At 31.8% G+C, this 41299-nt stretch carries 44 protein-coding genes and 1 other annotated feature (1 of these 45 cut by a window edge); of the genes, 2 read left to right on the top strand and 42 right to left on the bottom strand.

Features of this window, described 5'->3' with window-relative positions:
- Positions 1-122: 122 nt before the first annotated feature.
- From HMPREF0520_RS01540 to HMPREF0520_RS01455, 18 genes are all read right to left on the bottom strand, one after another.
- Complete coding sequence (locus HMPREF0520_RS01540; RefSeq protein WP_006729145.1) at positions 123-1052, bottom strand: bifunctional riboflavin kinase/FAD synthetase; 930 nt, start codon at positions 1050-1052, stop codon at positions 123-125.
- Positions 1053-1069: 17 nt separating this feature from the next.
- Positions 1070-1963, bottom strand: coding sequence for a tRNA pseudouridine(55) synthase TruB (gene truB / locus HMPREF0520_RS01535; RefSeq protein ID WP_006729144.1), 894 nt, complete (start codon positions 1961-1963; stop codon positions 1070-1072).
- A gap of 60 nt (positions 1964-2023) precedes the next feature.
- Positions 2024-2380 (bottom strand): ribosome-binding factor A, encoded by a 357-nt coding sequence (locus tag HMPREF0520_RS01530; protein ID WP_006729143.1) that lies wholly within the window; start codon positions 2378-2380, stop codon positions 2024-2026.
- Positions 2381-2413: 33 nt separating this feature from the next.
- Positions 2414-5050: a translation initiation factor IF-2 gene (infB, locus tag HMPREF0520_RS01525; RefSeq protein WP_009310664.1), complete on the bottom strand. Its 2637-nt coding sequence runs from the start codon at positions 5048-5050 to the stop codon at positions 2414-2416.
- A 4-nt stretch (positions 5051-5054) separates the two neighbouring features.
- Positions 5055-5360 (bottom strand): L7Ae/L30e/S12e/Gadd45 family ribosomal protein, encoded by a 306-nt coding sequence (locus HMPREF0520_RS01520; protein WP_010222724.1) that lies wholly within the window; start codon positions 5358-5360, stop codon positions 5055-5057.
- Between the two features lies 1 nt (position 5361).
- Complete coding sequence (rnpM, locus tag HMPREF0520_RS01515) at positions 5362-5658, bottom strand: RNase P modulator RnpM (RefSeq protein WP_006729140.1); 297 nt, start codon at positions 5656-5658, stop codon at positions 5362-5364.
- Positions 5659-5682: 24 nt separating this feature from the next.
- Positions 5683-6771: a transcription termination factor NusA gene (nusA, locus tag HMPREF0520_RS01510; RefSeq protein ID WP_009310667.1), complete on the bottom strand. Its 1089-nt coding sequence runs from the start codon at positions 6769-6771 to the stop codon at positions 5683-5685.
- A gap of 19 nt (positions 6772-6790) precedes the next feature.
- Positions 6791-7267 carry a ribosome maturation factor RimP gene (gene rimP / locus HMPREF0520_RS01505; protein ID WP_006729138.1) on the bottom strand — a complete coding sequence of 159 codons (477 nt, stop codon included), beginning with the start codon at positions 7265-7267 and terminating at the stop codon, positions 6791-6793.
- 121 nt (positions 7268-7388) lie between these two features.
- On the bottom strand, positions 7389-11651 hold the full coding sequence (locus HMPREF0520_RS01500) for a PolC-type DNA polymerase III (protein WP_006729137.1): 4263 nt from the start codon (positions 11649-11651) through the stop codon (positions 7389-7391).
- 4 nt (positions 11652-11655) lie between these two features.
- Positions 11656-13356, bottom strand: a complete 1701-nt coding sequence (locus HMPREF0520_RS01495) for a proline--tRNA ligase (protein ID WP_010222725.1) — start codon at positions 13354-13356, stop codon at positions 11656-11658.
- Positions 13357-13372: 16 nt separating this feature from the next.
- On the bottom strand, positions 13373-14629 hold the full coding sequence (rseP, locus tag HMPREF0520_RS01490; RefSeq protein ID WP_006729135.1) for an RIP metalloprotease RseP: 1257 nt from the start codon (positions 14627-14629) through the stop codon (positions 13373-13375).
- 9 nt (positions 14630-14638) lie between these two features.
- A complete protein-coding gene (locus tag HMPREF0520_RS01485) occupies positions 14639-15436 on the bottom strand; it encodes a phosphatidate cytidylyltransferase (protein WP_006729134.1) in 798 nt (265 codons plus the stop codon).
- 17 nt (positions 15437-15453) lie between these two features.
- Positions 15454-16173, bottom strand: coding sequence for an undecaprenyl pyrophosphate synthase (uppS, locus tag HMPREF0520_RS01480; RefSeq protein ID WP_006729133.1), 720 nt, complete (start codon positions 16171-16173; stop codon positions 15454-15456).
- Between the two features lie 15 nt (positions 16174-16188).
- Complete coding sequence (frr, locus tag HMPREF0520_RS01475) at positions 16189-16746, bottom strand: ribosome recycling factor (protein WP_006729132.1); 558 nt, start codon at positions 16744-16746, stop codon at positions 16189-16191.
- Positions 16746-17471 (bottom strand): UMP kinase, encoded by a 726-nt coding sequence (gene pyrH, locus HMPREF0520_RS01470; protein WP_006729131.1) that lies wholly within the window; start codon positions 17469-17471, stop codon positions 16746-16748. The genes frr and pyrH overlap by 1 nt, the downstream gene beginning before the upstream one ends.
- 155 nt (positions 17472-17626) lie before the next feature.
- Positions 17627-18502 carry a translation elongation factor Ts gene (gene tsf / locus HMPREF0520_RS01465; RefSeq protein WP_006730987.1) on the bottom strand — a complete coding sequence of 292 codons (876 nt, stop codon included), beginning with the start codon at positions 18500-18502 and terminating at the stop codon, positions 17627-17629.
- A 32-nt stretch (positions 18503-18534) separates the two neighbouring features.
- A complete protein-coding gene (gene rpsB / locus HMPREF0520_RS01460; RefSeq protein WP_006729129.1) occupies positions 18535-19308 on the bottom strand; it encodes a 30S ribosomal protein S2 in 774 nt (257 codons plus the stop codon).
- Positions 19309-19454: 146 nt separating this feature from the next.
- On the bottom strand, positions 19455-20483 hold the full coding sequence (locus HMPREF0520_RS01455; RefSeq protein WP_006729128.1) for a GIY-YIG nuclease family protein: 1029 nt from the start codon (positions 20481-20483) through the stop codon (positions 19455-19457).
- 59 nt (positions 20484-20542) lie between these two features.
- On the opposite strand from HMPREF0520_RS01455, the gene HMPREF0520_RS01450 reads away from it, so the two are divergent.
- The gene (locus tag HMPREF0520_RS01450; protein ID WP_006730929.1) at positions 20543-21157 is read left to right on the top strand and encodes a lysophospholipid acyltransferase family protein; all 615 of its coding nucleotides are present in this window, start codon (positions 20543-20545) and stop codon (positions 21155-21157) included.
- A 48-nt stretch (positions 21158-21205) separates the two neighbouring features.
- On the opposite strand, the gene HMPREF0520_RS01445 is transcribed toward HMPREF0520_RS01450, so the two are convergent.
- The 4 genes from HMPREF0520_RS01445 to HMPREF0520_RS01430 all read right to left on the bottom strand — a co-directional run bounded on the left by HMPREF0520_RS01445 (position 21206) and on the right by HMPREF0520_RS01430 (position 25359).
- A complete protein-coding gene (locus tag HMPREF0520_RS01445) occupies positions 21206-23002 on the bottom strand; it encodes an ABC transporter ATP-binding protein (protein ID WP_006730900.1) in 1797 nt (598 codons plus the stop codon).
- Positions 22992-24758, bottom strand: a complete 1767-nt coding sequence (locus HMPREF0520_RS01440; protein ID WP_006729125.1) for an ABC transporter ATP-binding protein — start codon at positions 24756-24758, stop codon at positions 22992-22994. Before HMPREF0520_RS01440 ends, HMPREF0520_RS01445 begins: the two co-directional genes overlap by 11 nt.
- Before the next feature lie 74 nt (positions 24759-24832).
- A complete protein-coding gene (locus tag HMPREF0520_RS01435; protein ID WP_006730997.1) occupies positions 24833-25048 on the bottom strand; it encodes a YneF family protein in 216 nt (71 codons plus the stop codon).
- A gap of 65 nt (positions 25049-25113) precedes the next feature.
- A complete protein-coding gene (locus HMPREF0520_RS01430) occupies positions 25114-25359 on the bottom strand; it encodes a DUF896 domain-containing protein (protein WP_006729123.1) in 246 nt (81 codons plus the stop codon).
- A gap of 123 nt (positions 25360-25482) precedes the next feature.
- On the opposite strand from HMPREF0520_RS01430, the gene HMPREF0520_RS01425 reads away from it, so the two are divergent.
- Positions 25483-26067, top strand: a complete 585-nt coding sequence (locus HMPREF0520_RS01425; RefSeq protein WP_006729122.1) for a LexA family protein — start codon at positions 25483-25485, stop codon at positions 26065-26067.
- 44 nt (positions 26068-26111) lie between these two features.
- Here HMPREF0520_RS01425 and HMPREF0520_RS01420 read toward each other — a convergent pair whose 3' ends face one another.
- From HMPREF0520_RS01420 to folP, 20 genes are all read right to left on the bottom strand, one after another.
- Positions 26112-26894, bottom strand: coding sequence for a hypothetical protein (locus tag HMPREF0520_RS01420; RefSeq protein ID WP_006729121.1), 783 nt, complete (start codon positions 26892-26894; stop codon positions 26112-26114).
- Between the two features lie 137 nt (positions 26895-27031).
- A complete protein-coding gene (gene rplS, locus HMPREF0520_RS01415; RefSeq protein ID WP_006730924.1) occupies positions 27032-27382 on the bottom strand; it encodes a 50S ribosomal protein L19 in 351 nt (116 codons plus the stop codon).
- 118 nt (positions 27383-27500) lie between these two features.
- Complete coding sequence (trmD, locus tag HMPREF0520_RS01410) at positions 27501-28217, bottom strand: tRNA (guanosine(37)-N1)-methyltransferase TrmD (protein WP_006729119.1); 717 nt, start codon at positions 28215-28217, stop codon at positions 27501-27503.
- Positions 28207-28728, bottom strand: coding sequence for a ribosome maturation factor RimM (rimM, locus tag HMPREF0520_RS01405; protein ID WP_006729118.1), 522 nt, complete (start codon positions 28726-28728; stop codon positions 28207-28209). Before rimM ends, trmD begins: the two co-directional genes overlap by 11 nt.
- A 55-nt stretch (positions 28729-28783) precedes the next feature.
- Entirely contained in the window at positions 28784-29056 is a 273-nt protein-coding gene (gene rpsP / locus HMPREF0520_RS01400; protein ID WP_006729117.1) for a 30S ribosomal protein S16, read from the bottom strand.
- Positions 29057-29146: 90 nt separating this feature from the next.
- Complete coding sequence (gene ffh / locus HMPREF0520_RS01395; RefSeq protein WP_006729116.1) at positions 29147-30574, bottom strand: signal recognition particle protein; 1428 nt, start codon at positions 30572-30574, stop codon at positions 29147-29149.
- A 1-nt stretch (position 30575) separates the two neighbouring features.
- Entirely contained in the window at positions 30576-30917 is a 342-nt protein-coding gene (gene ylxM / locus HMPREF0520_RS01390; RefSeq protein WP_006730955.1) for a YlxM family DNA-binding protein, read from the bottom strand.
- A gap of 104 nt (positions 30918-31021) precedes the next feature.
- Positions 31022-32701 (bottom strand): DNA repair protein RecN, encoded by a 1680-nt coding sequence (gene recN / locus HMPREF0520_RS01385; RefSeq protein ID WP_006729114.1) that lies wholly within the window; start codon positions 32699-32701, stop codon positions 31022-31024.
- Positions 32702-32713: 12 nt separating this feature from the next.
- Positions 32714-33526, bottom strand: a complete 813-nt coding sequence (locus HMPREF0520_RS01380; protein ID WP_006729113.1) for a TlyA family RNA methyltransferase — start codon at positions 33524-33526, stop codon at positions 32714-32716.
- Complete coding sequence (locus HMPREF0520_RS01375; RefSeq protein ID WP_006729112.1) at positions 33526-34392, bottom strand: polyprenyl synthetase family protein; 867 nt, start codon at positions 34390-34392, stop codon at positions 33526-33528. The genes HMPREF0520_RS01380 and HMPREF0520_RS01375 overlap by 1 nt, the downstream gene beginning before the upstream one ends.
- A 2-nt stretch (positions 34393-34394) precedes the next feature.
- A complete protein-coding gene (locus HMPREF0520_RS01370) occupies positions 34395-34637 on the bottom strand; it encodes an exodeoxyribonuclease VII small subunit (protein WP_006729111.1) in 243 nt (80 codons plus the stop codon).
- Complete coding sequence (gene xseA, locus HMPREF0520_RS01365) at positions 34630-35988, bottom strand: exodeoxyribonuclease VII large subunit (RefSeq protein WP_006729110.1); 1359 nt, start codon at positions 35986-35988, stop codon at positions 34630-34632. The genes HMPREF0520_RS01370 and xseA overlap by 8 nt, the downstream gene beginning before the upstream one ends.
- Entirely contained in the window at positions 35978-36832 is an 855-nt protein-coding gene (locus tag HMPREF0520_RS01360; protein WP_006734582.1) for a bifunctional 5,10-methylenetetrahydrofolate dehydrogenase/5,10-methenyltetrahydrofolate cyclohydrolase, read from the bottom strand. Before HMPREF0520_RS01360 ends, xseA begins: the two co-directional genes overlap by 11 nt.
- 51 nt (positions 36833-36883) lie before the next feature.
- Complete coding sequence (nusB, locus tag HMPREF0520_RS01355) at positions 36884-37285, bottom strand: transcription antitermination factor NusB (RefSeq protein ID WP_006729108.1); 402 nt, start codon at positions 37283-37285, stop codon at positions 36884-36886.
- Positions 37285-37698 (bottom strand): Asp23/Gls24 family envelope stress response protein, encoded by a 414-nt coding sequence (locus HMPREF0520_RS01350; RefSeq protein ID WP_006729107.1) that lies wholly within the window; start codon positions 37696-37698, stop codon positions 37285-37287. The genes nusB and HMPREF0520_RS01350 overlap by 1 nt, the downstream gene beginning before the upstream one ends.
- Positions 37699-37730: 32 nt before the next feature.
- Entirely contained in the window at positions 37731-38291 is a 561-nt protein-coding gene (efp, locus tag HMPREF0520_RS01345; protein ID WP_006730980.1) for an elongation factor P, read from the bottom strand.
- A gap of 83 nt (positions 38292-38374) precedes the next feature.
- Positions 38375-39484: a M24 family metallopeptidase gene (locus HMPREF0520_RS01340; protein WP_006729105.1), complete on the bottom strand. Its 1110-nt coding sequence runs from the start codon at positions 39482-39484 to the stop codon at positions 38375-38377.
- A gap of 67 nt (positions 39485-39551) precedes the next feature.
- Complete coding sequence (gene rpmA, locus HMPREF0520_RS01335) at positions 39552-39851, bottom strand: 50S ribosomal protein L27 (protein ID WP_006729104.1); 300 nt, start codon at positions 39849-39851, stop codon at positions 39552-39554.
- A 16-nt stretch (positions 39852-39867) separates the two neighbouring features.
- The gene (rplU, locus tag HMPREF0520_RS01330) at positions 39868-40179 is read right to left on the bottom strand and encodes a 50S ribosomal protein L21 (protein WP_006731828.1); all 312 of its coding nucleotides are present in this window, start codon (positions 40177-40179) and stop codon (positions 39868-39870) included.
- Between the two features lie 14 nt (positions 40180-40193).
- Positions 40194-40274: a sequence feature (ribosomal protein L21 leader region), on the bottom strand.
- 71 nt (positions 40275-40345) lie between these two features.
- A protein-coding gene (folP, locus tag HMPREF0520_RS01325; RefSeq protein ID WP_006729102.1) for a dihydropteroate synthase crosses the window boundary here: on the bottom strand, positions 40346-41299 show its 3' portion. 183 nt of this gene lie beyond the right edge of the window; the window shows 954 of its 1137 coding nt (coding positions 184-1137); its start codon lies beyond the right edge, outside the window — the gene reads right to left on this strand; its stop codon occupies positions 40346-40348.

The following is a 41299-nucleotide window of genomic DNA, read 5'->3' as shown; positions in this document are numbered from 1 at the left end:
ATCATCTGAAATGTAATCATTCAGACAACTTCTTTATGTTACTCTTTTAATCGAATTTTTGCAAGAGATTATAAAAAAATGATTTAAATTTATTAGCTACTTAAAATTCAAATCATTTTTTGTTATTTTTTGTCAAAATGTCGTTGTATATTTGTTTTATCTATATTTAATTGTTTAATTAGCGAATTAATGTCATTAAATTTAATATTATTTCGAATAAATTCATACCAATACAAAATTATTTTTTCGTCATATATATCTTCGCAAAAGTCGAATATATAAGTCTCTATTGTTTTTTTACTATTATTAAAAGTGTCATTATAACCCACAGATGTCATAGAATTATATAATTTACCTTTTATTAACGTTTGTGTTGCATACACACCATTACAAGGAAGTATTTTTTTAGAATTAATGCATAAATTAGCGGTAGGAAAACCCAACATATGTCCGCGATGAAAACCATGAACTACCACACCTGACATGCTATATGGACAACCCAATAAATCAGCTGCCAATTTTACATTGCCATGAGATATTGCTTCCTTTATTTCTGTAGAACCAATTTTTTCACCCTTAAATGTTGCCTCAGGCTCTATCACCAAATCAAATTTTCCCTTAGAGTAGGTCAACAAAGTATGAATATTGGCAATTTTTTTGGGGCCGTATGTATAATCATACCCAACTACAACGACACTGGGATTAAACATCAGAATTACATTATCAATAAAATCAGCTGGTTTTAATCTACACATAGATTCATTAAATTTCATTACCACTAATAAATCTACGTTAAATTTTCGCATTTTTGCCGTTTTTTCACTCAGGGTATCGATATATTTAAAATTTTTATCATCTAGATACAATTCTTTAGGATGTTTATCAAATGTCAAAACAACTAAAGGAACTTGTTTATCATCAGCAATTTTTCTAGCCTTAAAAATTATTTTTTGATGTGCAATATGTACTCCATCAAAAAACCCTAGTACTACAACAGCATTTGAACAAATCTTTCTACTATCAATAGGATTATCCAATAATATCGTTTCCAATATCTCTAACCTTCTTATTAATCATTTTGTAAAAGCATTAATTGTGGTTTATAAACATTTAGTTTTTTTTCATATATGGCCTTAATTTTACCGCTATAAACTAATGCTACTTCATTGCTGGAGGCATTTATTTTCAAAGCTGCTCCATTTCTAACCTGATCATATTGTTCTGAATTCAAAACAAAATGCTCTACATTATCAAAAAAACTGTCAATAGGCTGTAACCAGAAATGAGGTTGATCTATTTGTCTGCTAATATCTTCTAATGTTACTGCATCTGTAATATTATAGCCAGAACTAGCAATTCGCGTTAATTTAACCATAACTGCAGGTACATCCAATATAGCACCTAAATCATTTACTAATGACCTAACATAAGTTCCTTTAGAGCATGTAACAGAAAAATCAAACGTTTGTTGCTGCTTTTCATAATCATAAGTAGAAGTATTAACTAAATTATAGCTCTTTACTGTTACATCTCTCATTGGACGCTGTACTTCAATATTTTCCCTAGCATATTCATATAATCTTTTGCCATTGACTTTGACTGCAGAATATATGGGAGGCATCTGAGAAATATCACCAACTAATTTTTTCATCCCAGATTGAATCTCTTCATCCGAGAAGGGAGTTATGATTTTTTTCTCTGCTATTTTCTTACCAGTTACGTCATAACTATCGGTAGCAAAACCTAATAAGCCTACACCTATATATTTTTTATCTTTTTCATGCATTTTTTCTATTAATTTAGTTGCCTGCCCAACTGCAATAGGTAAAACACCATTTACCTCTGGATCTAACGTCCCAGCATGCCCTATTTTCTTTATTTTTAATAGTTTTCGTAATTTATAAACGCAGTCACTACTTGTTACTCCACGTGGCTTATTTAATACAATAATCCCATTTAGCATATATAAATATATCCCCTTACACTAAAAGACGTCCAATGGGCGTCTTTTTTAAAACAAATATTATCTTTTTTTATCTTGTTCTTGCACTTGCTTAATCAATTGATCAATTTTACTACCATATGCAACAGAATTATCACGTTTAAAAATCAATTCAGGTACTTTAAATAAGGTTAAATTATTACTTAACAAATGCCTCATTAATCCTTTGGCTTTTTCTAGCCCTTGTGATACTTCGTCTTCTCTAACAGAATTATCTGTTAATAAACTGTAGTAAATAGTAGCATAAGAAAAGTCATTAGTACACTCAACAGCTGTAATAGAAATTTCTCTTAATCTTGGATCGCTAATTTCTTTACGTAAGATCTTAGTTAATTCACGTAAAATTTCTCCTTCAACACGACCTATTCTATGCTTCATTTATAAGCTCCTTTTATAATTTAACAAACTAATTTATTTAACTGGAACCTCTTGCATCTCATATGCTTCCAGTTGATCATCGATTTTAATATCATTAAAGTTTTCGATAGTAATTCCACATTCAAATCCTTGTTTTACTTCTTTAACATCGTCTTTAAATCGTTTCAGAGATGCTACTTTACCATCATATTTAACAATACCATCGCGAATAACACGTACGCCAGAATCCTTAGTAATATAACCGCTATCGACCAATGCTCCTGCAATTGTACCTACTTTAGAAACTTTCCAAGTTTCACGAACAGTTAAACTACCAACCACTTTCTCTTCATAAGTAGGTTCAAGCATTCCCTTCATAGCTGCTTCAACATCATCTATTGCTTTATAGATTATATTATAAAGACGAATATCCAATCCTTCATTATCCGCTTGACTTCTAGCAGTAGCTGTAGGTCTCACATTGAATCCAATAATGAATGCATTAGATGCACTAGCTAAAGTTACATCGGATTCATTAATTGCTCCAACACCTGCATGAATAATATTAACACGAACTCCTTCAACATCAATTTTTTCCAATGATTGTTGTAAAGCTTCAGTAGATCCTTGTACATCTGCCTTTAATACAATACCTACTTCCTTCATATTTTCTTTCTTCATAGTGTCAAACAAATTATCTAAAGTTACATGCTGTGTATTTTCACGTTGTTTTTCTAGTGAATTTCTAGCTCTTTGTTCACCAACACTTCTAGCAGTCTTTTCATCTTCAAATACTACCAACTTATCTGCAGCTTCTGGCACATCACTCAAGCCTGTAATCTCAACAGGTGTTGATGGCGTTGCCTTTTTTACTCTGCGACCCTTATCATTGGTCATAACACGTACACGTCCAAATGTATCACCAATAACAATTGGATCACCTATATTCAAAGTACCTTGTTGAACTAAAACGTCAGCTACGGGACCTCTTCCCTTAGATAATCGTGCTTCAATAACAGTACCTATAGCTTTTTGGTTAGGATCTGCTTGTAATTCCATCATATCAGCTTGCAATAGAATCATTTGTAATAAATCATCAACATTTTCACCAGATTTAGCAGAAATTTTAACGAAAATTGTATCTCCGCCCCAATCTTCTGGTACAAGTCCATATTTCATCAATTGCTCCATAACATGATCTGGATTAGCACCTGGTTTATCTATCTTATTAACCGCTACAATAATAGGTACACCTGCACTCTTAGCGTGATCTATTGCTTCAACAGTTTGTGGCATAACTCCATCGTCTGCAGCAACTACTAAAACGACAATATCAGTAACTTCAGCACCACGGGCACGCATATTTGAGAATGCTGCATGACCAGGAGTATCCAAGAAAGTAATTAAACGATCATCTAATTTAACTTGATATGCACCAATTTTTTGTGTAATACCACCAGCTTCATGTGCAGAAACATTGGTGTTACGCAATCTATCAAGTAAAGTAGTTTTACCATGGTCAACATGTCCCATAATAGTAACAACTGGTGGTCTTTTTACCAAGTTTTGTGATTTTTTTGATACTTCCATTTCATGCTCATATAGATTATCAATATCTGATATATCTTCATGAACTTTTTCTTTGGATTCAATACCATATTCTGCAGCAAGTAATTCAATAGTATCTTTACTCAAAGATTGATTCTGATTAGTCATGATACCCAACATGAACAATTTTTTGACAATTTCTGCTGGTTCACGATGAAGTAATTTACCCAAATCCTGAGCATTCATACCCTCTTCAAAAACTAATATTTCTGGTAATGGACGATCTTTTCTTTGTGTTGGTTGTTTTTTGATTAAATCAATTGGTTGTTGACCCTTGACTTTTCTATTCTTACGACGTCTAGCTTTATCAGATTGCTCACTTCTTTCAAAATCAGCATCATCATCACGTTGCTTCTTACGCCCAGTTTTACCATATTCTTTATTACGCAATTTACGATTCTCTTCTGGTGGCACTGGACTATCAGAAATAACTGCTGAAATATCCATACTTTTAGTTGCTTTTGCCTGTCTTGGTCTAAAATCACGTTTAGCATTACTATGTTTAACTTGATCATTTTTAGCTTCGTTATCAGCCTTTTGACGAGCAGGAGATAATTTTATAATTTTTGGACCAGCAACTTTCTTGGCAACTTTTACTCTAGCTCTCACAGCCTCTGCACCTTCAACTGGCATTTTATTTTCAGTCACATCAACTTTTTTGATTTGTTCCTCATGCCATTGCTTTTTTGAACGCTTAACTTGCTCTTCTAATGCTACAGATTCTTGTCTTTGTTTTTTCTGCAATTTATTTAATAAATCGCGTGCTGCTGGTTTTGGATTATTTACTTTTTCTTTTGGAGAGTTTGTATTTTTAGTTAAATCAGCCTTTTTTTTCTTTTTATTATTATCTTCATTACCATTGGTACGACGTAATGCACCTACAGATACTTTTATCTTACTTTTATTTGGTCTCTTTTTATCAGATTTATTTTTGTACAATTCACGTATCTTATTAATTTGATCATCAGTTAATGAAGACATATGACTTTTCACATCAAATCCTAACTCTCTAGCCTTTTCCACAATAACTTTATTTTCGATGCCTAATTCTTTAGCCAATTCATATAACCTAATCCTAGTCATCAAATCACTCTCCTTCATTTATTTTTTTCATAATTGCTTTGGCAAAACCACTATCAGTTACAGCTAATATTTTTCTATTTTTGCCCATAATGTGGGATAATTCAGCAGTGCTGAATTGTCGACACACATTTATATTATTTTTTTGGCATGCAAACAATACTTTTTCCCTAGTATTATTACTAATATCACTTGCTATAAATACTAATATTGCTTTTTTATTTAAAATAGCTATATTAGTTGCATCATAGCCGCCAACCATTTTTCCTGCCTTTTGGGCTAATCCCAGCATATTTAAAGCTTTATTATTCAATCTATTTATCACCAAATAATTCTTTTCTTGCTCTCTGATGTTCTACATAAGCATATAATTCATCATAAAATTCATCTGAAATCTTGATACCTAAACTATTTTCCAGAACTCTTCTTTTTTTTGCCTGCTGAATCTTTTCAGGTTCTAATGAAACATATGCACCACGCCCAGCTTTTTTACCGGTAGGATCAACAAAGATATTCTTTTCTTTATCAACCACAATACGAACAAGCTCTTTTTTGGGCATCATTGTATTAGTAATCAAATCTTTTCGCATTGGTATTTTTCTTTTTTTCACAAAAGATCACCTATTCTTTTCTATTTAATCTGAAGATTCAACTTCTCCATTTGCGGAACTATCCTCATCAACAAATTCCACTTGAGATTCTGGCTTAATATCAATTTTATATTCTGTCAATCTTGCTGCTAAGCGAACATTTTGACCTTTTTTACCAATAGCCAATGATAATTGATAATCTGGGACAATAACCAATGCACTCTTATCATCATTAGCCTCACCAAACTGGACTGCTATTACTTCTGCAGGATTCAACGCATTAGCTATATAATCTGATGGATCTTCTTCGTACTTTACTACATCAATATTTTCACCAGATAATTCATTAACAATATTTTGTACTCTAGATCCTTTAGGACCCACTAAAGTCCCAACAGGATCAATATTAGGGTCACTACTCTTAACTGCAATTTTGGTTCTATCACCAGCTTCTCTAGCAATAGAAATAATTTCTACTGTTCCATTATAAACTTCAGGAACTTCTTGTTCGAATAAACGCTTTACTAGACCTGGAGCAGTTCTTGAAACAGTGATCTGCGTTCCTTTAGCATCAGAACCAACTTTTGTAACTAAGACTTTAATCCTATCTTGTGGCTTATAAACTTCACCAGGCATCTGATCATTATGTGGCATAACAGCCTCAACGTTGCCTATCTTGATATATACAAATCTATTATCTACCCTTTCTACAGTTCCTGTGATCAGTTCATTTTGATATTGAGAATATTCTTCAATGATATGTGCACGTTCAGCTTCACGTAAGCGTTGCATAATTACTTGCTTAGCTGTCTGTGCAGCTAGACGTCCAAAGTTTTGAGGAGTAACTTCAAAACGAATCTCATCTCCTACTTCATAAGCTCGATTTATCTCAAGAGCATCTTTTAAACTAACTTGTTGTCTATCATCTTGTACTTCATCAACGACAGTTTTAACTGCTTGAACTATAAACTTACCTTTGTTCTCATCAAAAATAACCTCAACATTTTGTGCCTGATTATAATTTTTTTTATAAGCTGCAATCAATGCAGCTTTAATTGCATCAACTATTTCTTCTTGTTTAATTCCTTTTTGTTCTTCTAAAGCCGTAAAAGACTTAATTAATTCTTTGGACATTATTCTAATATCATCCTTTCTAAAATTTAATTGCAAATCGTATATTAGCTATCATATTACGTGGTATAGCAATCTTTTTTTGTTGAGTTTTTATTTTTATTTCTAAAATTATTTTATCCATATCATAATCCAACAAAGTTCCTTCATAACTTTTCTGCCCATTAATTTTTTTATAAAGTCCTACATGAACATAGTCATTCTTAGCTTTACACCAATCGGCTTCAGTTTTGATGGGTCTTTCTACACCTGGTGATGATAATTCCAAAATATATGGATCTGGTAATGGATCTGGATTTATTAAGTCGAGTTGTTCTGAAACACTTTCACTTAAAGTAGCTATTTCATCAATATCAATTCCATTAGGTTCTCGATCAACATAAATACGTAAATAATTCTGATTATTTTCTTTTACATACTCAATATCAACAAGTTCATCTCCTCTAGCGTGAACTAATGGGGTAATAACTTCTATAACTTTATCTATATTTTTGAACAAAATAATCCTCCGCAATAAAAAGAGTGAGCATCCCTGCTCACTCGAACACATTATTCGAATTATATGTTTAATTATATATCATATTTGTTAATTTGTAAATTAAAAACTTGTCCTTAATAGTCTAAAACAATGATAATTGATTTTGATCTGGTAACCCGTCAAGGACACCATTATTTTCAAAATATTCCATGATTGTCTGAGAAACCTTACCTCTAATAGATAAATCTTCCTTAGAAAGAAATGGTTGTTCATCTCTTGCAGCAACAATCTGTTTAGCAACATTATCACCTAAGCCTGGCACAGTATTAAACGGTGCTAAAATATTATGCTCATCAAGAATTTTGAAATTCAACGCATCCGATTTTTCAATATCGACCATATTAATGTTGATTCCTCTTTCTAAACATTCATTAGCAATTTCTAAAACTGTTAACAAGGTTTTATCTTTAGTAGAAGCATTGTTTCCTTGATCTCTAATTTTCTTCATAGCCGCTTTAACAGTATTTTTACCATGACTCATAGCTACAATATCAAATAAATCTGCACGAACAGATAAATATGATGTGTAATAAATAACTGGATAATAAACTTTAAACCATGCAATTCTCAGAGCCATTAATATATATGCTGTTGCATGTGCTTTAGGGAACATATACTTTATTTTTAAACATGATTGAATATACCAATCTGGGATATTTTTATTTTTACTCAGTATAGCCATATTTTCATCACTAATACCCTTACCATGTCTAACTGATTCCATCGTTGAAAAAGCAACTTCTGGTGGAACATCCCAGTGAATTAAGTCTGTCATAATATTATCACGACAACCAATTACATTTTTTAACTTGCATATACCTTTATTAATTAAATCTTCTGCATTTCCTAGCCAAACATCTGTACCATGTGACAATCCAGATATTTGTAATAATTCCGAAAACGTAGTTGGCTTAGTTTCCTCTAACATTCCACGTACAAATTTAGTTCCAAATTCAGGAACTCCCAACGTACCAGTATTAACACCAATTTGTTCAGGTGTAACACCCAAAATATCTGTACCAGAAAATAAAGACATAACTCCAGGATCACATGGAGGTATTGTTAAAGGATCTACGCCTGATAAATCTTGTAGCATTCTAATCATAGTAGGATCATCATGACCTAAAATATCAAATTTTAAAATATTATCATGAATAGAATGAAAATCAAAGTGCGTTGTTAACCAAGCTGCATCTAAGTCATCTGCGGGGTACTGTACTGGAGTAAAATCATAAATGTCCATATCATTAGGTACTACAACAATTCCCGCTGGATGTTGCCCTGTTGTTCTCTTAACTCCACTAGCTCCTTGCGATAAGCGATCTAATTCTGCATTTCGCAATTTCAACTCATTTTCATCTTCGTAATGCTTTACATATCCATAAGCAATCTTATCTGCAACAGTTCCAATAGTACCTGCACGATACGAATTATCTGGACCAAACATTACTCTTATATAACTATGAGCAACAGGTTGATAATCTCCTGAGAAATTCAAATCGATATCAGGAACTTTGTCACCATGAAATCCTAAAAAAGTAGCAAAAGGTATATCTTGGCCATCCTTGGCTAAATCAGCATTACATTTTGGACATTTTTTATCTGGTAAATCATAACCAGAACCATATTCTCCTTTTTCAAAGAATTGAGAATATTTACAATTGGGACACCTATAATGTGGAGCTAAAGGATTAACTTCTGTAATGCCTGACATAGTAGCAACTAAACTCGATCCTACAGATCCTCTAGAACCAACTAAATAGCCATCTTTATTTGATTTTGCAACCAAGCGTTGTGATATCAAATATATAACTGCATATCCATTGCTAATAATTGACTTCAACTCATATTCAAGCCTATCCTTGACTATTTTAGGCAATGGATTTCCATATAACTCATGAGCTTTGTCATAAGTCAATTGTTCCATCTCTTTATCAGCATTTTCAATATGTGGTGGATATAGTCCAGATTTTATAGGTTCTACATTTTCAATTTTATCTGCAATCATATTAGTATTTTTAATAACTATTTCTTCAGCAATTTTGGGATCTAAAAAACTAAATGCATCTAACATTTCTTGCGTAGTATAAAAATGTAAATCTGGCAATTCATAATTTTTACCTCTATTAGCTTTTTGAGCAGATAGTAAAATTTTACGATAAATTGCATCTTTTTTATCTATATAGTGAGCATCACTTGTTGCAACAACTGGAATTCCTAATTCCTTACCTAATTTATAAATGTTAGTAATAATCTCTTGTAATTCTTTTTTATCTTTTATTAGCTTATCGTCCAATAAATGTTGATATGCGGCTGGAGGTTGCACTTCAAGAAAATCGTAAATTCTAGCTTTTTCTCTTGTAGCATCATATCCTTTTTGCATCATACTTATAAAAACATCACCCTGCAGACAACCACTTCCATATAGTAATCCTTCATGTAACCTTTTTAATTCTGATAATGGTGTTCTTGGAAGACGATAAAAATACTTAGTAGAAGCTAAAGAAACTAACTTATACATGTTTTTTAGACCAACTTTATTAATTGCCAATACCGTCATATGATTAGGTTTAGCTCTCTTATATACTTGTCCAAATTTAGCATAATCATTCATTTTACCTAAATTAGCTTCTTGAAATCTTTCATAGAAAGCATCTAGCAATTTGAACATTAAATAACCTGTAGCTTCTGCATCTTGATTAGCACGATGATGATGTTCCAATACAACATTGTATTTTTTAGCTAAAGAATCTAACGTATGTCTTGTCTGTTCTGGATGTAATAACCTAGAAACTTCTAATGTATCAACGACAGGTTGCGTTATAATGTCCATATTGCACCGTCTTAAAGCGGCATTTAAAAATCCGATATCAAATTGTACATTATGTCCGCACAATGGTAAATCTTGATAAAACTCTTGGAATTGCCTAATAACAATATTCTCATCATCCGCATTTTGCACCATCTCATCAGTAATGGAAGTCAAATTAATTGTAGTATCACTTAATAAATGATGTGGATTAATAAATTTATCGAAACGATCAATTACTACACCATCTTTCATTTTGACCGCACCTATTTCAATAATGGTATCGTAAACCGATGATAGACCCGTAGTTTCAACATCAAAAATTACATATTCTTGACCACGATAATCCATATTAGCAGGGTTTAAAACCAACAAAGCTTGATCATTAATCATATTAGCTTCATAGCCATAAATGATTTTTAATCCATTCTTTTTGCCTGCCACATATGCTTCTGGAAAAGCTTGAACATCCGCATGATCTGTAATTGCAATAGCTTTCTGATCAAATTTTTTCGCTGCCTTAACAAAATCTCCAGCAGAATTAGTTGCATCCAACTGCGACATATTGGTATGTAAATGTAATTCTACCCTTTTTTGTTTACCTTCATAGGTCTCTTGCCTACCACTATGTTTGATCAACTTTATAGACTTAATATTCAGTACTATTTCATGTTGAAATGTATCATCTAAAACATTTCCTTGTATCTGAACCCACACACCTGGCTTAATATCCTCTAAATCAGCCAATTTATCTTTGCTAGATAAAAATTTTTTAAAACTTATAGAATCAGTATAATCAGTAATTTCTCCAGTCAAAATGACTTTACCTGACTTTAATTCACGAGATTCTACGTTAAAAACATGCCCTTCAACAAAAATATCTTTATTACCATCTTCCAAATCTTTGATTTTAGTAATTTCCATATTATGTTCTGGATTATATTCTGGACTTTGTTCTGGATTTTGTTCATACATTTTTTGCATAGCATTTTCATGCTCTAATTGCTGCTGTTCTAGCTGCTTAATATCTTCCTTAGTATTATCTTCTAAATTAATATTAAAGCTAAGATCTTTAAATCCATATTTATTAAATTCTGAAGCTAAGGCATCTAAAACCTCTGAAGTAAACATAGATTGAACAAAATTATTTTGACAAGTAATTTGCCAATTTGCATCAAGATAACAAGGCTTAGTATGTATCAAAAATTCTTTAACTGATGCAGATAATTTTTCAGCATGTTCAATACCAAACTCCCAATAATTGTTCAGTTCACTATTATCATCTAATTGGCATTGCAAAACTAGATCCACATTAACAAATGGATCAAATGTTTGATGCAACGCCTTATATAACATGATATATGTATCAAATTCTAACACTTTAGGTAAAAAAACGTGGATTACCCACTTACGCTCCTTAGCATAAACATCCACGTTTTCTATTTCGCCTTTTTTTAAATCAGAATTTTGAGCAATATTATCAATAATTTGTATTTGCTCTAAGAGCCTTAAAAATAGCTTGTTTTTATCTTCCACAACATTACCTTAATTCTTTTGAAATATACTCAGTAAGTGAATCCAAAGACATTTCAACAGATTCTTGTTCTGTTGATTTTTTAACTTCAACAATCTGTTCGCTCACACGACGACCAACGATAATTCTAATTGGTGCACCAATTAAATCTGCATCATTGAACTTAACACCCGGACGCTCATTTCTGTCATCATAAAGAACATCATATTTATCACTAAATATTTCTTCTAATTTCTTTGAAACTACAGTCTGTTCATCATTTTTCATATTCATTTGAATAATATGGATTTCAAAAGGAGCAACTTCTTTTGGCCAAAAAATACCATTATCTGTAGAATGTTGTTCTACAATAGCAGATAACATTCTAGTAACACCGATACCATATGAGCCCATAATAATTGGCTGGGTTTTACCATTTTGATCCAAAAACTTTGCATTCATTGAATTGGTATAATATGTACCCAACTTAAATATGTGACCTACTTCAATACTGGTTGTAAATTTCAAAGGTAAATGATCTACTGGATCAGGTTCACCCGCATTTGCCGTACGTAAATCAGCAAATTCATTTACTTTGAAATCACGATCTATATTTGCATTAATATATTGGTAATCACTTTCATTAGCACCTACAACAACATTATATAAGCCTTTGACTGTCTCATCAGCAATAATATAATCGGCGTATGCTGCTTTAACTGGACCTACACCACCCTTAGTTGCTTTAACTATGGATAATAATTCCTCATTTGTAGCTACACGTGGTTCAGAATCGGCATCAAGTGCATTTTGCAATTTTACTTCATTTACTTGTTTATCACCACGTATTAATACTAATACTTTCTTATCATCAACAATATATAATATACTTTTTACTATTCTCGTATTTGGAACATGTAAAAATTCTGACAATTGTTCTATAGTTGCACAATCAGGAGTTGAAACCTTTTCAAGCGGTTTTAATTCTTCTTTTTCTGGTGAAAATGTGTCAATACTTCGTGCCATTTCTAAGTTAGCTGAATATGTACCAGTTTCATTTGTAGCTATAACATCTTCACCTATAGCTGCTGGTGCTTGAAATTCAGTTGAATTCTTACCACCCATAGTACCAGAATTAGCAATTACAGGGTATACTTCAACACCACAACGCTTAAATATCTTTTTATATGCATGTTTTTGGTCATCAAATTGCTTATCTAATTGTTCTCTAGTAGCAGCAAAACTATAACCATCTAACATAACAAATTCACGGCCACGCAATAACCCAAAACGAGGTCTATTTTCATCACGAAACTTAGTTTGAATTTGATACAAAGCTATCGGCATTTGCTTGTAACTCTTTATATTTTTACCAATAATTTCAGTAAAGGTTTCCTCATGTGTTGGCCCTAATAAACTTTCACGACCATGTCTATCTTTCAATCTAAACATCTCTGGGCCATACTTAGGTAATCTACCAGATTCTTCCCATAAAGTAGCAGGAAGAAAATGCGGCATTATCATTTCTGGAACATTAATATTCTCCATCTCTTCTTCGATAATTTTTTCAGCCTTACGTAAAACCAAATATGCTAATGGTAAATAAGCATAAACACCAGCTGTAACTTGACGAATGTATCCACCACGTAACATCAGTTGATGGCTTTTAGCCACTGCATCACTTGGTACTTCCTTAAGAGTTGGTATAAATAAAATAGATTGACGCATATTTTCCTCCAAATAATCATTTAATAAAGAAACGATATATATCATTTCCTGTAACAGCTATAATCAATATCAATAAAAAGACAAAGCCTATAATATTGACTAATTCTTCTTTTTCTGGTGAAAGTGGTTTACCTGTTACTAATTCAACCACATTCAATAACAATTTTCCGCCATCAAGGCCAGGTATTGGTAATAAATTAACAATACCCAAATTAATTGAAATCATTGCTAAAAATGTTACTACATATGCAAAACCTAAATCAGACATTTTTCTTGTCTGTGAATAAATACCTACTGGTCCAGATAATTTATCCAAACTAAAATGTCTAATCAAGCCAGATAATGCATTAAAAATCAAGCCCATAGTCCTTAAACTGGTTTTACAGCCATGTGATAATTTGCTGAACAAATTATTATCTAACTTACAAATAAAGCCTAATTGATAAAGCGTTTGCCCATTATCAACAACCTTCATTGGTTTTATTTTAAATTTCCGGTAAGAATTATTCCGTAGAACTACAACTTCAACTTTTTTTCCTTTGTATTCTGCAATAATTTTAGAAATATCTTCTAACTGACTAACTTTTTGATGTTCTATTTCTTTTACTTGATCACCATTCTTTAATCCGATTCTCTGTGCAGGGCTATTATCTATAGTCTTATTAATAATAGTTGTTGGTGCACCAGGTCCAGAAATTGATAGTCCAATAAAAACAATAAATCCTAAAATAATATTCATTAATGGACCTGCAACATTACTTGCTATTTTCTTTAAAACTTTAGCATTTTGAAACTGTGTATCTTCAGGTGCAATAATTAATTCGCTGCCATTTTTTTCAATTATAGTTGCATCATGATTAACAGAATAAGTAATATTTTCATTCTCATCGCCATTTTTATAGCCACGAATAATTAATCTATTAACCAAATCACTTTCAATAACTTGAACAGGTATTCCGGAAATAGGCATTTGTGAGCCCGAGTTATCTATTCTAACTACCTCACCATTATCATTAAATTGTAATACAACTGTTGCACCCGGATCTATTTTAGCAATATCATCTGGTCCTGCAAATCGTACATATCCTCCAATTGGTAACCATCTTATTGTATAAGTAGTTTTCTTTTTCATAACTTGAAAAAGTTTTGGCCCCATACCAATAGAAAATTCTCTTACCAGTATTCCACATTTTTTTCCTACAAAAAAATGTCCAAATTCATGCACAAATACTAATATTCCAAATATAACTAAAAATATTAAAATACTCTTCATAAATAAAACCTACATAATTCCTATATAAGCAACAACTGGTAAAACAAATAATAAGCTATCAAATCTATCTAAGATCCCACCATGTCCAGGTAAAATCTTTCCAGAATCTTTTACACCATAAAATCTTTTTATAGCTGATTCTACTAAATCTCCAATTTGACCTACAACTGATAGTACAATTGATAGACCAATTAATAATAATTGATTTCTACCTGTTGGAACAATCAGCACATATATAGTAGTACATACAATCGCACATATTATACCGCCTATTGATCCTTCCCACGTTTTGTTAGGGCTGATAACTGGCCAAAGCTTACGCTTACCATATTTTCTGCCAAAAACATAAGCTCCAATATCACTCGCCCACACTACAACTAATGCAAATCCTAAAATTGCTAATCCATATCCATCATTTATGTTCCTAATTGCAGCTAAATAATGAAAACCGGCACCAACATATATGCTACCCAATACATAAGTTCCGACATCATCAAAGGACGTTTTATTTTTAGATAATACTGTAATTGTCAAAAGAAGCATATTCAAAATACAGAATAATTGTATTTTGCCTAAAAATACAGGTAAAAAGTTAAAGAACTTATCAGGTAATGTCAAAGTTAAAGTTGCTAACAAACTTATCAAAAAATTAATTGATATTAAAATTTGTTTTTTCATTATAAAAATTTCGCTAATCGCACAGCAAGCTAATAAGCAAGCCATTACATCTATCCAATAACCACCCAATAATAATACTGGAATAAAAAAGATTAATGCAACTAACGCTGTTATTATTCTTTGTTTCATATATTTTCATCTCTTATTTAAATTTTTCCGAAACGTCGGTCACGATGCTGATATTCTTCTACTATTTTTTTAAATTCATCGGTAGTAAAATCTGGCCAATATGTTTTAGTAAAATAAAATTCTGAATAGGCTAATTGCCATAACATAAAATTAGATAAGCGTTCTTCACCAGAAGTTCTAATTAACAAATCAGGATCAGCATAATCTCCAAATTTTGCCGTCATTAAATAATCTGATACCAATTGTTCATTTATGGAATCAACTTCAATTTTTTTATTTTGAATATCTAATGCTATCTTAGAAATAGCAGCAGTTATTTCTTGCCTAGAGCCATAATTAAAAGCAAAATTCAATATCATACCATCATTGTCAGCAGTTTCTTGCTCTGCTTTTTTTATAATTTCAGCAGTTGCTAGAGGAAGCTTATCATTAAAACCCATAATATTGACTTTAATATTATTTTTCTGCAACTCTGGCATAAATTTATCAAAAAAATTAATAGGTAACTTCATTAAATAGTTAACCTCGTCGCGAGGTCTTCCCCAGTTTTCTGTAGAAAAGGCATATAAAGTTAAAACTTTAACTCCTAACTCGTTAGCTACTAATGCAATTTCCTTAACCTTATTCATTCCACTACGATGACCAATAATCCTAGGTAAGTGCCTTTCTTGAGCCCATCTGCCATTGCCATCCATAATAATAGCTAAATGATCTAATCTTTTATTTTCTTGCTTCATGCTACTTGGTAATCCCTATGCTTTAGTAATTTCTTTGCTCTTCTTATCTGCTAAAGCATCTACATCTTTTGTGGCATTATCAGTTATCTTTTGCATATCTTTTTCAAATTTATGCAAATCATCTTCAGTAATTTCGCCATCTTTTTGTTGCTTTTTTAAAGCATCCATACCTTCCCTACGAATATTTCTAATTGCTATTTTAGCTTGTTCAGCTAACTTGCCTACTTTTTTAGCAATCTCTATTCTTCTTTCTCCAGTCAATTGGGGAATTACTATTCTAACTACACTACCATCATTTGCAGGTGTAATTCCCAAATCAGATGCCAAAATTGCGTGTTCAATATTATTAAGAGTTGTTTTATCAAATGGCGTTATCATTAGCACACGTGCCTCTGGAATTGTAATACTAGACATTTGTGTCAAAGGAGTAGGAACACCGTAATATTCAACTTTTATACCATCCAACAAACTTGCATTAGCAACACCTGCACGTATACCGCCTAATTCTTTTTCAAAAACAGAAATAGATTTACTCATATTTGCTTTTGCTTTTTCAATAATTACATTCGACATTATTTACCACCTTTTATTACTGTACCAATATTTTCGCCTTCAATTACTTTCTTGATATTACCAGCTTCATTCACATTAAATACAATTAAAGGAATATTGTTGTCCATAGACAGCGAACTAGCTGTTCTATCCATAACCTTCAAATCTTTTGCAATAATATCAAGTTGTGTAAGTTCATCAAATTTAACTGCTTCTGGATAGATTTTAGGATCTGCAGAATATACTCCGTCAACACCATTTTTAGCCATTAAAATTACATCTGCATTAATTTCAGCTGCACGTAATGCAGCAGTAGTGTCAGTTGAAAAGTACGGATTACCTGTTCCACCACCGAAAATAACTACTCTACCTTTTTCTAAATGTCGTATAGCTTTTCTTCTTATGTACGGTTCTGCAATCTGTCGCATTTCAATAGATGTTTGCACACGTGTAGGAACACCCAAATTTTCCAAAGCATCTTGTAAAGCTAATCCATTCATAATTGTAGCTAGCATTCCCATATAATCTGCTTGGGCTCTCTCCATACCTAAGTTTGCTCCAGTTTCACCGCGCCACATGTTGCCACCGCCACATACAATGCCTATCTGAACGCCCATATCATGAATTTTTTTAACTTCCATAGCTAAATGTGCAATAACTTCTGGATTGATACCCCTACCTTCAGAACCTGCAAGAGCTTCTCCTGAAACTTTCAAAATTACACGCTTATACTTTAATTGACTCATGTTGATCCTCCTCTATAGCTCCTACCATTTTACCATAACAATACTCGTAATTATATGCTAATTTATAATGCTAGTTTTTTTCTCTACTTTTAAAATATAATATCTAAAAAAAAACTCAAAAATACTAACATAAGTATTTTTGAGTTGATTAAAATTTATCTCATTTGTTCACGAACTTCAGCAGCAAAATCTTCTTGTTTCTTCTCGATTCCTTCACCAACTTCATAACGAACAAAATTCTTAACTTCTGACTTAACTGATTTAACATATTCAGCAACAGTCATATCTGAATCCTTAACGTATGGTTGATCAACAAGACAAATTTCTGCTAAGTATTTATTCATACGACCTTCAACAATCTTAGGAATAATCTTAGAAGGTTTTCCTTCTTTTTCTGTTTCTTTAGTGAAGACATCAGTTTGATGCTCTAAAACTTCAGCAGGAACTTGACTCTTATCTAAATATTCAGGATTAATAGCAGCTACATGCATAGCAATATTCTTGGCAGCTTCAGCGTTATCACCATCAAGGATAGTAACAGCAATAATAGCACCATTATTATGCTTGTATGCTCCGAAGACTTCATTATCTTTCTTAGTCAAAATAGTAAATCTTCTAAGAGTAATCTTCTCACCAATTACAGCAGTTAACTCAGTTTCAGCACTCGCAATAGTACCTTCACCTAATGGCACATTCATAGCAGCTTCTAAGTCAGCAGGCTTGGCAGCTAAAATTGCTTTAGTAACGTCATCAACAAACTTAACAAATTTATCATTTGAAGAAACAAAGTCTGTTTCAGAGTTAATCTCTACCAACACTGCATTATTTCCTTCAACATCAAACGCAGCTAATCCTTCAGCAGCTATACGACCACTCTTCTTAGCAGCTTTTGCAGCTCCAGATTCTCTCAAAATATCTGTAGCCTTATCCATATCACCATCGGCTTTTACTAAGGCTTTCTTTACATCCATCATACCAGCACCGGTACGCTCACGGAGTTCCTTAACTTGTGCAGCAGTAATTTTTGCCATCATCAATCTCCTTATCACAAATATGTCAAATATTAATCTTCGTCAGCAATTTCTTCGATTGACTTTTCGTCATCAGCTTCTGATTTTTCTGTGAATTCAGCTTCAACAGATTTTTCATCATCTTGACCTTGCTTTCCTTCAATAACAGCATCTGCCATTGCACCTGCAATTAATCTAATTGCACGAATTGCATCATCATTTGAAGGTATAACAACATCAACAGGTTCTGGATCAGTATTAGTATCTACCATAGCTACAACTGGAATACCTAAAATGTTTGCTTCGTGTACTGCAATCTTTTCCTTCTTAGGATCAACTACAAACATAACATCTGGTATTCTAGGCATATCTTCGATACCACCTAAAAATCTTTGTAATTTATCTAATTCTTTAGTTAAAACAGCTACTTCTTTCTTTGGTAATAGTTCGAAAGTACCATCTTCAGACATTTTCTTTAATTGCTTTAATCTTTGAACACGGCTTTGAATAGTTGACCAGTTAGTAAGAGTACCACCTAACCAACGTTCATTAATGAAGTATTGTCCAGCACGAATTGCTTCTTCTTTTACAGCATCTTGTGCTTGCTTTTTAGTACCTACAAATAAGAATACACCACCGTCAGTAGCTACATCTTTCATAAAGTTGTATGCATCATCTAACATCTTAATGGTTTTTTGCAAGTCAATTATGTAAATACCATTTCTTTGTGTAAAGATGTAAGGAGCCATCTTAGGGTCCCATCTTCTAGTTTGGTGTCCAAAATGTACACCTGCTTCAAGCAATTGTTTCATTGTTACAACTGTCATAATAAATTCCTCCTATGGTTTTTCCTCTCAAAAGTTTAACTAAAATTTAGACCTACAAGGCACCATAATTTTAATCGCTTTTGATGTGATTTATAGTATGTAAAGACATACAAAGTAATTATATATGAATTAGTTATTAATTACAATCAAAATTTAACATTATGTTCTGTCAAAAAGTTTTCTTTCCACTTTCGATCATGATGTTTAAACCAATACTCTCGTTTTAAGGCTGCTCTTTTATCATCAAATTCTTCAAAATATAATAATTTAACTGGTCTTCTAATTTTAGTATACTTTGCACCTTTGCCTGCATTATGAGCTTCAATACGTTTTTTTAAATTATCAGTAAAGCCACCATAAAAGCTCCCATCAGCACATTGTAAGCAATAAAAATAATATTTTTTATTTTCTGTCTTGGAACTTGCAGCTTTATTTTCATGAATAATATTTTCAATTTCATCAGTAAATGAACTATCAGAATTATGCACAATAATCGGATTATTTAAAACCAAACCATCTGTTGGTGCATTATTAACAGCTTCAACTACAACTAAGTTAGTTTTATGATCTTTTTGTGGTGCAAAAGGCTGAATATTTTTTACTCCCATATGGTTACTCAAACAATAGTGGATAATTTCAGCTAATCTTTCTGGTCGATGAACAATAAAAAGTTTTCCCTTCATTTTTAATAACTGACTTGCAACAATGATCACTTGCTCCAAATTTATTAAAATTTCATGACGAGCAATCGCTTTTTGTTGATTAGGATTAATTCTATGTCCATCAGGCACCTTAAAATATGGAGGATTTACGGTAACTACATCAAATTTATCCTTTCCCAAGTTTTTAGGGGCATCCAGTGCATTAATACAATGAACAGTTATCCTATTTTCTAACTGATTCAAGCTAACTGATCGCTTGGCCTGTGACGCAATTTCTGGTTGTATTTCAACAGCATCATAATGAGCCAAGTTAAAATATGACATATACAAAGTAGCTGCGCCATTACCACAGCAAAGATCTACTACTTTATCACGATCATGTATCTTTTCTTTAGCAAAATAGGCTAACAATAATGTATCCAAGGAAAATGAAAAGGCATCTTTTCGTTGTATAACTTTAAGATGATCACTATACATATAATCTATTCGCTCATTACTTTTCAGAATTTCCATTTCTATTCTCCTTTATCGATATATGCTGTATAATACTATACATGAATTGGGAGGAAAACATGTTTTATAAATTTTTACGCTCAACTGTTCGCATTATTTTTTGGATCATTAATGGTCATTTACATATCCATAATAGTAATTATATACCTGAAGGAAATTATATCTTAGCTGCTCCACATCGAACATGGTGGGAACCTTTTTTATTTGCAATAGCAGCAAAAAATACAGAATTTGTAGTTATTGCAAAAAAAGAACTATTTAAAAATCCTATATATAGATTTTTATTAAAAAAGTGTAATGCATTTCCCGTAGATAGAGCCAATCCTGGACCGTCAGCTATCAAGATTCCAGTTAAAGAACTAAAAGCAGGACAACGATCATTTATGATTTTTCCATCAGGAACAAGGCATTCTGATCAGTTAAAAAGTGGTGTATTTATAATAGCAAAACTTGCAAATAAGCCTATTGTTCCTGTTATATACCAAGGTCCTTTAACTTTTAAAGGAATCCTCAAAAGACAAAATGTTGAAATTCGTTTTGGCAAACCAATTTATTTAGACAGAAAAATCAAAATTAATAATGAAAACACGCCAATATTGTATGCCAAATTAGAAAATGCTTGGCAAGAATTGGATAATGAACAAAATCCTAATTTTAAATATATTCCCAAATAATAAATTGCATTTAAAAAACTAAGTCACATCAAAATGACTTAGTTTTTTTTAGTTTTCACTATTAGTTTGTAGCGTATATAGGTCGTAGTAATAACCTTTTTTAGCCAACAAACTTTCATGCGTACCACTTTCAATAATACGTCCCTTATCTAAAACGATAATTTTATCAGCATTAGCAATCGTCGATAAACGGTGAGCAATAGCCAAAGTTGTTCGACCTTGTCTTAATTTATCTAATCCTTGCTGAATTAAAGTTTCTGTTTCAGTATCAACATTGGCTGTAGCTTCATCTAAAACTAAAATTTTAGGATTAGTTACTAAAGTTCTAGCAAAAGAAATAAGTTGTTTTTGTCCTTGACTTAATCCTTCGCCGCCTTCTAATACTCTAGTTTTATAACCATCTGCCATCTTTTGAATAAAGCCATCTGCTTGAACATTCTTGGCAGCATTAACTAATTCTTTATCAGTAATATCTTTATTATAAAGTCTGATATTAGATGCTATATCACCATAAAACATAAATGGTTCTTGCAACACAAGTCCTATTTTTTTACATAATTCACTCTTAGAATAATTTTTAATATCTACACCATCTATCAAAATTTGACCTTGATAGAATTCATAAAATCTAAGCATAACATTGATGATGGAACTCTTACCTGAACCGGTATGACCAACAATACCTAAGGTTTTACCTGGATCAATACTAAAGGAAATATCATGTAAAATTTCATTTTTTCCATCGTATGAAAAACTAACATGTTTAAATTCTACTTTACCGTTAAAAATTATATTATCATCTTTAGCATTTGCTGACTGCTTAGGCTCCAATTCGGGATTATCAAGTAAAGCAAAGATTCTTTTACCTGCAACAATACCATCTTGAAATAATGTCATAGTATCCATAACCATTGCTATCGGATTAAAAAATGTAGCTATATATTGTGAGAATGCATAAACTACACCAGCAGGGATAAAGGTTTCACGCAAAGGATAACCAAAATATAGTAATGATGCTATTAAAGCCAAAGAATATAACAAACTAGTTAAAGGTGATAAAAGAAATGCATTTAATAAAATCATTCTTTGACGTGTTTTCATCAATGCTATATTCTTTTTTTCAAATAATGACATCATTCTCTTTTCTTGCTTAAATTGTTGAATAAGAGATACACCTTCAATAGCTTCATTCAAATTAGTATTAATATCACTTAGATATTCTCTAAACTTACGATATAATCTGGAACTATTTCTTGAATAAAACCAAATAATAAACAGCAAAATTGGTAAAAATGCTAAAACGATTAAAGAAGCTGGCTTATTTGTGCAATACATTGCTACAAAGGATGTTACCAAGGAAAAAATTCCGATAACTGCACTGGCCCAAACTGATAAGAAACGACTTAAAGTCATAGTATCATTGGTAATTCTAGAAACTATCGAACCAGCTGGAGTTTGGTCAAAATATCTCATACCTAAACTGTGCATTTTCTTGTATAAACAGCGACGCACATTCTCAAGAGTCTTTTCTGACCCAACGGCATAAAAGTATTCATAGATAAATTGAATGATCGCTTTCATGATTGTTCCCATCGCAAAAAGCAATGCAAAAAATAGAATTAGCTTTAATGCAGGGTGTGATTTAATCAAATATTTATCAATAAAATACTGCAATACAAATGGTAACAACATATTAATAACACTGACTAAAAAAGCACCAACTAATGCTAATATCATTTCTAGCTTATAAGGTCTAACAAAGTATAACAATCTAACAAATATTTTTAACTGCTCTTTAACGGGTATCGAATGTGCCCAGATAGATTCTTGCTTGTTATTCGTCAATATTTTCACCTACCTTACTCTGTAATTCTTGCCGCTCCCACATTTTTGCATACCAACCTTTTTGCTTAAGTAATTCATCATGTACACCTTGTTCAACAATTTGGCCATGCTTTAAAACCAAAATCAAATCAGCATCCATCACGGAACTTAATTTATGAGAAGCAATTAATGCTGTTTTATCATGCATTTCAGCTTTCAAATTATGCAAGATAATTCCTTCAGTTTTAGCATCAACAGCTGAAAGTGCATCATCTAAAATTAAAACGCGACTGTCTTTTAGCAATGCTCGAGCTATCGACATTCTTTGTCTTTGACCACCTGAAAGTGAAACGCCTTTTTCACCAACAATTGTTTCATACTGTTCTGGCATAGCCATAATATCATCATGTAGTCCTGCTTTTTTGGCAGCAGCTTGTATCTCATCCATCGTTGCATATGGATTAGAAAATGCAATATTTCCAGCTATAGTAGTTGAAAAGAGAAAATTTTTTTGAGGAACATAAGAAATTGCTTCTAATAATTCTTTCAAAGGAATTTTTTGAATATTTTCTCCACCAAACTTGATATTTCCAGCGTAATTATCATATTCACGTAATAATAATTTGATCAATGTAGTTTTACCAGCTCCTACTTTACCTACCAACCCTAAAGTTTGACCTGGTTTCAGCGTAAAATGAATATTTTTTAAAATATTGTGATCAACATCATCTGGATATGCAAAGGAATCAATATTAAATTCTAAATCTGAATGTAAATCTTGAATATTCAACAGAGAATCAGCATTTTTATCAGTAATTAAAGGTTTTTGCACCAATAATTTTTCAATACGATCATAGCTTGCAGAACCACGCTCTAAAATGTTAAACAAATATCCGATAGCAAACATTGGCCAAACCATGTTACTTATATATGCAACAAAAGAAACCAATTGACCAACAGTAATTGACTGATTATTAACCAAAATACTGCCATAAATAATAGCAATAACATATGTTAACCCAATTAATAAACTACCCAACGGGTCAAACATTGATTGCCATTTAAAAACTTGTTTATTAATACAGATGGTTTCATCAACCATTTTATTAAAAGAATTAGTATCTTGTTTAGCTTGGCCAAAAGTTTTCAATACTTTAATCCCAGATACTGACTCTTGAGTCTTATTATTTAATTTGGAAAAGGCAGCTTGTGATTTATCATAAGCTACATATAGTTTGTCGCCAAAATACCTAGCAAAAATAGCTAATAATGGCATGGGAAGTAATGCAATTAGCGTTAATCTAAGATCCACAAACAAGATCATTGCCACTGCTGTACAACCACCCAAAGTAATAGCATCTACTACCGTTAAAATACCATCTCCTGCTACCTCTTGAACAGCCATAACATCATTAGTAGCATGAGCCATTAAATCACCTGTTCGATTATTTTGAAAAAACGTTCTATCCATTTTCATAAAATGAGCAAATAATTTAGCTCTTAACTCTTTTTCTAAAATCGTAGCTCCTCCCCAAATCAGACTTCTCCAGAGCAGCCTTAAAACATACAGTGATAATGCAGCAACTAATATTAATCCGGTATATTTAAAATAGCTAAACCAGGTTATTTGTTTTTTATTCAACTGGTCAGCCATTAATCCCAATATTCTAGGTGGAACCAAATTAGCTAAGGATGTCAACATTAGCATAGCAATTCCAAAAATATATCTTTTCTTGTGCTGTTTAAAAAACCACCCTAACTTTTGATAAATTCCCATATAAATTCCTCATGATTAAGTATAAAAAAATGAATAAGAACATAATTCTTATTCTATAAATATTATATATAAATTTAGCGTTGACTATGTTTCATCATATTCATTACTTGATTTAGCTTCTTAGCAGAAGGTTTCTGTCCCATTTGTGACATCATAGCTGCAATCATATCTTCACTAATAGGTGGATTTTCCTTAAAATATTTTTTCATATATAATCTTGCACCATAAAAACCCGCAGCTAATCCAACTAAAAAAGCAACAATAATTAAAATAATCCAAATATAATTCATATCCATCACTCCTAAATTAACATTCCTATATTATACTAAAAAAAAATCCAATTGAAAAGTTTTATTTAATCTTTTCTTAAGCCTTTCTTTCGCTGTACAGCTTTGGCTTTTTCCGATGTAACTTCATTGCCTTTTTCATCCACAAAAACAATATCCTCTATTTGTTGCTTAAAACCTGCTCTGAAATTAGCTAAAAACTGTAAGCGAAGTTTTTTTTGCTCCTTTATTTCTAATTCAGTCAATTTTCTTTGTTTACTCAAATGATAAAGTTCATTAATACGTTTAACTAATTTCTCATCTGCCTCGTTCAAATCAATTACCTCACTTATGTTATGTATTTCACATTAAATCGTCAAACAATAAAAGTATAACATATTTTTTATTTACTAACTAAAGTATTGTTGTTAGAATATCCTTAATCAAGGAGAGTCATCATGGAATTAACTAATGATAAAAATAAACAACTAGCAATACTAAGTTTCATTTACAATTATATATCAAAAAATAATTTTCCACCCACAGTAAGAGAAATATGTGATGGCATTGGATTATCCTCAACAGCTACAGTACATGGTCATTTATTGCGTTTAGAAAAAAAAGGATGGATAGTCAGAAATGCAGCTAAGCCTCGTGCTATTGAAATTACTCAATTAGGTAATAAAAAATTAAATCTTGATTCTAAAGCCATTCCTCTAGTTAAAAATATTCGTTCAAAAAAACCATATTTTGCCAAAAGCGATATCATAGACCAGTTTCCTATGCTACCTAATTTACAAAATTACGATAACCAATTACTAATATGGCAATATCCCGATACTTCTTTAAACGAGTTGCAAATTATGAACAATGATATGTTAATTATTCATTTAAAAAATAAGGAAATTAATATTAATGATATAATCGTATATGCAAACAGCTTTGATAAAATAAAACTTGCCAAATTAGACCACCATTTCAAATCTAAGCACATAAAAATATTAGGCACTGTAGTGGGCATATATAGAAACTTAACTAATTAAAAAAATGTTGTATAAGGTATAAAAACTCATACAACATTTTTTATTTATTCAAGACTGGATAACATTTTTAATGCAGTCGTAAGACTATGTGTATCTAACTGATAATATTTATCATTAAGTTGCCACTTAAATACGTTATTCAAAGAGCCTTTGCTTTTTCCAGCGGTTATATAAATGGTAGACTTACCTGTCGTCTTTGGTAATCCATACTTTTCTATTAAATTCAATAATTTTAAAGCAGGTTTTTCAGCAGATTGATTCATTATAGAACTAGCATGTACGATAATAGACCAATTTCCCTTAACGAAATGTAAATATTGTTGACCAGCACCAGCATCAACAGCAGCAGTAATACTGTCATTCAATTTTATTTGACGTAATCCAGCATCATCCTTAGCATCTCGATATCCAATCAATTTATCCATTTTCTCATTAGTCATATTTGATCTCATTGTCAAAATTGCATAAGGTAGCTCTTTTTTTAAAATTTCATCATTAAATTTCTGCTTAGACTCACCAACACTATAATATACAACGCTCTGATCAGGATTATTTTCAAATCTCATATTAAGGTTAGAACTACCTTGTTTAAGACCATCATCCTGTGGTAAAAGAATACCAGATGTTACACTTTTTATTTTTTTATTAAAGAATATCAATCTAGAATTTTCTTTTTTATTATTTGCTTCAACTACTTTTTTATTAACCTTTGTTGAAGAATTATTATGAGCCTTTACATTAATTGCACTACGATCATCTTGCTTAGTACAACCAGATAACATTAAAGCTAGCATTAAAGTGCCAACGAACAATTTTTTCTTATTCATAACTGTTCTCCTATTCTAATTATCCATAAGTGTATATTATCATAATTAAACAATATCAGATATATATATTTAAATAAAAAAGCATCGGAAAAATACAATCCAATGCTTTCTTAGTCATAAATATGACTTAATATATATTATCCACGACGTTTCTCAGCAATTCTTGCTGCCTTACCATGACGATCACGTAAGTAGTAAAGCTTAGCACGACGTACACGACCATGACGTAGAACTTCTACTTCAGCAACACGTGGATCATTCACAGGAAAAGTACGTTCAACACCTACACCTGACGCAATCTTACGTACAGTATATGTAGCACTAATGCCCGCACCTTTCTTCTTGATTACGACACCTTCAAACATCTGTATACGTTCGTGTGTACCTTCAACAATACGTACATGAACTCTAACAGTATCTCCTGCACGAAATTCAGGAATATCAGTACGAAGTTGTTCTTTTGTTAATTCTGCAATTAATGGATCCATGAATATCTCTCCTTCTACGGCATTCATACACATACATGTCAGCGGAACACCCATAACTCGTGGCTAAAACCACATCGATAATTGTAACAAATCTCAAAAAAAATGTAAATAACTATATTTAAGATTCACGTTTTATTTCCTCTAATAGTTTTTGCTCCTGTGCTGTTAATACCCTATAAGCTAACATATCAGGTCTCTTTTTATATGTCATTCTCAATGCCTCTTTCAATCTCCATTCTGCTATCTTTTGATGATTACCTGACATTAATACTTCAGGGACCTTTTTACCTTCAAAATCAGCAGGTCTAGTATATTGAGGATACTCCAACAAGCCATGTGAAAATGATTCATCCACTGGAGATGCTGCATTGCCTAAAACACCTGGTAACAAACGAACTGTTGCATCAATCATGCTCATAGTTGGCAATTCACCACCAGTTAAAACAAAATCTCCTATTGAAACAATTTCATCTACAAAATCATAGATTCGATAATCAAAGCCCTCATAATGGCCACAAATAAAAGTTAAATTATCCTCTTGTGCCCATTCTCGTGCCATTTCCTGATTAAAAGTTTTCCCTTGTGGTGCAGTAATAATAACTTTTCCTTTGTTTTCAATGGTATCCAAGGCCTTTTTTATAGGCATAATTTGTAAAACCATACCAGCACCACCACCATAGGGACTATCATCTACATGATGATGAATATCTGAAGTAAAGTCACGAAAATTTATTAAATTTAAATTCCATTTTTTGTCTTCAAGTCCACGCCCTAACATTGATTGTTGGACTGGTGCAAACATATCCGGAAATAAAGTTAATACATTAATTTTCATCTCTTAATCCTTCTAACAAAATTACCTCAATTTTTTTATTGACAAGATCAACTTGCTTAACGACAGATGAAATATTAGGTATCCAAAATATTTTTCCTTTGCTAGGCGTTATTTCCCATATATCATTAGCTCCTGGCATTTCAATATCAGTCAATATACCTATTTTTCTTTTGGTTTCATAATCAAATACATCAAGACCAATCAATTGATGTATATAATATGAACCTTTCGGTAAATCAGTTTGATCTTCATCAGAGACATAAAGATTTTTATTAACAATTCTATTTGCTTCGTCGATATCATTAATCTGTAAAAATTTAACTAAATATGCTTGTTTATGAAATCTAGCAGTTTCTACTGTCATTTTTACTTTTTGATCTCCAGCACTGATATATAAACTACTATTGGGGCAAAAACGCTGCTGGGGAAAATCTGTTTCTGCTTTGACTTTAACTTCACCCTTTAAGCCGTGAGTATTAATTATTTTGCCAACAAAATAATATTCTGTCATTAAATTAACTCCATAAATAAAATAGTTTGAGAAATCAATCCCAAACTATCAATAATTACTTATTATATTTTGCTTCGTGATATTTCTTCATCAAGCCAGCTTTTGAAAGCAAACTTCTTACAGTATCTGAAGGTTGGGCACCTTTTTGAAGCCAAGCAAATACTTTTTCTTCATCAAGTTTAACACTATCAGTATCTGAAAGTGGATTATAAAAACCAACTTCCTCAATAAAACGACCATCACGTGGCATACGTGAATCAGCAACAACTAAACGATAAAAAGGCTTTCTTTTTGAGCCCATACGACGCATACGTATCTTAACTGACATTAGTAAATTTCCTCCTAAATATTTTGCTTAATTAGTATACCACAAAATAAAAATGTCTGTAAAGCTTTTTTACTTAACAGCTAAAAAATATTATGAATGGAACCTTTTTATCTTTTTCAGACGTTTTTGTTTATTCTTTTTAAAATTCTTACTCATCGATTTCATTGCCATTTTAGCCATAGGAGTATCCATTCCAGGTAGATTACTTAATCCTTTAAAATTACCCGATGTTACCTTTTGCATCATATCCTTAGCCTGCTTAAATTGCTTAATCATGCGATTAACTTCTACAACAGATAATCCACATCCTCCAGCAATTCTACGTCTCCTAGAAGGATTCAACAGATCTGGATCCTCTCTCTCAGCTGGTGTCATCGAGTACACTATAGCTTTAGTATGTGCGATTTGCTTATCAGGTACTTTAAAATTTTTCAATGCTGGATTATTAGCCATACCTGGTATCATCTTAATTATTTGATCTAATGGTCCCATTTTTTGCATTTGATCCATTTGATCAACAAAATCATTAAAATCAAAGGTATTTTCACGCATTTTTTGAGCAACTTTTTCTGCTTCTTTAGCGTCAAAATCCTGCTGAGCCTTTTCAATCAGACTCAACATATCACCCATACCTAAAATTCTTGAAGCCATTCTATCAGGATGAAATGTATCAAGTTCTGTTAACTTCTCTCCTTGACCAGTAAACAAAATCGGCAATCCTGTAACTTCTCTAATAGATAATGCTGCACCACCACGTGTGTCACCATCAAGTTTTGTCAAAATCAAACCAGTCAATTTTAATTTTGAATTAAATCCTTCAGCAACTGTTGCAGCAACTTGACCTGTCATTGCATCAGCAACCAATATGATATTTTCAGGATGAGCTACATCAACAATATTTTTTAACTCATCCATCAACTGATCATCAATTTCTAAACGTCCAGCCGTATCAATAATGACATAATCATTATGATTTCTATCTGCTTGCATCAATCCATTTTCAACAATAGCTACTACATCTGTATTATTTTCACTATAAACTGGAACATCTAAAGATGCACCGATTGTCTTTAATTGATCAATAGCAGCTGGTCTATATATATCACCAGCAATTAAAAGTGGCCTTGCTTTTTTATTTTTAATTAAATAATTAGCTAATTTTCCTACTGTAGTAGTTTTACCAGTTCCTTGCAAACCAACCATCATAATTATAGTAGGTATATGCTTCGCCTCAATAATAGATGCAGTATCACTACCCATCATTTTTGTTAACTCATCATTAACTATTTTTATAATTTGTTGACCAGGATTTAAGCTCTCTTGAACTTCTTTTCCTAAAGCTTCAGCCTTAATAGTTTTAATAAATTTTTTGACTACTTTAAAATTAACATCTGCTTCTAACAATGCTAATCTAATTTCTCTAGACGCTTGATTGATATCATTTTCAGAAATTTTACCTTTACCAGTAAGTTTTCTTAATGCTTTTTGCAATTTTTCACTTAAATTTTCAAAAGCCATATTATTCTCCCTTTAATCTACTTAGCATTACTTCTATTACTGATTGTGTTGCTACATAGTCATTAACATTTAAACTATCTATACACTTTTGCAATGATTGTTCAAAAAAATCATAATCACTTTTCATACGCAACTTTGTTTCAAAATTGTTCAATAATTTGCATGAACGTTTTAAATTATCAAAAACGGCTTGCCTGCTCACTCCATGATTATCTGCTATTTCACCTAAAGACAAATCACTATAATAATAATCTTCAAAATAATCTTGCTGTCTTTTAGTTAAAAGCTTTCCATAAAAACCATACAAATTAGAATATAATTCATTTTTTTGCAATTCATTCAATTTTCTCACCTATAACTTAGTATATCAAAATTAACTTTAAAGAAGATAGTTGTCTGATAAGCAATTAATAACTTTTGAATAAAAAAGATATATTAACATATCAGTTATTCATTATGTAACTTAGTAATAAGTTCTAAAGCATTTTGCTTAGAAATCTCAGTAATATCTTTGCCAGCCATCATTTTAGCAATAGTAATTACTGTTTCGTCTTTATTTAAAGAAAGAGCTTTGGTAAATGTTTCACCATCTTTAACTATCTTGCTTATAGCAAAATGATGATCACTTGCTGCAGCAACTTGAGGTGAATGTGTAATAGCTATCACTTGTTTTGCTAAGCCTATCTTATGCATTTTTTTACCTATTGCCGCAGCAACTCTACCAGACACACCAGTATCTATTTCATCAAAAATCATTGTTCCAACAGGTTCACTTTCACTAAAAATGGCCTTTAAAGCTAATAACAAACGTGATTGTTCTCCTCCTGAAACTATTCTGACCAACGGATGTAAATCATCCCCTGGATTCGTAGCTATCATAAAAGCAACTTTATCTAAACCAAATTTATTAAAAGTATTACATGGCTCTATTTTGATGACAAATCGTGCTTTATCCATATATAAACTAGATAATTCCTGCTTTATTTTTTTCTCCAAAATTTTAGCATTATTTTTCCTAGCTTGCGTTAATTCGTCGGCATAAGTCATCAATTTTGCTTGCAAAGATTGCAAATCTTTATTCAACTTTTCTTCATCAAAATATTGATTATCAAATTGATTAATTTCACGTTGTATATTGTCGTAGAATATGAAAACATCTTTTAAAGTTGGTCCATACTTTTTCTTCAGTGTATTTAACAAGTTGATTCGCTCTGTTAAATATGCATAATGTTCACTATCAAATTCCAAATTATCGATAATCGAGGTCAACTCTTCATGTGCATCTTCTAAAGCATACACTCCATCATTAAATGTTTTTTCAAAATTTGAAAATTGTACACTATATCCAGCTAACTCACTAGCCGTTTTTTGACCGTCATCTAGCAATGTAGATAATCCCTGTTCATCTTCATACAATTGCATGAAATAATTTGCAGCAGTCATAATTTTTTGATAATTAGTTAATTGACGATATTCATCATCAACTCTTTCATCTTCTTTTTCATCCGTTAAATTGGCTGCCTTTAACTCATTAAGCTGATATTCCAAAATATCATGTTTTTGAGCAATTTCTTGAGCATTCTTTCTAATTGCAGAAAGTCTTTGCTTAATTTCTTGCCATTTAGCATATATTTTTTGATATTGACTCAAGCTCTCTTTGAAATCATTATTAGCATAATTATCCAATAAATTAATATGTAAATCTTGATCCATCAAAATTTGCATATCTCTTTGACCGTGTATATCAACTAAATATTGGCTAAGATTTTTCAAAACATTAATAGTAGTAATTTGCCCATTAATTCTAACAATACTTCTACCTTTAATCGATAATTCTCTACAAATAACTAGTTGATTATCATCTAAGGGGATCCCAGCTTCAATACACATATCTATCAATACTTTATTTGTATCATCTACACTAAATAATCCTGTAATTATTGCTTTGGATTCACCAGAACGTATCATATCTATTTGAGCTCTTGATCCTAAAAGTAATGATAGAGCATCTATAATGATTGATTTACCTGCACCTGTTTCACCTATTAAAACTGTCATATTTTCTTTAAATGATACTTTTAATGACTTAATCACAGCAAAATTTTGGATATCCAATTCAACAAGCATATTAATAATCTCCTATAAATCAGCAACTGCAGCTAGAACTAATTTTTCAATATCACCTTGCCACAAATTCTCACCTAAATGATTTAAGTCTTTACGCAGATGAATTAAAAACTCAATATTACCTTTTCCACCTTTAATTGGCGAATAATCTAAATTAATCACATTGAACCCAATCTTTTGAGCTTCTAAAATAGTATGTTCAATGACATTACAATGAACGCAGTGATCATGGACTATCCCATTTTTTCCTACATTTTCTGGTCCTGCTTCAAATTGCGGTTTTATTAAACAGACTGCATCACAATTATTTTTTAAAATTTCGAACATTGGCTTCATAATTAAATCTAAGGATATGAAAGAAACATCAGTCATCGCAAAATCAGGTAATCCTTCTGTAAAATCAGCTGGAGTACTATATCTAAAATTCTGTTTTTCCATCACAATTACTTGTGGATTATCACGCAATTTCCATGAAAGTTGGTTATAACCTACATCTAGTGCATAAACTAATTTTGCATGATTTTGAAGTGCCACATCAGTAAAGCCACCAGTTGAAGCACCTATATCCAAACAGACTTTATCTGTTAAATCAATATTAAATACATTTAATGCCTTTTCCAGTTTATATCCGCCACGAGAAACATATTTTCTACTATCCTTTTTGACATAAAATACTTCATTTATTGGAAACTTTTCGCCACTTTTATCAATTCTTTGATGATTATGATCAGATATAAGTCCTGCCATAATTGCACGCTGTGCCTCAGTTCTTGAATAAAATAGACCTTGTTCAAATAATAAAACATCTGCACGTTTTTTTTCCATTATAATGCCTTTCGATACAAATCAAAAAAATCACTCAACAATTGATTATCTATATCTTTAATAGCTACCTTACCACGGGCAATTAGGTCAGATAATTCCGCTTGACTTTTCTCTAATCCCAGCATAGTCAATGTGTTATTTTTGCCATTATCTGCGTCCTTATGCGTCTTTTTCCCTGCTTGTACTGAAGTTTGCATTATATCTACAATATCGTCATAAATTTGATAAGCTCTGCCAAAAGCCTCCGCAAAATGCAGTAAATTCATTTGCACTTTATCACTACTATTGGCATATTTAGCAGCCATTTGCACACTAGCTACAATCAAACAACCAGTTTTCAAAAATTCCATTTTATCAATAAAAGTTTCATTACGCTTATACGATAAATTATTAGTAGAATCTATATCCATATATTGGCCACCAGCCATACCATTAGGTCCTATGGCCCTAGTAATAACTTTTATTAGTTCATAAGAATTGCTAGCCTCTGCTATCCATTGAATTCCTAAAGGCAATAAAGCATCCCCAGCTAAAATTGCTTCAGCTTCTCCCCATTTTTTATGTGATGTTAACTTACCTCGACGATAATCATCATTATCCATCGCAGGCAAATCATCGTGAATTAAAGAATAAGTATGAATTAGCTCTATTCCACACGCAATCTTTATTTCTTTTTCAGATATAGGGTGAGATAAGATCTCTAATGTAGCCAAAAATAATAGTGGTCTTAATCTTTTACCACCAGCCAAGACTGAATATGACATAATCTCACTAAATTTATGATCATTAATTGTGCACTCTAGTTGCTCTTTCAAAAAACTATTAATTTGTGGAAGATATAGTTCAGAAAAATCAGTTAATTTCATGTTTATTCCTCTGGACTATTGGAATCTTCAGGGTTAAGTTGCTTAACATTACCATCTTTATCGATTAACTTAGCTACTATTTTTTCAGCATCATTTAATTTTTGCTCTAATTCACGACTTAATTTGACACCCTCTTGAAATTGATTCAATGCATCTTCTAATGGAACATTGCCACCTTCCAATTTTGTTACAATGTCTTGTAATTGTTTAAGTTGTTCTTCAAATGTATTCTTTTGATCACTCATGATTTTCACCTTTTATTTTTAAAACCCTTGTCTTTACCAAACCATCTTTAAAATTCAAATTTAAAATATCATTTTCACATATTTGATGAACAGATGTAACAGTTTTTCCATCCTCATTAGCAGTATATACATACCCTCTACTAATTGCCTTTAAAGGACTATTATCATCTAATTTTTGTGATAAATTATAAAAATTATTCTTGTTATTATTAATTAAATAACACATACTTTTATTCAAATTTTGTGTTTTGAAAATTAATTCTTGATAGTGATGTTTAATTATTTGATGGGGATTGGTAGATAATAAACTTTGATTTACCAATTGATATTTTGTTTTTACATTAAGCAAATAATTATTCGCTACTTGTTCTAACTTTTGTTCTAAAAGATCCAACGTTTGCATTTTTTCATCATAAAAACGTTGCGGTTCTCGTAAAAATACAGAATTTTTAGTTCTATTAAATAATATCTTATCACTATTAATTATTGAACGTATAGCAGCATATAGATGCGTTCTTAGTTCTATTATTTGCAACGTAATCGCTGATAATTCAGGTGTAGCATACTCCGCTGCTGCAGTTGGCGTGGCTGCTCTTTTATCAGCTACTAAATCTGATAAAGTGGTATCAGTTTCATGACCAACAGATGAAATTACAGGCATCGTCATACTATAAATTTGGCGTACTACCATTTCCTCATTAAATGGCCACAAATCTTCTAATGATCCGCCACCACGACCAATAATAACTACATCATATTTATCTTGTGAAGCTGCTATCTGCTGTAATGAAGCAATTATGGAAGCAGCAGCATCTTTACCTTGTACAATTGTAGGAAATAAATCAATTTCTACATGCGGGAATCTTCTATTTGCTGTCACCATAATATCATGAATAACAGCACCAGATGCACTAGTTACAACAGCTATTTTATCAGGAAATTTAGGTATCTTTTTTTTATGAGAATCTGCAAACAGACCTTCTTTATCTAACTTTTCCCTTAGTTGTCTCAGTTGTTCAAACAATGCACCTAATCCAGCAGGTTCAATAGTATGCACATAGAATTGATACGATCCCTGCGGTGAATATAAGTCAATATATCCTGAAACGTATACCTTCATTCCCTCTACTAATTTGAATTTTACTTTTTCAAAAAATGATTTATACATTACAGCATTTATTTTTGATTTCTCATCTTTTAATGAAAAATATTGAGTTGAATTCATACGCAGTCTAAAATTAGATACTTCACCTTGTAAAAACACTTTATGCAAATAAGGATCGTTCTTAAATTTTTTAGACAGATAAAAATTTAAATCTGTAACTGTTAAATATTTAGGACTAGTTTCCATAATTATGCCTCAATTTAGTTAAAATAATAACTTGTTTCATCAAATTGGCTACCGTCAACGGACCTACTCCACCAGGTACAGGAGTAATAGCTTCAGCGATTGGCAAACAATCATCATATTCTATATCTCCCATTAATTTACCATTTTCTCTATTCATACCAACATCAATTAGTATACTACCTGGTTTTACCATATTTTTAGTAATTAGATGTGCACGACCGACATCTGAAATAATTATATCGTTTAGTAAGGTAAGCTCTTGTAAATTTCTAGTGTGAGAATGTGCAATCGTCACAGTAGCATTACGAGCTAATAATTGACTAGCAACAGGTTTTCCTACAATAATACTTCGTCCAATAATTAAAGCATTTTTACCTTCAACATTTAATTGATAATAATCTAGTATAGTCATAATACTTCTCACTGTAGCAGGAATAATATTTACTTGCCCTTGCCACATCCGCCCTTGATTATAAGGAGTGAATCCATCTGCATCTTTTGTAGGATCAATTGCTTCCAACACTAGTCGAGTATTAATATGTTCAGGTATAGGTAATTGAACCATGATAGCATCCACATGAGGATCTGCATTCAGTTCCTTAATTTTGTCTATTAATTCATCTTGTCTGATGTCACCTGGGAATTTAATTGTTTGTTCGTTAATACCTATTTTCTTAGCAAGCTTACGTTTTAAGCGTAAATATATTTTACTTGCTGGATCTTCTCCAACTTCAATTACGCAAAATGTAGGCAATATATTTTTAGCTTTTAAATGCTCTACCTCTAATGTAAGCTCATCTATTATTTTTTTTGCTGGCTCTTTACCATCCAATATTAAAGTCAAATATAAATCCCCCTTAAAAAATGAGGTCGGCACTGCCGACCTCATAATCACCTATTTATCAATAAAGTTAGCCAATATACCATTAATAAAACCTTTTGATTTTGCAGATGAAAACTCATCACACATATTTAATGCTTCATTTAACGCAGACACTGGCTTAATCACTTTACTATTTTGTATTTCAAATAGTCCAACTTCTAGAATAACAAGATCGATTTTATTTAATCGCTCAAGTGTCCAACCTTTTTTTAAATACTTAGCTAAGTTGGCATCAATTGAGCTTTTTTCTTTCATAACACCTTGTAAAATTTCATAAGCATAATCGGGAAATTCTTTTATATCAAGTACATCCATGGTTTTTTTCTTGATAGCATCAACATCTTCATGTTCATGTACCTGATCGGCAAGATACAATGCCTGCATTGCAATCACTCTCACATCATGCTGTGTCATTAGTTTTTTACCTCTTTATATTCTACCTTAGTATTATTCTTATCATCTTCTGAAATTAAACCTACCACATGAATATTAGTTTCCACTAATTTCAAATTAGTCATTTGCTCTAATTGCAATCCTAATTGCTTTTGTAATTCTAATGCAACTTTAGGCACATTGACACCATAATCAAAATAGGCATACACGTCAGCAATTAAATTACCATTTCGATTAGTTAAACTGACACCTTTGCCTTGATTACTACGCCCAAAGATTTTATCAATACTACTTTTTAAGGAACCACGCATCTCATTAACACCATCAACCTTTTTAGCAGCAATTCCTAAAATAACCTCAAGTACACCTAAATCTACTCTAGTTTCATCGCCATTTTCATTATTAGATAAAAGAATTGTTGAACTTTCTGGCATAATACCAACCTCTATTCCTATACCATCAAAATTTATTTATTAGCACGAGATACATAAGAACCATTTCCTGCAGTATTAATAGTTAAAACATCCCCTACATTTATAAACATTGGAACAGTAACTACTAACCCAGTTTCCATAGTAGCAGGCTTGCCTGAACCCGTTGATGTTGCAGGTGCTGTTTCTTTAACTACAAGATCAACTGTATTTGGAACCTCTATACCTAATGTTTTACCATCATGCATAATAATATTAACAACCATATTTTCTTTTAAAAACTTAGCTTCAGCTTCAGCTTGTGTTTCTGGAACTTCTAATTGCTCATATGTTGCCATATCCATAAATACAAAACTAGTACCATCATTATACAAATATTGCATAGTCTTAGTCTGGACATCTGCATCTTCAACCTTAGCTGTTGATCTGAAAGTATAATCTTGAACAGCACCTGTCTTTAGGCTCTTTAACTTCGATCTAACAAATGCACCGCCTTTACCAGGCTTAACATGTTGAAATTCAACAATACGCCAAATATCATTATTATATTGTATAGTTAAACCATTTTTAAAATCATTAACTGAAATCATAGTCATAGGAACTTACCTCACTTCTTAATACATCTATCTTATCAAATATTGGTTAACTTTTGATAGTAATTAAATTACTTTTATAAAAATTATAAAACGAGCAATTCTTCTTTAGGTAACTTGGACATCGTCTCAGGCGAATTACCATTAATTAAAATATCGTCTTCTATTCTTACACCGCCAAAATCTGGCAAATAAATTCCAGGTTCTACAGTAATAGCCATATTATCTTTTAAAACTTCCTTACTAAAAGGTAAAGCTGGCATACAAAGCTCATGTATTTCTAACCCTATACCATGTCCAATTCCGTGACCAAAATATTGACCATATCCTTGCTCACAAATATAATCGCGAGCAGCCTTATCAACATCAGCACCGGTCTTACCAGCAACAGCAGTAGCAATTCCTTGTTTTTGAGCTTCATAAACAATCTTATAAATTTTTTGCAATTCAGCAGGAACTTGGCCTAAAGCCACTGTACGTGTAATATCTGCAGTATATCCATGATAAAAACTACCAAAATCAATTACCACAAGCTCGCCTTTTTGTAATTTTTTATCACTTGCTACGCCGTGGGCCCAACTTGAGCGATATCCTGAAGCAATAATAGTATCAAAAGAAGGGCCATCACCACCATTTAATTTAAATAAATAGTCTAGCTTGGCTCCAATTTCACGCTCAGTTACACCCGGTTGTAACATTGGCAAAATTTCTGTAAAACTCTGCGATGAAATGGCTATTGCTTGTTTTAATGCATCCAATTCCAATTCATCTTTAACATTTCTAGCAACTTCAACCAACTCTAAGGCCATTTCAAATTCTATATCTGAATTACTATTAACCAAATTTTGATAATCAATAGCAGAAATAGCTTCACCTTCAACTAAAACTTTTTTCAAAGATAGATGACGTAATTGCTCAGTAATTTCGCTAACTGAATTCTTATGTTTCATAATTACTTTCATTTCGCCAGGAGCTTGCTTTTTTATTTGTCCAGCAAATCTAGAATCAGATAACAAAATCCTGTCACCATTAGCACAAAGAATAAGTTCAGCTTCCTCACCTGTAAAATTTGTTAGGTAACGATAATTAGCTTGATTTATAATAATCAAGGCATCTGCATTTTTTTCTTTAATTAATTTTGTAACTTTTTCTATTCTAGCATTTATCAGAGTTAATAATTTTGACTTTGCATCCATACTTTTTACCTCTCAAAGTAGATAAAAAAAGCCAAACGTTAAAAAATACGTTTAGCTTTTTAAATAATTATTTTGCTTCTTCAGCTGAGTAAACAGAAACTTGTTTACGGTCTTTACCCAAACGTTCAAATTTAACAACACCATCTGTTAATGCAAATAAAGTGTCATCGCCACCACGACCTACGTTCTTTCCGGGATGTATCTTAGTACCACGTTGACGGTAAATAATAGCACCTGCAGTAACTTGTTGACCATCAGCACGCTTAGTACCTAAACGACGACCTGCTGAATTACGACCGTTAGTAGTAGAACCTCCACCTTTGTGGTGGGCAAATAACTTGAGTTGTACAAGATTATCGATCATCATATTATTTCCCCCTTAATTAAGCTTCAATACTTTCAATAATTACCTTGGTGTAAGGTTGACGGTGACCATACTTAGAATGTGAATGTTTCTTAGGCTTGTATTTGAAAGTTACAACTTTCTTTTCCTTGCCTTGTTTTTCAACTTTAGCAGTCACCTTAGCACCTTTAACAACAGGAGTTCCTATCTTAGTTGACTCACCATCATTTACAAGGATAACTTCATCAAAAGTTACTACAGTGCCTTCTTCAACATCAAGTTTCTCAACAAAAATGCTAGCACCTTCAGTAACCTTATATTGCTTACCACCGGTCTTAATAATTGCGTACATACGTACACCTCCATAAAAATACTTAGACTCGCCACGAAATGGTGAAATCTTTTTTAGATTCACTTCTAACCATCTGTGTGCGGTTGCAGATGTGAGGTATAAATCCACAAATACAACTACTATATTGTACTACCTTAATCTATCTTTAGCAAATAAAAATATTTTTTTATCTAAACCAATAACTGTGATTAATGATATCTAACATATTAACTAATTGATAAGTTTCTGCAATATCATGAGCTCTAATCACTCTTCCACCACGTAAAAACATTGCCGATTCGGCTATTAATGTTACAGGTAAACGATCTTCCTTATTCAAATTGAATAATTTTTTACCAAATCCCTTACGTGATATTGCTACCATAATAGGACGATTAAATTTGTTCAACTGATCCAGATTACGCATCATCGTATAATCTTGGTAACCATCAGCTACCTTAGCATAACCAATACCTTGATCTAAAATAATTCTATTTAAATCAATGTCCGCATCTATAAGTGTTTTTAAATTATCTTTAAAAAATTTTATCATCTCATCACTTAAATTATCATACTCATGTTCACGGCTACTATGCATAGTAACTAATCCCACATTGCTTTTAGCCATTAATGCTCGTTTTTGATAAGAATCAAATGCTCTAACATCATTAATAATATCAACCCCAGCTTCAATAGCAGCTTGCATTACCGGTAGCTTATAAGTATCAATAGCTATGGCTATATTAGGATATTTATCATGAATAAATTTAATAGCAGGAATCGTCCGCATAATTTCATCTTCAGGCTTAACTTCAACATATCCTCCTGGTTTAGTAGTTTGTCCGCCTACTTCAATAATATCTGTACCTGAATCAACCATATTTGCAATGTGTTTTTTCATATCTTCTGGTGCATAATATTGACCACCATCATAAAATGAGTCGGGGGTAACATTTAAAATACCATAAACTAATGGCTTATCAGTAATATCGAAAGTAAAACGACCTGCTTTCCAAATAATGCAATGAGATTTAATAATTGTATCAATACTTAATGCTAATTTTTCATCATCTGGCCATAATATTTTAGATTTAGCTGCAAATATTTTTAAAGCAGTTATTGGAAAAAGAAATTGAATAGT

The sequence above is a fragment of the Lactobacillus iners DSM 13335 genome (assembly GCF_000160875.1).
GTDB lineage: Bacteria > Bacillota > Bacilli > Lactobacillales > Lactobacillaceae > Lactobacillus > Lactobacillus iners.
The sequence above is the reverse complement of the archived record's forward strand: the minus strand, read 5'-3'. Positions and strand labels throughout refer to the sequence as shown.

Coding starts and splice junctions, on each gene's coding strand:
- frr (WP_006729132.1), bottom strand. CDS start 16,746: ATGTCGAATGTAATTATTGAAAAAGCAAAAGCAAATATGAGTAAATCT.
- ffh (WP_006729116.1), bottom strand. CDS start 30,574: ATGGCTTTTGAAAATTTAAGTGAAAAATTGCAAAAAGCATTAAGAAAA.
- HMPREF0520_RS01485 (WP_006729134.1), bottom strand. CDS start 15,436: ATGAAACAAAGAATAATAACAGCGTTAGTTGCATTAATCTTTTTTATT.
- rseP (WP_006729135.1), bottom strand. CDS start 14,629: ATGAAGAGTATTTTAATATTTTTAGTTATATTTGGAATATTAGTATTT.
- efp (WP_006730980.1), bottom strand. CDS start 38,291: ATGACTATGATTTCAGTTAATGATTTTAAAAATGGTTTAACTATACAA.
- HMPREF0520_RS01350 (WP_006729107.1), bottom strand. CDS start 37,698: ATGCCAGAAAGTTCAACAATTCTTTTATCTAATAATGAAAATGGCGAT.
- HMPREF0520_RS01420 (WP_006729121.1), bottom strand. CDS start 26,894: ATGAATAAGAAAAAATTGTTCGTTGGCACTTTAATGCTAGCTTTAATG.
- HMPREF0520_RS01340 (WP_006729105.1), bottom strand. CDS start 39,484: ATGGATGCAAAGTCAAAATTATTAACTCTGATAAATGCTAGAATAGAA.
- HMPREF0520_RS01450 (WP_006730929.1), top strand. CDS start 20,543: ATGTTTTATAAATTTTTACGCTCAACTGTTCGCATTATTTTTTGGATC.
- HMPREF0520_RS01435 (WP_006730997.1), bottom strand. CDS start 25,048: ATGAATTATATTTGGATTATTTTAATTATTGTTGCTTTTTTAGTTGGA.
- uppS (WP_006729133.1), bottom strand. CDS start 16,173: ATGAAGCAAGAAAATAAAAGATTAGATCATTTAGCTATTATTATGGAT.
- HMPREF0520_RS01455 (WP_006729128.1), bottom strand. CDS start 20,483: ATGGAAATTCTGAAAAGTAATGAGCGAATAGATTATATGTATAGTGAT.
- HMPREF0520_RS01425 (WP_006729122.1), top strand. CDS start 25,483: ATGGAATTAACTAATGATAAAAATAAACAACTAGCAATACTAAGTTTC.
- rpsB (WP_006729129.1), bottom strand. CDS start 19,308: ATGACAGTTGTAACAATGAAACAATTGCTTGAAGCAGGTGTACATTTT.
- truB (WP_006729144.1), bottom strand. CDS start 1,963: ATGCTAAATGGGATTATTGTATTAAATAAGCCACGTGGAGTAACAAGT.
- rplS (WP_006730924.1), bottom strand. CDS start 27,382: ATGGATCCATTAATTGCAGAATTAACAAAAGAACAACTTCGTACTGAT.
- rimM (WP_006729118.1), bottom strand. CDS start 28,728: ATGACAGAATATTATTTTGTTGGCAAAATAATTAATACTCACGGCTTA.
- HMPREF0520_RS01375 (WP_006729112.1), bottom strand. CDS start 34,392: ATGAAATTAACTGATTTTTCTGAACTATATCTTCCACAAATTAATAGT.
- HMPREF0520_RS01495 (WP_010222725.1), bottom strand. CDS start 13,356: ATGCGTCAATCTATTTTATTTATACCAACTCTTAAGGAAGTACCAAGT.
- rplU (WP_006731828.1), bottom strand. CDS start 40,179: ATGTACGCAATTATTAAGACCGGTGGTAAGCAATATAAGGTTACTGAA.
- rpsP (WP_006729117.1), bottom strand. CDS start 29,056: ATGTCAGTTAAGATACGTATGCGTCGTATGGGCTCAAAAAGAAAGCCT.
- nusA (WP_009310667.1), bottom strand. CDS start 6,771: ATGTCCAAAGAATTAATTAAGTCTTTTACGGCTTTAGAAGAACAAAAA.
- pyrH (WP_006729131.1), bottom strand. CDS start 17,471: ATGAGTCAATTAAAGTATAAGCGTGTAATTTTGAAAGTTTCAGGAGAA.
- xseA (WP_006729110.1), bottom strand. CDS start 35,988: ATGGAAACTAGTCCTAAATATTTAACAGTTACAGATTTAAATTTTTAT.
- recN (WP_006729114.1), bottom strand. CDS start 32,701: ATGCTTGTTGAATTGGATATCCAAAATTTTGCTGTGATTAAGTCATTA.
- rpmA (WP_006729104.1), bottom strand. CDS start 39,851: ATGATGATCGATAATCTTGTACAACTCAAGTTATTTGCCCACCACAAA.
- HMPREF0520_RS01440 (WP_006729125.1), bottom strand. CDS start 24,758: ATGGGAATTTATCAAAAGTTAGGGTGGTTTTTTAAACAGCACAAGAAA.
- infB (WP_009310664.1), bottom strand. CDS start 5,050: ATGACTAGGATTAGGTTATATGAATTGGCTAAAGAATTAGGCATCGAA.
- HMPREF0520_RS01370 (WP_006729111.1), bottom strand. CDS start 34,637: ATGAGTGATCAAAAGAATACATTTGAAGAACAACTTAAACAATTACAA.
- HMPREF0520_RS01380 (WP_006729113.1), bottom strand. CDS start 33,526: ATGGAAAAAAAACGTGCAGATGTTTTATTATTTGAACAAGGTCTATTT.
- trmD (WP_006729119.1), bottom strand. CDS start 28,217: ATGAAAATTAATGTATTAACTTTATTTCCGGATATGTTTGCACCAGTC.
- tsf (WP_006730987.1), bottom strand. CDS start 18,502: ATGGCAAAAATTACTGCTGCACAAGTTAAGGAACTCCGTGAGCGTACC.
- nusB (WP_006729108.1), bottom strand. CDS start 37,285: ATGACACAGCATGATGTGAGAGTGATTGCAATGCAGGCATTGTATCTT.
- HMPREF0520_RS01530 (WP_006729143.1), bottom strand. CDS start 2,380: ATGAAGCATAGAATAGGTCGTGTTGAAGGAGAAATTTTACGTGAATTA.